The 56134-nt window shown below is 68.6% G+C and carries 48 protein-coding genes; 27 read left to right on the plus strand and 21 right to left on the minus strand.

What is annotated here, in order from left to right; genetic code table 11:
- Window positions 1–135: 135 nt before the first annotated feature.
- The 5 genes from FHP25_RS07770 to FHP25_RS07790 are packed head-to-tail and all read left to right on the plus strand — an operon-like array spanning window position 136 to window position 4074.
- Window positions 136–489, plus strand: coding sequence for a hypothetical protein (locus FHP25_RS07770; RefSeq protein ID WP_178133369.1), 354 nt, complete (start codon window positions 136–138; stop codon window positions 487–489).
- Window positions 490–498: 9 nt separating this feature from the next.
- Complete coding sequence (locus FHP25_RS07775) at window positions 499–726, plus strand: hypothetical protein (protein WP_147846358.1); 228 nt, start codon at window positions 499–501, stop codon at window positions 724–726.
- Between the two features lie 38 nt (window positions 727–764).
- On the plus strand, window positions 765–2309 hold the full coding sequence (locus tag FHP25_RS07780) for an LA2681 family HEPN domain-containing protein (RefSeq protein WP_147846359.1): 1545 nt from the start codon (window positions 765–767) through the stop codon (window positions 2307–2309).
- Between the two features lie 3 nt (window positions 2310–2312).
- Complete coding sequence (gene mauJ, locus FHP25_RS07785) at window positions 2313–3788, plus strand: methylamine utilization protein MauJ (protein WP_147846360.1); 1476 nt, start codon at window positions 2313–2315, stop codon at window positions 3786–3788.
- A complete protein-coding gene (locus tag FHP25_RS07790) occupies window positions 3769–4074 on the plus strand; it encodes a DUF4238 domain-containing protein (RefSeq protein WP_178133370.1) in 306 nt (101 codons plus the stop codon). The genes mauJ and FHP25_RS07790 overlap by 20 nt, the downstream gene beginning before the upstream one ends.
- 492 nt (window positions 4075–4566) lie before the next feature.
- Here FHP25_RS07790 and FHP25_RS07795 read toward each other — a convergent pair whose 3' ends face one another.
- Window positions 4567–5178, minus strand: a complete 612-nt coding sequence (locus FHP25_RS07795; RefSeq protein WP_218578278.1) for a nuclear transport factor 2 family protein — start codon at window positions 5176–5178, stop codon at window positions 4567–4569.
- Between the two features lie 76 nt (window positions 5179–5254).
- On the opposite strand from FHP25_RS07795, the gene FHP25_RS07800 reads away from it, so the two are divergent.
- Entirely contained in the window at window positions 5255–7105 is a 1851-nt protein-coding gene (locus FHP25_RS07800) for an acetyl-CoA hydrolase/transferase C-terminal domain-containing protein (protein WP_147846537.1), read from the plus strand.
- Between the two features lie 134 nt (window positions 7106–7239).
- Here FHP25_RS07800 and FHP25_RS07805 read toward each other — a convergent pair whose 3' ends face one another.
- The 3 genes from FHP25_RS07805 to FHP25_RS07815 form a co-directional block, all read right to left on the minus strand.
- The gene (locus FHP25_RS07805) at window positions 7240–11106 is read right to left on the minus strand and encodes an AAA family ATPase (RefSeq protein WP_147846363.1); all 3867 of its coding nucleotides are present in this window, start codon (window positions 11104–11106) and stop codon (window positions 7240–7242) included.
- Between the two features lie 45 nt (window positions 11107–11151).
- The gene (locus tag FHP25_RS07810; protein WP_147846364.1) at window positions 11152–11790 is read right to left on the minus strand and encodes a DsbA family protein; all 639 of its coding nucleotides are present in this window, start codon (window positions 11788–11790) and stop codon (window positions 11152–11154) included.
- Window positions 11791–11931: 141 nt separating this feature from the next.
- On the minus strand, window positions 11932–12438 hold the full coding sequence (locus tag FHP25_RS07815) for a DUF721 domain-containing protein (protein ID WP_178133371.1): 507 nt from the start codon (window positions 12436–12438) through the stop codon (window positions 11932–11934).
- A gap of 124 nt (window positions 12439–12562) precedes the next feature.
- Here FHP25_RS07815 and FHP25_RS07820 point away from each other — a divergent pair, with 124 nt between their 5' ends.
- From FHP25_RS07820 to FHP25_RS40710, 3 genes are all read left to right on the plus strand, one after another.
- A complete protein-coding gene (locus FHP25_RS07820) occupies window positions 12563–12952 on the plus strand; it encodes a hypothetical protein (protein ID WP_178133372.1) in 390 nt (129 codons plus the stop codon).
- Between the two features lie 89 nt (window positions 12953–13041).
- Window positions 13042–14151, plus strand: a complete 1110-nt coding sequence (gene mutY, locus FHP25_RS07825; protein ID WP_147846367.1) for an A/G-specific adenine glycosylase — start codon at window positions 13042–13044, stop codon at window positions 14149–14151.
- A 53-nt stretch (window positions 14152–14204) separates the two neighbouring features.
- Entirely contained in the window at window positions 14205–14360 is a 156-nt protein-coding gene (locus FHP25_RS40710; RefSeq protein WP_178133373.1) for a hypothetical protein, read from the plus strand.
- 12 nt (window positions 14361–14372) lie between these two features.
- On the opposite strand, the gene FHP25_RS07830 is transcribed toward FHP25_RS40710, so the two are convergent.
- The gene (locus FHP25_RS07830; RefSeq protein ID WP_147846368.1) at window positions 14373–14804 is read right to left on the minus strand and encodes a hypothetical protein; all 432 of its coding nucleotides are present in this window, start codon (window positions 14802–14804) and stop codon (window positions 14373–14375) included.
- A 142-nt stretch (window positions 14805–14946) separates the two neighbouring features.
- Between FHP25_RS07830 and FHP25_RS07835 the strand changes: the two genes are divergently transcribed.
- The gene (locus FHP25_RS07835; protein ID WP_147846369.1) at window positions 14947–15294 is read left to right on the plus strand and encodes a hypothetical protein; all 348 of its coding nucleotides are present in this window, start codon (window positions 14947–14949) and stop codon (window positions 15292–15294) included.
- Here the strand turns inward: FHP25_RS07835 and FHP25_RS07840 are convergent.
- From FHP25_RS07840 to moaB, 5 genes are all read right to left on the minus strand, one after another.
- Complete coding sequence (locus FHP25_RS07840) at window positions 15194–15799, minus strand: GNAT family N-acetyltransferase (protein WP_147846370.1); 606 nt, start codon at window positions 15797–15799, stop codon at window positions 15194–15196. The genes FHP25_RS07835 and FHP25_RS07840 overlap by 101 nt on opposite strands.
- Before the next feature lie 66 nt (window positions 15800–15865).
- Window positions 15866–16963 (minus strand): site-specific DNA-methyltransferase, encoded by a 1098-nt coding sequence (locus tag FHP25_RS07845; protein WP_147846371.1) that lies wholly within the window; start codon window positions 16961–16963, stop codon window positions 15866–15868.
- A 173-nt stretch (window positions 16964–17136) separates the two neighbouring features.
- The gene (locus tag FHP25_RS07850; RefSeq protein WP_147846372.1) at window positions 17137–17742 is read right to left on the minus strand and encodes a ribonuclease HII; all 606 of its coding nucleotides are present in this window, start codon (window positions 17740–17742) and stop codon (window positions 17137–17139) included.
- Between the two features lie 96 nt (window positions 17743–17838).
- Window positions 17839–19041, minus strand: coding sequence for a PA0069 family radical SAM protein (locus FHP25_RS07855; protein ID WP_147846373.1), 1203 nt, complete (start codon window positions 19039–19041; stop codon window positions 17839–17841).
- A 90-nt stretch (window positions 19042–19131) separates the two neighbouring features.
- Entirely contained in the window at window positions 19132–19680 is a 549-nt protein-coding gene (gene moaB, locus FHP25_RS07860; RefSeq protein ID WP_147846538.1) for a molybdenum cofactor biosynthesis protein B, read from the minus strand.
- A gap of 58 nt (window positions 19681–19738) precedes the next feature.
- Between moaB and FHP25_RS07865 the strand changes: the two genes are divergently transcribed.
- The gene (locus FHP25_RS07865; RefSeq protein WP_147846374.1) at window positions 19739–21355 is read left to right on the plus strand and encodes a phytoene desaturase family protein; all 1617 of its coding nucleotides are present in this window, start codon (window positions 19739–19741) and stop codon (window positions 21353–21355) included.
- A gap of 8 nt (window positions 21356–21363) precedes the next feature.
- On the opposite strand, the gene FHP25_RS07870 is transcribed toward FHP25_RS07865, so the two are convergent.
- Both FHP25_RS07870 and FHP25_RS07875 read right to left on the minus strand, forming a co-directional pair.
- Window positions 21364–22512: a CaiB/BaiF CoA transferase family protein gene (locus tag FHP25_RS07870; RefSeq protein WP_147846375.1), complete on the minus strand. Its 1149-nt coding sequence runs from the start codon at window positions 22510–22512 to the stop codon at window positions 21364–21366.
- A gap of 16 nt (window positions 22513–22528) precedes the next feature.
- Window positions 22529–24457, minus strand: a complete 1929-nt coding sequence (locus FHP25_RS07875; RefSeq protein ID WP_147846376.1) for a lytic transglycosylase domain-containing protein — start codon at window positions 24455–24457, stop codon at window positions 22529–22531.
- A 185-nt stretch (window positions 24458–24642) separates the two neighbouring features.
- Here FHP25_RS07875 and FHP25_RS07880 point away from each other — a divergent pair, with 185 nt between their 5' ends.
- The gene (locus FHP25_RS07880; RefSeq protein WP_147846377.1) at window positions 24643–26850 is read left to right on the plus strand and encodes a rhodanese-like domain-containing protein; all 2208 of its coding nucleotides are present in this window, start codon (window positions 24643–24645) and stop codon (window positions 26848–26850) included.
- 143 nt (window positions 26851–26993) lie between these two features.
- Here the strand turns inward: FHP25_RS07880 and FHP25_RS07885 are convergent, their stop codons facing one another.
- Window positions 26994–28064, minus strand: a complete 1071-nt coding sequence (locus FHP25_RS07885) for a homoserine O-acetyltransferase family protein (protein ID WP_147846378.1) — start codon at window positions 28062–28064, stop codon at window positions 26994–26996.
- A gap of 104 nt (window positions 28065–28168) precedes the next feature.
- Here FHP25_RS07885 and FHP25_RS07890 point away from each other — a divergent pair, with 104 nt between their 5' ends.
- The 3 genes from FHP25_RS07890 to FHP25_RS07900 all read left to right on the plus strand — a co-directional run bounded on the left by FHP25_RS07890 (window position 28169) and on the right by FHP25_RS07900 (window position 31352).
- Window positions 28169–29101 (plus strand): aldo/keto reductase, encoded by a 933-nt coding sequence (locus tag FHP25_RS07890; protein ID WP_147846379.1) that lies wholly within the window; start codon window positions 28169–28171, stop codon window positions 29099–29101.
- Window positions 29101–29802: a DUF6064 family protein gene (locus FHP25_RS07895; RefSeq protein WP_147846380.1), complete on the plus strand. Its 702-nt coding sequence runs from the start codon at window positions 29101–29103 to the stop codon at window positions 29800–29802. Before FHP25_RS07890 ends, FHP25_RS07895 begins: the two co-directional genes overlap by 1 nt.
- 80 nt (window positions 29803–29882) lie before the next feature.
- A complete protein-coding gene (locus tag FHP25_RS07900; protein WP_147846381.1) occupies window positions 29883–31352 on the plus strand; it encodes an amidohydrolase family protein in 1470 nt (489 codons plus the stop codon).
- A 14-nt stretch (window positions 31353–31366) separates the two neighbouring features.
- On the opposite strand, the gene FHP25_RS07905 is transcribed toward FHP25_RS07900, so the two are convergent.
- On the minus strand, window positions 31367–32233 hold the full coding sequence (locus FHP25_RS07905; protein ID WP_147846382.1) for a uracil-DNA glycosylase: 867 nt from the start codon (window positions 32231–32233) through the stop codon (window positions 31367–31369).
- Window positions 32234–32409: 176 nt separating this feature from the next.
- Here FHP25_RS07905 and FHP25_RS07910 point away from each other — a divergent pair, with 176 nt between their 5' ends.
- The 3 genes from FHP25_RS07910 (at window position 32410) to FHP25_RS07920 (ending at window position 36953) form a co-directional block, all read left to right on the plus strand.
- Window positions 32410–34065: an electron transfer flavoprotein-ubiquinone oxidoreductase gene (locus FHP25_RS07910; protein ID WP_147846383.1), complete on the plus strand. Its 1656-nt coding sequence runs from the start codon at window positions 32410–32412 to the stop codon at window positions 34063–34065.
- 133 nt (window positions 34066–34198) lie between these two features.
- Window positions 34199–36064 (plus strand): tetratricopeptide repeat protein, encoded by a 1866-nt coding sequence (locus FHP25_RS07915; protein ID WP_147846384.1) that lies wholly within the window; start codon window positions 34199–34201, stop codon window positions 36062–36064.
- Window positions 36065–36080: 16 nt separating this feature from the next.
- Window positions 36081–36953, plus strand: coding sequence for a 4-(cytidine 5'-diphospho)-2-C-methyl-D-erythritol kinase (locus tag FHP25_RS07920; RefSeq protein ID WP_147846385.1), 873 nt, complete (start codon window positions 36081–36083; stop codon window positions 36951–36953).
- A gap of 20 nt (window positions 36954–36973) precedes the next feature.
- Here FHP25_RS07920 and FHP25_RS07925 read toward each other — a convergent pair whose 3' ends face one another.
- Window positions 36974–38251 (minus strand): SEL1-like repeat protein, encoded by a 1278-nt coding sequence (locus FHP25_RS07925; protein WP_147846386.1) that lies wholly within the window; start codon window positions 38249–38251, stop codon window positions 36974–36976.
- A gap of 30 nt (window positions 38252–38281) precedes the next feature.
- Window positions 38282–39379, minus strand: a complete 1098-nt coding sequence (locus FHP25_RS07930) for a COX15/CtaA family protein (protein ID WP_178133374.1) — start codon at window positions 39377–39379, stop codon at window positions 38282–38284.
- 184 nt (window positions 39380–39563) lie between these two features.
- Here FHP25_RS07930 and FHP25_RS07935 point away from each other — a divergent pair, with 184 nt between their 5' ends.
- From FHP25_RS07935 to FHP25_RS07960, 6 genes are read left to right on the plus strand one after another with little or no spacing between them, the layout of a single operon-like run.
- On the plus strand, window positions 39564–40451 hold the full coding sequence (locus tag FHP25_RS07935) for a branched-chain amino acid ABC transporter permease (protein ID WP_147846388.1): 888 nt from the start codon (window positions 39564–39566) through the stop codon (window positions 40449–40451).
- On the plus strand, window positions 40448–42211 hold the full coding sequence (locus FHP25_RS07940; RefSeq protein ID WP_147846389.1) for a branched-chain amino acid ABC transporter ATP-binding protein/permease: 1764 nt from the start codon (window positions 40448–40450) through the stop codon (window positions 42209–42211). The genes FHP25_RS07935 and FHP25_RS07940 overlap by 4 nt, the downstream gene beginning before the upstream one ends.
- Window positions 42208–42912: an ABC transporter ATP-binding protein gene (locus tag FHP25_RS07945; RefSeq protein WP_147846390.1), complete on the plus strand. Its 705-nt coding sequence runs from the start codon at window positions 42208–42210 to the stop codon at window positions 42910–42912. Before FHP25_RS07940 ends, FHP25_RS07945 begins: the two co-directional genes overlap by 4 nt.
- A 54-nt stretch (window positions 42913–42966) precedes the next feature.
- Entirely contained in the window at window positions 42967–43740 is a 774-nt protein-coding gene (locus FHP25_RS07950; RefSeq protein ID WP_147846391.1) for a sulfite exporter TauE/SafE family protein, read from the plus strand.
- A gap of 32 nt (window positions 43741–43772) precedes the next feature.
- A complete protein-coding gene (locus FHP25_RS07955; RefSeq protein WP_147846392.1) occupies window positions 43773–44180 on the plus strand; it encodes an MAPEG family protein in 408 nt (135 codons plus the stop codon).
- Window positions 44180–45343 (plus strand): mandelate racemase/muconate lactonizing enzyme family protein, encoded by a 1164-nt coding sequence (locus tag FHP25_RS07960; protein ID WP_147846393.1) that lies wholly within the window; start codon window positions 44180–44182, stop codon window positions 45341–45343. The genes FHP25_RS07955 and FHP25_RS07960 overlap by 1 nt, the downstream gene beginning before the upstream one ends.
- A 5-nt stretch (window positions 45344–45348) precedes the next feature.
- Here FHP25_RS07960 and FHP25_RS07965 read toward each other — a convergent pair whose 3' ends face one another.
- Window positions 45349–46017, minus strand: a complete 669-nt coding sequence (locus FHP25_RS07965) for a protein-L-isoaspartate(D-aspartate) O-methyltransferase (protein WP_147846394.1) — start codon at window positions 46015–46017, stop codon at window positions 45349–45351.
- Between the two features lie 252 nt (window positions 46018–46269).
- Between FHP25_RS07965 and FHP25_RS07970 the strand changes: the two genes are divergently transcribed.
- Window positions 46270–47427: an MFS transporter gene (locus FHP25_RS07970; RefSeq protein ID WP_147846395.1), complete on the plus strand. Its 1158-nt coding sequence runs from the start codon at window positions 46270–46272 to the stop codon at window positions 47425–47427.
- A 22-nt stretch (window positions 47428–47449) separates the two neighbouring features.
- Here FHP25_RS07970 and FHP25_RS07975 read toward each other — a convergent pair whose 3' ends face one another.
- Together FHP25_RS07975 and FHP25_RS07980 are read right to left on the minus strand one after the other, a co-directional pair.
- Window positions 47450–50968: an FAD-dependent oxidoreductase gene (locus FHP25_RS07975; RefSeq protein WP_147846396.1), complete on the minus strand. Its 3519-nt coding sequence runs from the start codon at window positions 50966–50968 to the stop codon at window positions 47450–47452.
- 161 nt (window positions 50969–51129) lie between these two features.
- Window positions 51130–53040, minus strand: a complete 1911-nt coding sequence (locus tag FHP25_RS07980; protein ID WP_408068519.1) for a potassium transporter Kup — start codon at window positions 53038–53040, stop codon at window positions 51130–51132.
- A 470-nt stretch (window positions 53041–53510) separates the two neighbouring features.
- Here FHP25_RS07980 and FHP25_RS07985 point away from each other — a divergent pair, with 470 nt between their 5' ends.
- Entirely contained in the window at window positions 53511–53819 is a 309-nt protein-coding gene (locus tag FHP25_RS07985) for a cupin domain-containing protein (RefSeq protein ID WP_147846397.1), read from the plus strand.
- 16 nt (window positions 53820–53835) lie between these two features.
- Here FHP25_RS07985 and FHP25_RS07990 read toward each other — a convergent pair whose 3' ends face one another.
- Complete coding sequence (locus FHP25_RS07990; RefSeq protein ID WP_218578257.1) at window positions 53836–54627, minus strand: HpcH/HpaI aldolase family protein; 792 nt, start codon at window positions 54625–54627, stop codon at window positions 53836–53838.
- An 84-nt stretch (window positions 54628–54711) separates the two neighbouring features.
- Between FHP25_RS07990 and FHP25_RS07995 the strand changes: the two genes are divergently transcribed.
- Window positions 54712–55689: an NAD(P)H-dependent flavin oxidoreductase gene (locus FHP25_RS07995; RefSeq protein ID WP_147846399.1), complete on the plus strand. Its 978-nt coding sequence runs from the start codon at window positions 54712–54714 to the stop codon at window positions 55687–55689.
- Between the two features lie 92 nt (window positions 55690–55781).
- Here the strand turns inward: FHP25_RS07995 and FHP25_RS08000 are convergent, their stop codons facing one another.
- The gene (locus tag FHP25_RS08000) at window positions 55782–56048 is read right to left on the minus strand and encodes an usg protein (RefSeq protein WP_147846400.1); all 267 of its coding nucleotides are present in this window, start codon (window positions 56046–56048) and stop codon (window positions 55782–55784) included.
- Window positions 56049–56134: the final 86 nt, after the last annotated feature.

Raw genomic sequence — 56134 nt, forward strand, 5'->3', positions numbered from 1 at the left:
CAAGCGGATGTTCACCCTCGCACACGCCTGACGGGGAAAGTACCACCAAAAATCGCGACCCATGACCTCGGTGCTTTCAAAATCACTCAATCAACTACCCAATAACCTCAGTCCGACAGGCTGCTAGTCGCCGAGTTGACTTGGCTGGATGAGCCGCGGCGCCTTTCCGAGATACTCGACGCTGCGCGCCTGCTGGAACGGCAGGTTTGGTATAATCGCTACTGGAACCGGCGGGTGCGGATCGAGAGGGGCCACACCAAGCTCGTTACCAGAGAGGAATGGGAAGCAGCAGAGCTACGAGAGCGAAACACCACGCTTATCATCGACAGCATATGGCAGGGAGCGCTCGATGCGGCTCGGCGCACCGAAGAAGACGTTGGGATCGAAAATCTCGGGCCGTGGGACGACTTCGAGTGGGGGATGATCAACGGCAAGCTGAGCGCCCTGCGATGGGTCATGGGCGACGACTGGGACATGCTGGACACGTAAGGAGGTTGCATGGAAGGCATCTGGACAATCGTCGTCACCTCCGCTGTTTGCGTGGTCGCTGCGCTCGGGACAACCTGGTTCGGCCACTGGCTCGGCCTGTCTAAGGATCGCGCTCTTCGGCTCGAGCCGAAGACGACGGCCGAAGAGTTCTACAAACTGTGCCTCGATCTTGGCCGGGACCCGTGGGACGCGCGCAGCAACCGGCCGTCGGTGCAACAGGTGAAGCTCCCCCGCTGATGGCACCGCCATTACGCAAACCTTCCTTGGCTTCCCTCATGGTAAAGAAGCTTGATCGGCTTTCCGAGAGCAAAGCCATGCAGTTGATCGGTGCAATCATCGATCAAGGCGGCGATGAGGCATCGGTTGCAGCGCTGGATCACGCCAGCGCCCTGCTCGACCAGTACTTGGCGGTAAATGTGGCGGTGCGTCACGCCTGCCGTGCACATTATTTTCGCGCCAATATCTGGAGCGCGAAGCGCCATTCATCGCCGGATTGGCAGGCGTGGCTGTGGAAAAGTGAAGCCATCGACGGCGAGATATTGGAGCTACGCCGGGCGCTGGCGCATCCCGGCTTTGAGGAATTGGAGCCACGCGAACGCGCGCAGATCTATACCAATCTCGGCAACATCCTGAACCACACCGGCCGGTTCATCGAAGCCGTCGAATATTGGGACCGGGCGCTGATCGCCGTTCCCAAGTTCGCAATGGCATGCGGCAACCGTGGCGTCGGGCTCGGGCACTATGCGCACGCGCTCTACGATCCAGGTCATCACGGCGTGTTGATGATCTTCGCCGCAGAGTCGCTGGCGCAGGCATGCGCCGACGACGCGGTGGTTGAGAGTTATGGCTATGAAGAAGCGTTCGGTAAGTTTGCGGCGCATCTGGATGATATCTGGACGCGGTACGATATTCCCGGGATGGTCGGGCAGATCGACTTGCTGAATCATTCGATGGGTCGCGGCAAAAAAGAGCGCGAGTACCGGCAATGGTGCTTGAGCAACCGTCTCTTCATCAACCCACTCAATGATATTGGACCTAACCCGATCGCCGCGCGCGACGTGATGACGTTGCCCTCGATTACCGCGGGCCTGGATGAGGAATCGGGCGTGCCCGCTGTCATCCACTATTTCAGCATCATCAAACAGGAGTTCTGTGCCGCACGATATGCGCTGTATGAAGGCATCACCGCAACCGGCGTCCATTTCTCGGATCGCGGTGTTCTGCTCTATAACACGCTCGACTATCCAGCTTTTGGCTTTGCCGTCGAGCGGATGAAAATGGCGTTCCGGGGTGCTTATGCGGTGTTCGATAAAACCGCGTTTCTGCTCAACACCTATCTCGATCTCGGGCATAAGGACCGACAGGTCAATTTCCGTAACCTCTGGTTCGTGAAGGGTAAGGGAAAGGAGCTTCATCCAGCGCTGGACGGATTGGCAAACTGGCCGCTGCGTGGCCTGTTCTGGCTATCCAAGGACATCTTTGAAGACGATTTTCAGGAGGTCACCGAGCCGGACGCGCAATCGCTCTACGAACTGCGCAACCATATGGAACACAAGTTCGTAGCGGTGCACGATTCGCTGTTGCGGTTTACGTCCACACAGCGTGCCGAGCCCCGCAAAGCGGGCATCTCCGATCTTCCTGTTACTGACCTGATCGCCAAGACCGTGCGCCAATTGAAGCTGGCGCGGGCGACGATTACGTACTTGTCGTTGGGCATCCATGCGGAGGAACGGCGACGCGGCTACAAAAAGGGGGGCGACGCACTGGGTGTGCCTATGATCCTCAATGCCTGGGACGACAACTGGAAGAGACAGGATTAGGCCATGCTTGCGAAACAGCTTTCCCAGGTGCTGGCTCAGCTCTGCCGCCATAGTGAAGTGGTAACCGATACGACCGGCGATATGGATCGGCGGTTTGAGTCCCTGCGCAACTACGGCAGGCTGCCGCGCGGTCGCGGTAACCGGGGGCACGCGCTTAGTAACGAGCAGATCGTAGCGGCGGTGCCCGGTTTGACAGCGGTGCAGCCTAGTTGGTCGGGCCACGTGGCTACGATCCTCGCCAAGCTGAAGCCGGTCGGCGGAAAGACCGAAGCATTTGGCAATGCAGCCACGCTAGCTGATGCGCTAAGCAGCATCCTTATCGACTGCGCCATTCGTCATAGTGTTGTCTCCGTGCGGCTTTCTGTGGCGGAATCTGGAGCCAACAGTCATGGCCTCGCGGTCATCACCTATGAGCATGACGGTACGCGAGGTCAATTATCGTTCGTGCGAGATGAGGCGGTATCATTACTGCAACCCGGAGCACGCCTCGATGCAGAATCTCGGTATGCCCCAGCCAACCGCGAATTGGTCCTCAGTCAACGATTTTTTGATCGGCTGGCAGGAGAGATCGCCGATGCGCGAGCGTGTCCATCACCCCCTGTCGGCGACGGTTCGGAATATGAGCGAGAGGATGCCGAGGAGGCGCGCCGTCTTCGGTTGGGTGCGAGGCCGTTATCGCGCTTCCTAAATGTCGGCGTCGATAATCAGGTGACTTGGCCGCGCGAAGAAATGTTGATCGAATTCGATCGCTACAAACTCGTGCTGATGCCAAAGACCAACGACCATATGCAATCGGTCCACATTGATCTGCATGCGAACCGTCTGAGCATGGAAGAGGCAATGACGATCATCAACCGCTTTCTCAGCGTGCTAACGTGGTGCGATGACCAATATGCCATCATGCAGGATGGTTGGGCGGGCAACCCGGTGCCCGTTGCCGTACACAAGCGCAATTTGGCCTTTACGACAACCTACCATTGGGTTTTTAACCGGGACATTCCGGCATCTGAGGAGGCGCGACGCGCCCTCGCGCTCTACCGTGAGGGGCGCAATGCCGAACAGAACTTTATGATCGGCTACGCGGTGCTTAGTTACTTCAAAGTACTCGAAGTCCGCTACCCAGAAGGAAAAGACATCCGCTCTTGGATCGCTCAAATATTCCCACTTCTACAAAGTGGCCTCGATGCAGACCGCGCGAAAGCGTTTCTGAACGCATGCGGCAACGAGAACGTTGAGCAATATCTATGGAAAGCGTGTCGGGTCGCTGTAGCGCATGTGCGCGAAAAGCACCCGTCTGATCCTGACGTTGTCGAGGAATTGCATCGGTTGCACAACGCAGCGGCTATAATGCGCCGACTAGCTCGGCATTTTATCAGAACAGAGCTTGGGGTTTCGGACTCGCCGTTTAGCGATGCGGCTGAGATCGCGTCTGAGCAGAGCGCGGCATCGCCGTCACCCCATGGCCAAACAAGTCACTAAGTGCTGCCACTGGGTGGCGCAGTCCTACCTGAAGGCGTTCGCCGCCGATGAGGGCAGGCAACGTATTTGGCGCTTCAGCAGGAACGACGGTGAATCTGAGGTGAAGCACATCGACAAGGTAGCGGTGAAGTTTCACCTCTACGCGCCGCTCCAGGCGGACGGCCGGCGCGACGACGCGGTGGAGAAGAAGCTTGCGGAACTGGAGAATTTTTCGGCGATCCGGCGTGGAAGGCAGTTTGCAATGACTTCCCCGATTTTTCCTGGGAACCATTGCGCAAGATGGTGACCCTGATGGCAGCCGTGACTTGAAGCTGAGGGGGCGTTGTCGTCTTTTAATCTTGTTCTTCGACCGAGAATAGTGCATACTACCTACCAAGTCGCATTCCCGCCGCCGGGGCCAACGGGCGTTTCGTGGGCCCCGCCGCAAGGGGCAAGGCCGCCGCCGGGTCGAGGCACGGGCGCTTCGTCCGCTCCACGCGCGGAGCACGCTGCCGCCGCTCTTGCCGGATCAGCGACGCCGCCGGTTGCCGTCGCAGGCACCCATCATGTCCACCCGTCCGCGAGCCGACACATGGCTGCCACCGCTATCGCCGCTGCTGCGCTCCAGGTGTGCCGGGAGAGGGCCCACCGCCCGTCGTCGTCGAATTTGAGTCATTTTCGACGTTTCCGTCACGCGCTTTTCGGGGTGAAAAATGACAAGTCGTTGATTTTGCTGACAAAAACTCAGCCCGAGTCCGCCAGCGGTGACACGGTCGCCGGCCCAATGGCTGGGGCCGGCCTAGCCCGGGCCGCCGGCCGGGAATGCCGTGGGCGCGCCCTCGCGCCAGGCGAGACCCTCGGCGTAGAGCCGCATCACGGCCTCGCCCTTCAGCTGCGGCAGGTCCTTCTTGATGGTGAAGCCCAGCCTGGTCTGCAGGTAGGCGAGGTGCCGGTAGCCCTCGGGGAAGCTGTCGAGCAGCGCCGCGTCCAGGGTCAGGCGCGCGTCGGGGCTCACCGGGTCCATGCGGTCCTTCTCGTAGATCGGCTGGCGGCGGACGATCGCCCAGCGGCCGTTGCGCTTGGCCAGGAAGTCGAAGAACCGCCCGGTGCAGACGACATCGACCAGCACCCCGTCGACCAGGCCGCGTTGGCTGATCGTCATCTTGGTCTGTGCCGTGGCGCGGTGATCGTTGAGGTCGATGCTGATGCCGCCCAGGAAGTGCAGGATGCTGACGCCGCGGTCGAAGCCGGCCTGGCTGACGGCGATGAACTTCTCGGCCGGCCCCTGGAACCATGTCGCGGTCATCCAGCCGTCGTCGTGCCAGACGGTGCGCAAGCGCTCCCAGTCGCCGGCGTCGCGCCAGACGGCCCAGTTCTGGATCACCTCGGCGATCGCGAGCTTTTCCAGCATTTGGTTCTGCACGCTAGGTCTCCACGGGTTGCGCACGGCATTATGCATCGTGCAACGAGGACGTGAAGTGAGGCAGATGCAACCGGTCCAGCACGGCGATCCCGAGGCGCTCGCCGATTCCATCATCGCCGCGGTCGGCAAGAGCATCGTGCTGGCGCTGCCGCTGGGCCTGGGCAAGGCGAACCACGTGGTGAACGCGCTCTATGACCGCGCCGCCGCCGATCCGTCGATCTCGCTGCGCATCGTCACGGCGCTGACCCTGGAGACGCCGCGCGGCGGCAGCGCGCTGGAGCGGCGTTTCATGGGGCCGGTGATCGAGCGGCTGTTCGGCGGCTATCCCGACCTCGCTTATGTGCCCGGGCTGCGCACCGGCACCCTGCCGCCCAACATCGAGGTCAACGAGTTCTTCATGCTGGCCGGCCGCTGGCTGTCGGTGCCGACGGCGCAGCAGGCCTACATCTCGGCCAACTACACCCACGCGGCGCGCTACGTGCTGGACCGCGGCGTCAACGTCGTGGCGCAGCTCGTGGCCAGGCGCGAGGCGGACGGCGCGGCGCGCTACAGCCTGAGCTGCAACCCCGACCTCACGCTCGACCTGCTGGCCGCGCGCCAGGCCGGCCGCGCGAAGTTCCTGCTGGTCGGCCAGGCCAACGACGAACTGCCGTACATGCAAGGCGTGTGCGAGCTGCCGTCCGAGGCCTTCAGCCACGTCCTGGACGGCCCGGCGACCCAGTTCCCGTTGTTCGCCCCGCCCAAGCAGCCGGTGACGGCGGCGGAATACGCGATCGGCTTCCATGCCGCGCGGCTGGTGCGCGACGGTGGCACCCTGCAGATCGGCATCGGTTCGGTGGGCGACGCGGTGTGCCAGGCGCTGATCCTGCGCCAGCACGAGAACGCCGCCTACCGCGACACGGTCGAGCGGCTTTCGGCCGTGCCGCCGCAGCCGTTCGAGGCGGCGCCGTTCACGGCAGGCCTTTACGGCGCGACCGAGATGCTGGTCGACGGCTTCCTGGAGCTGATCAGGCACGGCATCCTCACCCGCGAGGTCGACGGCGCCGTCGTGCACGCCGCTTTCTTCCTCGGGCCCAAGGCGTTCTATCGCGCGCTGCGCGAGATGCCGGACGCGCAGCGGGCGCGCATCGCCATGATGCCGGTGGGCTACGCCAACGAGCTCTACGGTGACGAGGCCGGCAAGCGCCGGGCCCGGGTCGAGGCGCGCTTCATCAACAACGCCATGATGGCGACCCTGCTGGGCGCCGTCGTCTCCGACGGCCTGGAGGTCGGGCGCGTCGTGAGCGGCGTCGGCGGGCAGTACAACTTCGTCGCCCAGGCCTTCGCGCTCGAAGGCGCGCGCTCGATCATCACGCTCAACGCGACGCGCCAGGACGGCGGCCGCGTGCGCTCCAACATCCGCTGGTCCTACGGCCACACGACCATCCCGCGGCACCTGCGCGATACAGTCGTCACCGAGTACGGCGTGGCCGATCTGCGCGGCAGGACCGATGCCGAGTGCGTGGCGGCGATGCTGTCGATCACCGATTCGCGCTTCCAGGCCGGGCTGCTGCGCCAGGCCAAGGCGGCCGGCAAGATCGCGGCGGGCTACGAGATCCCGGCAGTGTTCCGCGACAACACCCCGGCGCGCATCGAGCGGGCGTTGGCGCCGGCACGGGCCCGTGGCGTGGTGCCGCCGTTCCCGTTCGGCACCGACTTCACCGCCGAGGAGCAGCGCCTGATGCCGGCCCTGATGCGCCTCAAGAGCGCGGCGCACAGCCTGCCGGCGCTCGGCGCGCTGCTGTGGCAGGGCCTGACCGCCGGCCCGCCATCGCCGCAGGACGCCGCCTGCCTGGAACGCATGGGCCTGCACAAGCCCACCGACTGGCGCCAGCGCCTGCAGCGCACCCTGCTGCGCGCCGCGCTGGGGGAATGATTTTCCCTCCCCACGCAGTGGGGAGGTGCCCCGAAGGGGCGGAGGGGAGCCGCCGTGGTCTCAGTTGCGGAAACCTCGTGGGTCCCCCTCCGGCCTTCGGCCACCTCCCCCAGCTTCGCTGGGGGAGGAAAAAGCTACGCCGCCACGGTGCTTTCGAGCACGCGGTCGGCTTGCTCGAGGTCGACCGAGACCAGGATCGAGACGCCGCGCTCGGCCATGGTCACGCCGTACAGCCGGTGCATCTTGGCCATGGTCACGCGGTGGTGGGTGATGATCAGGAACCGCGTGTTGGAGCGCTGGGCGATGTCGGACACCAGGTCGCAGAAGCGCTCGACGTTGGCGTCGTCCAGCGGCGCGTCGACCTCGTCCAGCACGCAGATCGGCGCCGGGTTGGTCATGAACACCGCGAACAGCAGCGACAGTGCCGTCAGCGCCTGCTCGCCGCCCGACAGCAGCGACATCACCTGCAGCTTCTTGCCCGGCGGCGAGGCCACGATCTCCAGCCCGGCCTCGAGCGGGTCCTCCGACTCGGTCAGCCGCAGCTCGGCGCGGCCGCCGCCGAACAGCTTGGTGAACAGCTCCTGGAAATGGCGGTTGACGTTCTCGAACGCCGCCACGAAGCGCTCGCGGCCCTCGCGGTTGAGGCTGGCGATGCCCTGGCGCAGGCGGCCGATGGCGGCGGTGAGGTCGTCGCGCTCGCCGGTCATGGCGATGATCTGCTGGTCGAGCTCGGCGGCTTCCTCCTCGGCCCGCAGGTTCACCGCGCCCATGCCCTCGCGCTCGTTGACCAGGCGCTCCAGCCGGCGCTCGGCCTGGGCCACGTCGGGCAGCTCCTCCAGGCTCTGCACCTCGGCGGCTTCGAGGAGCTGCTCGGGCAGCAGGCGCAGGCGCTCGCCGATGCGGTCCACGATGGCGCCGCGGTCGCGCTCGGTCTGCTCGGCAAGGCCCTCGCGGCGCACGCGCTGCTCGCGGGCGGCGGCGAGATCGTGCTCGACCTGCTTCAGCGCCTTGTCGGCCGCCTCCAGGGTGTTCTCGGCCTCGGCGAGGCGGTCGGCCGCGGTGCGGCGCGCCTCGTCGGCGGCGGCGATGTCGTCTTCCAGCGTCGCGCGCTGCTCGGCGAGCTCCTCGGGCCGCGCATCGAGGTCGGCCAGCTGCTCGGCCAGCGTCTCGCGGCGCTCGTTCAGGGCCGCGAGCTGCTGGGCGGCACCGGCCAGGCGGCCCTGCCAGCCCTGGCTGTCGGTCTCGATCTGCCGCAGGCGCTGGCCGCGCAGCTCGGCCTCGCGCGCCAGCGTGTCGCAGGCCGTCTGGCGCTCGACCAGGGCGGTGCGCAGCTCCGCCAGCAGCGCCCGCAGCGAGGCGGCTTCCTGGCGGTCGGCCGACGGGTCGGGGATCCAGGAGCGGCGCGCCTCGCGGAAGGTGCGGCGCATCTCGAGGTCGGCGATCTCGCCGCCGACCTGCGCCGCGACGTCGTCCAGCGACGACTGGCGGGTTGTCAGCGCCGCCGTCTTGCGGGCGACGTCGGCGGCGCGGTCGCGGGTCTCGCTGGCGACCAGCTCGGCGCGGCTGATCTGCGCCTGCGACTCGGCGCGGGCCTGGGCCAGCGCCTGCTGTGCGGCACGCTCCTGGGCCTGCGTGCGCGCCAGGATCTCGCGCTCGTATTCCTGGGCCTCGGCCACGGCGGCCTGCTCGGCCTCCTGCGCCTCGGCGACCAGCTGCTTCTCCACCTGGCGCGCGCGCTCGACGAGGGCGGCGCCAAACTGGCGCGAGCGCTCGACCACCAGCCGCTCGGCCTGGCGGGCGGCCTCGACCGCGGCGCGGGCAGCGAGGTGACGGGTCTCCACCGCCGCCAGATCGGCCTGCACGCCTTCCAGCTGGCTGCGGATCTCGGCCAGCTTGTTGCGCTGGCTCAGCCGGTTGGCGGCGGCCGTGGGGGCGCCGGCCTTGACCGTGAAGCCGTCCCAGCGCCACACCGCGCCGTCACGCGTCACCAGCTGCTGGCCGGCCCGCAGCGTGTCCTGCAGCCGCCGCCCGGTCTCCTCATCGGCCACGATGCCGATGAACTGCAGGCGGCGCTCCAGCTCGGGCGGCGCCGTGACGTGCAGCGCCAGCGGCTCGACGCCCTCGGGCAGCCCGGGCACGCCTTCCATCGCGCCCAGCGCCTGCCAGTAGAGCGGCGCGCCCTGGTCGTAGGAGGCCTCGAGCTCCTCGCCGAACGCGGCGCCCAGCGCCGCCTCGTAGCCCGGCGCCACGGTCAGCGCGTCGATCAGCGGCGGCCACAGGCTGCCGGCAGCCGAGCGCAGGGCGGCGGCGATGCCCGACTCCTCGGCCTTCAGGCGCGTCACCCGGGCCGAGGCCTTCTGCACCTGGTCGGCGATCTTGGCGGCTTCGTTCTCCGCCGCCATCCGCTCGGCGGCGCGGGCGCGCTCGCTTTCCAGCCGGTCGGCCTCGGCGCGGGCCATGGCCTCGCGCACCTGCGCCGCGGCCTGGCCCTGGGCGGTGCGCACCGCCTCGGCGGCCTGGGCCTGGGCGGCGCGCATGGCCTGCGCCGCGTTGGCATGGGCGCTGCGGGCCTGCTCCACGGCCTGGCGCTCGGCGCTCTGCGCCATCTCGACCATGGCCGTGCCCCGGTCGCGGGCCTCGGCCAGCGCCTCGCGCGCCTCCTCGGCGGCGGCCTCGATATCGGCCAGCGCCGGCAGGGCCGCAAGCTCGCTGCCCACCTGGCGGCGCTGCGCCTCGGTGTCGTCGCGGCGCGCCTTGAGGCGGATCAACCGCTCGTTGAGCTCGGCGACGTCGCGCTGCACGCTGGCCATCAGCGTCTCATCGGCCGCGATCTGGCGGGTCAGCCGGTCGAGCTCGGCCTCGGCCTCGGTCATGGCCACGCGGGCATCGTCGCGCGCCGTGATGGCCTCGGCCTGGCGATCATCCTCGCCGACGCGCTCGGTGTTGAGCCGCTCGGCCTCGCTGCCCAGCTCGCCGAGCGCGGTCTCGGCATCGCGGTGGCGCTCGCCCTCGCGCGCCGCGTCGCTCTCGATCTGCGTCAGCCGAACGCGGCCTTCCTCGCGCGCCGCCTGGACGCGGCGCATCTCGTCGGCCAGGGTCTCGTGCGCCACGCGCAGGCGCTGCAGCTTGGCCGCCGCCGCGGCTTCCTCGTGCCGCAGCGCCGGCATGTTGGCGGCCGACTCGGCCTGGGCCGTGGCGGCCATGCCCGCCAGCCGCGTCAGGTCGGCGACGGCGGCGGTGGCGTTCTTCAGCTCCTCGGCGGCGGTGGCCATGTCCTGGTCGGCCTGCGCCAGCCTGAGCGCCAGCACGGCGGCCTCGGCGCGCCGGATATGGTCGGACAGGTTGCGGTAGCGGCTGGCCTGGCGGGCCTGGCGCTTGAGCTGCCGGTGCTGCTCTTCCAGCGCCGCCAGCACGTCCTGCACGCGCAGCAGGTTGGCTTCCGCCGCCTTCAGGCGCAATTCGGCCTCGTGGCGGCGCGAGTACAGGCCGGTGATGCCGGCGGCCTCGTCGATGATGTTGCGCCGGTCCTGCGGCTTGGCGTTGATGATGGCGCCGATGCGGCCTTGGCTCACCATGGCCGTGGAGCGCGCGCCCGAGGCGGCGTCGGCGAACATCACCTGCACGTCGCGGGCGCGCGTCTCGCGCCCGTTGACCTTGTAGAGCGAGCCGTGGCCGCGCTCGATGCGGCGGACCACCTCCAGCTCGTCGCTGTCGTTGAACACCGCCGGCGCGGTGCGGTTCTTGTTGTCCAGCCGCAGCAGCACCTCGGCGATGTTGCGCGCCGGCCGCTGGCCGGTGCCGCCGAAGATCACGTCCTCCATCTCGGAGCCGCGCATCTGCTTGGCCGAGGTCTCGCCCATCACCCACTTGAGCGCCTCGACCAGGTTCGACTTGCCGCAGCCGTTGGGCCCGACAATGCCGGTCATGCCCGGTTCGATGGTGAGCTCGGTCGGGTCGACGAACGACTTGAAGCCGGACAGGCGGAGCTTGTTGAACTGCACGTCGGGTACTCGCAGGGTGAGGGACGTGAAACGCGGGGCGCCGGGCTACTTGATGAGCTTGCCCAGCGCCTCATCGAGAGCTTCGACGGTACGGGCGCCGTTCCAGCGCTGGCCGTTGATGAACAGCGTCGGCGTGGCGTTGACACCGGCCTTCTCGCCGACCTGGCGCTCGGTCACGATGGTGGTGGCCAGCTTCTGGTCGGCGATGCAGGTCTTGATGTCGGCCTCGGTGATGCCGGCGATGCGCAGCGTCTTGCCCAGCTCGGCGATCGGGTCCTTGTTGGCCGCCCACTGCGCCTGGGTCCGGAAGATCACGTCGACGACCGCGAAATAGCGGTCCTTGCCCGAGCATTCCGAGATCTGGGCCGCCTGCAGCGCGATCTGGTCGAGCGGGAAGTCGCGGTAGACGAACCGGACCTTGCCGGTATCGACATACTTCTTCTTCAGCTCCGGCAGGACCTGGGTGTGGAAGTCGGCGCAGTGCGGGCAGGTCATCGAGGCGTACTCGACGATGGTCACCGCGGCGTCGGGGTTGCCCATCACATGATCGTCAGCCGAGGGCTGCAGCTCGGCCGGAACCGTCTGCGCCAGCTGGACGGGGGCAGCCTGCAGCGGCGCAGCCGGCGGCAAGCTGATGGTGGCAGCGCCCAGAACCGCACCCGCCAGGATCAATATCTTATGCATCGAACCCCCTATAGCCCCCACATTTTGGGAGCTAGGCCTGTGAAGAGTCAACGAAACCGGCTGTCCGGTTGTCCACAAAATGTCGTGGGAATGTGGCGCGCGCGTAGCAAATACCCGGGCTGCGGTCAAAACCCGTTGAGCCTACCGGCGGCCCAGGATGGCGCGGCCCAGCCGTTCCAGGGCGCCGCGCAGGGCCTCGTCGCCGATCGGGGCGACGCGCTCGCGCAGGGCGCGCTGGCGGGCCGGGTCGAGCGGCCGCGGCGCCGGCGGCGGGGCCGGCGGCGTGTGCGGCAGCGGCCCCTGCATGATCTGCAGGCGGGCCACCGCCGGGTAGCCGAAGAAGCCGTTGATGCGCTCGATGAGCTGCGGCGCGAGGTGCTGCAGCTCCAGCGCCAGGGGGCCGGCGACCCGCAGCTTCAGGGTGGCGCCGCCCTTGCCGCTCGCCTTGCCGCCGGCGCCGACCAGCCGCTCGGGCAGGCTCTGCCGCGCGATCTCGGGGCCGACGATGGTCGACCACTCGGCCTGCAGGCGCGCGCTTGCCGTGCCGCGGTGGCGCGCCAGCGGCGCGGTCAGCCGGCCGACATGCGCGCCGACGGCCTTCATCCCGCCGCGCCGGTCCAGCTCGATCTCACGCTCCTCCTCGGCCATGGCCCAGTCTACGCCGCCGGCCCCGGCACGGCCACTGCCGCGCCGTCGGTTTCGTGCCCGAGGGATGGAACAGCCTGCCGCTTCCAACCGTTTATCAGGCGCAGGCACCGATGGGAGGTGAGGGATGTCCGAGACGCTTTCGAAGCTGCACCAGTTCAGCCTGGGCTTCAGTACCGACGGACGCCACTGCCGCATGGTGTTCGTCGACGACCGGGCGCACTCGGTCGAATGCCTCGCCGATTTCGAGGAGTTCACGCAGTTCGTCTCGCGCCTGTGCGATGCGGCGACCGAGATGGCCAAGCGCCAGGCCCCCGACGAGACGGACGGCTCGGAGCCCTATGGCGGCATACCGGTGGCGTCGGCGTCGTTCCGGCCCGACCCGGACACCGGCCATATCCAGGGCAACCTCGTGACCGATACCGGCGACACGCTGACGGTCCAGCTGGGGCCGCTGCTGGCCGCCCACATGGCGCGCGACCTGGTGATGGCGCTGCCGGCGCCGCCGGCGAGCTGAAAACAGTCCACCGCAGCGGTGAAACTTCGCGTCGCGGTTTTCGAATCCAGCGACCTATGATGGGCGCCTGTACCAGTGCAGGCGTCGTCATGTCCGATATTGCTCCCGATATTGCTGAAGTCATTGCCGAGCCGGATCCGCGGGCGCATGCGAGCAGGCTTCTGGCATGGTACGACCGCCACCGCCGCGACCTGCCATGGCGCGCCGCGCCCGGCGAGCGCGCCGATCCCTATCGCGTCTGGCTCAGCGAGATCATGCTGCAGCAGACGACGGTGGTGACGGTCGGCGGCTACTTCGATGCCTTCCTGCGCCGCTGGCCCACGGTGCGCGATCTCGCCGCGGCGCCGCTCGATTCAGTGCTGCATGCCTGGCAGGGGCTGGGCTACTACGCCCGCGCCCGCAACCTGCACGCCTGCGCCCAGGCCGTGGTCGAGCGCCATGGCGGCGTCTTTCCCGACGATCTCGAGGCGTTGAACGCCCTGCCGGGCGTCGGCGGCTACACCGCGGCCGCCATCGCCGCCATCGCCTTCGACCGGCAGGCGAGCGCCGTCGACGGCAATGTCGAGCGCGTCATCGCCCGCCTGCATGCGCTGGAGACGCCGCTGCCGGACGTCAAGCCGGCGATCCGCATCCTGGCCGAACGGCTGGTGCCGGCGACGCGGCCCGGCGACTACGCCCAGGCGATGATGGACCTGGGCGCCACGGTGTGCACGCCGCGTGCGCCGCGCTGCGTGCTGTGCCCGCTGATCGACATGTGCGCCGGCCGCCGCCTGGGCGTGGCCGAGGTGCTGCCGCGCCGGCGCGCCAAGCCGGCCCGGCCGGTGCGGCAGGGCATCGCCTTCCTGCTGCGGGCCCGCGACGGGTCGGTGCTGCTGCGCCGGCGGCCGCCCAGCGGCCTGCTGGGCGGCATGATCGAGGTCCCGTCCAGCCCCTGGCGCGAGGGTGAGCTCGACCGCGCCGACTGCCTGGCCGCCGCGCCGCTGCCGGCGGACTGGCAGCCGCTGCCCGGCATCGTGCGCCATGTCTTCACGCATTTCGAGCTGCGGCTGGAGGTCGTGGTGGCGCGTGCGCCGACGACGACCGGCATGGCCGAGGACGCGGCCGACTGGCAGTGGTGCGCCGTCGACCGCCTCGACGAGATGGCGCTGCCGACGGTGATGAAGAAGGTGCTGACGCACGGGCTGAAGGCATTGACCTAGGCCGGCGACGCTATAACTCCTCTCCAGGAACAGACTTCCGCAACGAGGTTCCGATGACGGTCGCCGAGCTGATCGCGCTGCTCGAGAACGAGGATGCCGACGCGACGATCCTGGTCAACATCGAGGGAACACCGCGCGAGATTTCCCATCTCGAGGCGCTGCCGCAGGAGGACGGCGAGATCGAGGTCCACATCATGATCCCCGACTGAGGCCGGCCGGCCTCAGCCGGCGGCGGGAGCCAGGTGCCAGACGATGACGAGCGCGGTCATGCCGATCGCGATGGCTGCCGGGGCCAGCAGGATGTCGACGGCCACATGGGAGCCGCGCTGATGGCCGCTGCCGACCTCGATCTCGCGCGACCTCCAGTCGTGGAACGAGCCGCGGCTCGCCTTGTCGTCGTCGCGCGCCGGGTCGGGGCTATGGCGCGCGAAGCTCCCCAGCGCGAAGACCAGGCCGATCGTGACGATGCACAAGTAGCTCACGAAGACCAGCGCGAGGTCGGTGTAGGACTCGCTGACATCGGGACTCCAGGTCGCGGCGAAGCCCCAGGCCGCGAGCAGCGCCCAGGCGGCAAGGGCGACGACGCCGCGGAAGATCCAGGGGTGCAGGCGCACGGTGGTGGGCCGTTCGGTGGACGGGCTGGTCATGGCCATGGTGGCCTCCGTTTGGCTGTTGCCAGACCAACGATGTGCCGGCGCGACCTGTTGCGCCGGCCTTGCCCTGGCGACCGCATGCCGCAGGCGTCCCGAAAGGTGTCAGGATGCGGTCCGCGACGACTGGCAGGGTGACGGCAACATGAAACGTCGGCGCACACCCGAGATGATCCACGCCGAATGGCGGCGCCGGATGGCGAACTCGCTGGTCTTCGCATCCGTGGCGCTGGCCGTGATGCTGGGGGCCGGCATCGCCGGCTACCACTACCTGGCCGACCTGCCGTGGATCGATGCGCTGCTCAACGCCTCGATGATCCTGGGCGGCATGGGGCCGATCGACCCGGTCAGGAGCGACGTCGGCAAGGTCTTCGCCTCGGTGTATGCGCTGCTCAGCGGGCTCGTGTTCGTGGGCGTGTGCGGGGTGCTGATCGCGCCTTTTGCCCATCGCTTCCTGCACCGCTTCCATGCCGAGCTGGAGGAGGGGGAATGACGGCCGTGGTGTCGCCGTCGATCAGCTGGTCGAACGCCTCGCCGAACAGCGCATGAGCCACGACCGTATCGGCCATCGCGCCCAGCTTGCGGTAGAACGCCAGCGCCTCGGTGTTCCACTGCTTGGCCGTCCACCAGAAGAAGATGCAGCCTGCCTGGCGCGCCTCGCGCGCCACCGCCGTCATCAGCGCCCGGCCGACGCCTTGCCGCCGCTCGCCGTCGTTGACGAAGAGATCCTGCAGGTAGAGGCCGCGCGCGGCATGCGGGGCGTCATAGGCGGCATGGAACATGGCGTAGCCGACCGGCCGCCCGTCGCGCTCGGCGATCAGGGCGGTCCAGCACGGCGCCTCGCCGAAGCCGTCGCGCCGCGCCGCGGCCGGACTGAAGCTGCTGACGGGGTCGCCCTGATGCGCGTTGAGGCCCTGCGCCATCTCGGCCAGCGCCTCGGCGTCCTCGATGGTGGCGCGGCGGACACTCAGCCCACGCCCACGCGGTGCGTCGCTCATGGCCCGCACGATGAAGCGACGGCAACGGAAGGCAAGCGATTTCCTTCGTGCGACGCCGCGCCGGCGCTACTGCATGCGGGCGCGCATCTGCTGGCGCAGGTGGTCGATCGGCAGGCGCTTGCCGTCGAAGTCGATGTGCCAGAAGGTCCAGCCGTTGCACGACGGCGCGCCCTGCACGGCGGCGCCGACCTGGTGGATCGAGCCGCGCAGGTCGCCTTCCGGGCCGGTGGTCGAAAGTGTCCCGTCGGCCTTGACCCGGGCCTGGATGCGGCCGGAGGGGTCGGCGAGCGTCGCGCCGGGCGTCAGCAGGCCTGTTTCGATCAGGATGCCGAACGGGATGCGCGGCTCGCTGCGCCGCGCCGGCTTGGGTGCGACGTCCTCGGCCGGCAGCGGCCGCACGGCGGCGATGCGCTTGCGGGCCAGCTCGGCGTAGTCGGCATCGCGCTCGATGCCGATGAAGCGGCGGCCCAGCCGCTTGGCCACGGCGCCGGTCGTGCCGCTGCCGAAGAACGGATCGAGGATCACGTCGCCGGGGTTGCTGGCGGCCATGATGCAGCGGAACAGCAGCGCCTCGGGCTTTTGGGTCGGGTGCGCCTTCTTGCCGCTGCCGTTCTTCAGGCGCTCGGCGCCGGTGCACAGCGGCAGCGTCCAGTCGCTGCGCATCTGCAGGCCTTCGTTCAGCTCCTTCAGGGCCTCGTAGTTGAACGTGTAGCTGCGCCGGCGGCGGTCGCGCGCCGCCCAGATCAGCGTCTCGTGCGCGTTGGTGAAGCGCTTGCCGCGGAAGTTCGGCATCGGGTTGGTCTTGCGCCACACGATGTCGTTGAGCAGCCAGAAATGCAGGTCCTGCAGCGCCGTGCCCATGCGGAAGACGTTATGGTAGCTGCCGATCACCCAGATCGTGCCGTCCGGCTTGAGCACGCGGCGCGCCGCCTTCAGCCAGGCGCGGGTGAAGGTGTCGTAGGTGGCGAAGTCCTCGAACTTGTCCCAGTCGTCGTCGACCGCGTCGACCTTGCTGTTGTCGGGCCGATGCAGCGCCCCGGCGAGCTGCAGATTGTAGGGCGGGTCGGCGAACACCATGTCCACGGAGCCGCTGGGCAGCTCCGCCATGATGTCGATGCAGTCACCAACAAGGACGCGGTCGGACAGCCCAATGTCCTTCGGCATGCGCAACGTTTCCTTCGCACCATGGATCGGCCACGGAGGAGGAACCGGCCGAGGCGGCAAAGAATGTGGCGTGCTGTGGATAAAGTCAATTAGTTTGTGCTGAATCAGCCATCTAAACCGGTTTGCTCAAGTGGTTGCCGGCTTCGATTCGCGCAACTCGGAATGTTGTGGCCTCAGAGCAGACGCCCCAGGGGCGCGAAGCTGAGGCGGTGATGCGGCGTCGGCCCGAGCTTCTGCAGTCCGGCCAGGTGCGCGGGCACCGAGTACCCGACATTGGTAGCCCAGCCATAGCCCGGATGGCGGATATCGAGCCGGTGCATGATGCGGTCGCGGGTGACCTTGGCGATGATGGAGGCGGCGGCGATCGAGTAGCTGAGCGCATCACCGCTGACGACGACCTCCACGGGACAGGCGAGCGGTGGCGGCCGGTTGCCGTCGACCAGCGCCATGGCCGGGGCGGTCGGCAGCGCGGCCACCGCCCGGCGCATCGCCAGGAAGCTGGCTTGCAGAATGTTGAAGCGGTCGATCTCGCGCGCGCTGGCGGCGCCGACGCCGATCAGCACCGCGTCACTCTTGCGCAGCGACCTGTAGGCCTTCTCCCGCTCCTCGATGGTGAGCTTCTTGGAGTCGTCGAGCAGCCGCAGCAGGCTGCGCTTGGCACGCGTTCTGTCGAGGATGACGGCGGCGGCCAGCACCGGCCCGGCCAACGGCCCGCGGCCGGCTTCATCGATGCCGGCGACAAGGCCTTCATGGCGCGATTCGATTCTAAAACTGGGCATTGCTGGTCGATGGTCAACATCGCCGCCCGCGCCACCGAACGGAAGCAAGATCTTTCAACAGCTTGTGGAGATCCTCCGGCGGCGCCGCCGGCAGGGTCAGAACAGCGACAGCTGGCCGCCCTGCGAAGCGCTGCCCGCGGCATCGGCCGGAACGCGGAACTGGGTGATGTCGAGCGTGTAGCGGAAGCGGTTCATCTCGAACCTGCGCGCCGCCAGCGCAAAGCGCGTGCGCAGCAGCTCGGCGTAGGTGCCCGTGCCGGTCATGCGCTGGGCCCAGTCCGAATCGTAGAGCTTGCCGCCGCGGGTCTGGCGCACCAGCGACAGGACATGCTCGGCCCGGCCGGGGAAGTGCTCGCGCAGCCATTCCTCGAACAGCGGCCCGATCTCCAGCGGCAGGCGTAGCACGGTATAGCCGGCCCGCGTCGCCCCGGCCGCTGCCGCCGCCTCGAGGATCGCCTCCATCTCGTGGTCGTTGATCGCCGGGATCATCGGCGCGCTCATCACGCCGGTGGGGATGCCGGCCTCGCTCAGCGCCTTGATGGCCGCGATGCGGCGCGATGGCGTCGAGGCGCGCGGCTCCATGACGTTGGCCAGATGCCGGTCGAGCGTGGTCACCGAGACGAACACCTCGGCCAGCTGGCGCTTGGCCATCGACGCCAGGATGTCGATGTCGCGCGTGATCAGGTGGTTCTTGGTGACGATGCCCACCGGGTGGTTGAACTCGGCCAGCACCTGCAGGATCGCGCGCGTGATCTTCAGCTCGCGCTCGACCGGCTGGTAGGGGTCGGTGTTGGTGCCCATCGCCATGACGTTGCAGCGATAGGATTTCTTCGACAACTCCTGGCGCAGCAGCTGCGCGGCGTCGGGCTTGAACAGCAGCTTGGTCTCGAAATCCAGGCCCGGCGACAGGCCGAGATAGGCGTGGCTGGGCCGCGCGAAGCAATAGATGCAGCCGTGCTCGCAGCCCCGGTAGGGGTTGATCGAGCGATCGAACGGCACGTCCGGCGAGGTGTTGCGGGCGATGATCGTGCGCGTGGCATCGCGGGTCAGCGTCGTGGCCAGGCGCGGCGGGTCCTCGTCCTCGGGGTGGGGGTTGACTTTGCCGGCGTCGCGGTCGTCCGCCGATCCCCAGCCGTCGTCGACCGCCACCGTCGTCTGGCTGTCGTAGCGGTTGGCCGGGTTGCCGATCGCGCCGCGGCCCTTGCGGGCGCGCGCCGCGACGGCCGCGTCGTGCGCCATGGGCGCGGTATCGAAGCCCTCGATGTCCGGCCCCGGCAGGGGTGTCGAACGGGGTCTCATGGCGGTGCCTTGATGAGAACGAAAGAAGAACAAATTGACTCGGCAAAGGGCGCGAGTCAAGCCTGTCCAGTCGTCCTCGGACGAGCGGCCTCAGCCGCTGCGGGGTGGCTTGCCCTCGTTCAGGCGCGGCAGCAGCTCGGCGAAGTTGCAGGGCCGATAGCGGATATCGAGCTGGTACTTCAGGATGTCGTCCCAGCCGTCGCGGCAGGCGCCGGGCGAGCCGGGCAGGCCGAAGATGTAGGTGCCGCCCGCGACACCGGCGACGGCGCGGCTCTGCATGGTCGAGGTGCCGATCTTCTGGAAGCTGATCCAGCGGAAGGTCTCGCCGAAGCCTTCGATCTCCTTCTCGAACAGGCCCTTGAGCGCCTCGGGGGTGACGTCGCGCCCTGTGACCCCGGTGCCGCCCGTCGTGATCACGACCTCGATCGCGGGATCCTGGATCCAGGCGGTGACCCGGCGCCGGATGTGCTCGATATCGTCGGTCACGATGGCGCGGTCGACGAGGTGATGGCCCGCACCCTTGATGCGCTCGACCAGGGTGTCGCCCGATTTGTCGTCGGCCAGGGTGCGGGTGTCCGAGACCGTGAGCACGGCGATGTTGACCGGCTTGAACGGCCGGCTCTCGTCGATGCGGTCCATGCGCGTCATGACATCCTCACGGTCTTGCATTGCGGTGGCCCGGACTATAGGCGTTTCCATGATGTCCACCCACGCGCATGATGTCGTCATCATCGGCGCCGGCCACAACGGCCTGGTGTGCGCGGCCTACCTCGCCGCCGCCGGGCTGAAGGTGAAGGTGCTCGAGCAGCGCGGCGTGGTGGGCGGCGCGGCGGTGACGGAGGAATTCCACCCCGGCTTCCGCAACTCCGTCGCGTCCTACACGGTGAGCCTGCTGCAGCCGCGGATCATCCGCGACCTCGAGCTGCGTCGCCACGGGCTGGAGATCGTGCATCGCCGTCTGGCCAATTTCCTGCCGCTGCCCGATGGCGGCTACCTCAAGGCCGGCGATGGGGTCACCCGCGGCGAGATCGCGCGCTTCAGCCCGCGCGATGCCGAACGGTACGACGCCTACGGTGCCGAGATCGAGGCCATAGCCGACGTGCTGCGCGCGCTTGCGTTGCAGCAGCCGCCCAATCTCGTCGGGTCGTGGCGGCTCGGTCTTGCCGAAGCCTGGCGCGCGCTCGCCACCGGCAACCGCCTGCGCCGGCTGACGCCGCCGCAGCGCCGCACGCTGCTCGACCTCTTCACCAAGTCGGCCGGCGATTATCTCGATGGCTGGTTCGAGGCCGATGCCGTGAAGGCCCTGTTCGGCTTCGACTCGATCGTGGGCACCTATGCCAGCCCCTACACGCCCAACACGGCCTATGTGCTGCTGCACCACGTGTTCGGCGAAGTGAACGGCCGCAAGGGTGCATGGGGCCATGCGATCGGCGGCATGGGGGCGATCACCCAGGCGATGGCGCGCTCGGCGCGCGAGCGCGGGGTCGAGATCGAGACCGACACGGCGGTGCGCGAGGTGATCATCGAGCGTGACCGCGCGGTCGGCGTCGTGCTGCAGGACGGGCGCACCGTGCGGGCGCGCGCCGTCGCCGGCAACGTCAACCCGAGGCTGCTGTTCGAGCGCCTGGTGCCGCCGGAGGCGGTGCCCGCCGATTTCCTGGAACGCATGCGGCGCTGGCGCTGCGGGTCGGGCACGTTCCGCATGAATGTCGCGCTGTCGGCCCTGCCCAGCTTCACGTGCCTGCCGAGCACCGGCGTTGCCGACCATCATACGGCCGGCATCATCATCGCGCCGTCGCTGGCCTACATGGACCGTGCCTATGACGATGCCAAACGCGACGGCTGGAGCCGCGAGCCGATTGTCGAGATGCTGATCCCCTCGACCCTGGACGACAGCCTGGCGCCCAAGGGCGCGCATGTCGCCAGCCTGTTCTGCCAGCATGTGCAGCCACAGCTCTCCGGTGGCCGGTCATGGGACGATCATCGCGACGAGGTCGCGGACCTGATGGTCGCGACCGTCGAGCGTCATGCCCCCGGCTTCGCCGCCAGCATCGTTGGCCGCCAGATCCTGAGCCCGCTCGATCTGGAGCGGACCTTCGGGCTCGTCGGTGGCGACATCTTCCACGGCGCCTTGTCGCTCGACCAGATCTTCAGCGCGCGCCCGATGCTGGGCTATGCCGACTATCGCTCGGCCGTGCGCGGCCTGTATCTCTGCGGCTCGGGCACCCATCCCGGCGGCGGGGTGACCGGTGCGCCGGGCCATAACGCGGCGCGCGTCATCATCGCCGACAGCCGCCGCGGCTTTCGCGCCTGAGGGCCGATCTATTCAGCTGCTTTGCTTGCAAGCGCGCCCAGCACCGCCTGCGTATCGCCGCCCAGCGCCGGCGGCTCGTGGCGCACCGGCAGTGTCTCGCCGTCGAAGCGGACCGGGAACCCGAATGTCTGCGTCTTCACGCCGGAGGGCAGGGTGATGGGCTGCACCCAGCCCATATGCGCGACCTGCGGGTCGGCTAGCACCTGGGCGTAGCTGTTGATGCGGCCATGCGGCACCCCGGCGGCCTCGAACGCCGCGATCCAATGATCGACGGGCTGCGTCGCGAACACGTGCTCCAGGATGTCCTTCAATGCCACCTGGTTCTGGGCCCGCAGCAATGTGGTGGTGAAGCGCGCGTCGGCGAGCAGGTCGGGGCGCGCCACCACCTCGGTCACGGCCTGCCACAGCCGGTCATTGCCGGCCGCGATCACGAAATAGCCGTCCTGCGCCTTGAAGGCCTGATAGGGGGCATTGCGCGGATGCGCCGAGCCCAGCTTGCGCGGGTCGCGGCCGGTGCCGAAGAACTCGCTGGTCTGCAGGGCGGCGATGCCGAGGCTGGCGCCCAGCATCGATACGTCGATATGCCCACCCGGGCCGCCGTTCTGCACCACGCGCAGCTTGGCGGCGATCGCGAACGCGCCGTACAGGCCGGCGGTGAAATCGGAGACCGGCACGCCGCACTTCACCGGCGCGCCATCGGGCTCGCCGGTGACGCTCATGATGCCGGAGACCGCCTGCACCGTGACGTCGAAGCCGCCTTCGCCGCTGCGCGGGCCGGTCTGGCCGAAGGCCGAGATGGAGCAATATATCAGGCCCGGCTTCTCGTCCTTGAGCGCCGCGTAGCCCAGCCCAAGCCGGCCCATGACGCCGGGCCGGTTGTTCTCGACCACGACGTCAGCCGACAGGATCAGCGCGCGCGCCTGCTTCTTGTGCTCCGGGTTCTTCAGGTCGAGCACGATCGAGCGCTTGTTGCGGTTCAGCGAGGCGAAGTTCTCGCTGTAGCCGTTGGAGATCGGCGGCCACTGGCGCAGCATGTCGCCGCCGGGCGGCTCGATCTTGATGACGTCGGCGCCGAGGTCGGCCAGCAGCATGCCGCAGAACGGCCCGGCCGCGACCTGGCAGAACTCGATCACCCTCACACCGGCCAGCGGCAGCATCTCGGGACCTCTGGAGCTAGCGTCGCGCGTCGCGCGCGGTGTGCGTCGGCCACTGGGCCTGGGCAACCTGGTCCAGCGACTCGGCCCGCTGGCCCAGCCGCATGCGGTAGATCCAGTAATTCGCCATGACCGACTCGAGGTAGCCGCGCGTCTCGTTGATGGGAATCGATGCGGCGAACAGCAACGGGTCGTTGGCCAGGTCGGCCGCGGCGAGCCAGCGGTTCACGTTGCCCGGCCCGGCGTTGTAGGCGGGCACCACCTGCATCAGGTTGTTGGCGTAGTCGTCAAGCAGGGTCTGCAGGTAGCTCTGGCCCAGCGACACGTTGTGGCTCGGGTCGTAGCGGTCGGTGCCGATCCGGTCGGGCATCGACTGGCGCTCCATCTGGGCGGCGGTGCCGGGCATGAGCTGCATCAGCCCCATGGCGCCGGCCCAGGAGCGGGCGCGCGGATTGAAGGCCGATTCCTGGCGCATCACGGCGAAGACCAGGGCGCGGTCGACACTGAAGCCCTCGCGCGGCGTGTAGGGCGGAATTGGATAGAGCGCGTTGTCCAGGCCTTCGATCTTCTCCGGCCGCTCGCGCGCCTGGGTGGCGACCTTCAGCGCCAGGCTGGGCAGCTTCGCCTCCTCGGCCAGAGCCAGCACGGCCTCGACCATGCGCGGGTCGGCGTCCAGCGCGGCGGCGTTCAGCTCGACCTCGGCATTGCTCACGGCCTTCAGCTGCAGCAGCGCCAGCCCGCGGCGTGCGGTGCGATCGTCGCGCAGCAGGCTGCGGCGGGTGCTGTTGAGCTCCGCGGCCTTCCATTGCGGCCGCACCTCGACGCCCAGGGTGCGCAGCGCGATCAGCCCGTAGAACGTGCGGTCGTAGATCGCGGCCCGCTTCATCCACAAGGCAAAGCGTTCGGGGCTGCCGGCCGCCAGGTTGGCACGCGCCGCCCAGAAGGCGCCGGCAGCGATGGTGGCGGAATAGGCGCGATCGCCCGGCGTCTCGGCGACACGCTCGAACTGGCGGGCAGCCTCGCTGAAGGCACCCTGGCGCCAGGCCGCGATGCCGGCCTGGAAGGCGGCCGAGGGCCGATCGTCATAGTCCTGCACGATCGGCTGGTCCTCGCCGCCGCTCTCGACCTGGCGGCTGCCGATCTCCGCGCGCCAGCGCTGCACCTCGTCCGGCGGCAGGGCACGCTGCGTGTCGGGCAGGTCCAGCACCAGACGCGCGGCCGAGAAGCCGCGATCCTCGATCATGCGCGCCAGCCGGCTGCGGATCGAGGCAGCCTGCACGGACTCACCGCCCATCATGCGCGCATCGGGCGCGATGGAACGCGAGGCCGTGGCGAACGTGGCCGCCTGCGGCTCGGGAGCGCCCGCCGGCCGGCGCGCCAGCGCGGCCTTGTAGATATTGGGGGCGTCGGGGTGGTCACCATAGTCCCGCAGCCAGTCGGCGAGCTGGTCGTAGGACGCAGCGTAGCCCGAAGACAGGTAGCGCTGCGCCAGCACGTAGCCGACGAGCACCTTGTCGCGCAGGGCGCCGATATCGGTGTCGGCAGCGGTCCAATCGCTGCTGGCCTGGGCGGCGATGATGCGCTGGTAGCGGGCCACGTCGGCGGAATCCAGCACCGTGGGCGGATTGCCGGCGACCTGCGCGCCCGGGTCGATGTCGATGACCGGCGGCGGCGGCACGTAGGCACGCCGCGGCGCCGCCTGCGGGCGGAACGTGGTGCGCTTGGCCGGCGCCGGCCGCGCCGCCGTGGGGCGCTTTGCCCCGGGGCGCGCCGCCACCGGTCGTGCCGGCGTTGTGCGCACCGCGGCTGCGCGTTGAGCGGCCGCAGGCTTCGCTGTCGGCACATGCGGTCGTGTCTGCGGCCGGGTGGCCTGCGCCCATCCCTCGGCAGCCGGCACGGCCGCCCACAGGACCAGCGCGGCAACCGCCGGCAGCACGATCGTCTTCATGATGGAGGTCTCCCCACGCCAGTGGCCCAGGCCAAGGCGTTGGTTAGTCGATTGCAGGCGCGCGGGCAAGCGGAGGAACCTCCATCTCCGGCTGCTGTCCGGAAGAAGGGATTGCTGCCATGCGTTGACCGGGCTGCGCGCCGCCCTATAGTCCGCCGACGCTTGAGGATCCCAAGGAGACAGCCATGTCGCTGTGGAACGAGCGCGCGGCCGCCGCGCGCGACATGCTTGCGAAGGTACGCCAGATCGAGGGTAGCGACGGCGTCACCCGCGAGGCGTTGGCCAAGATCGGCCAGGAGCTGGTCGGCCTGGCGACGCGCACGGAATTCTTTCCCCTCGAGCAGTTCCCGGTGCGGGCTGACGGCGGCATCTACCGCATCTCGGAAGATCCCGACCATCGCTTTGCGCTCTACGCCTCGGCCGGCGCGGAGGGCAAGCTGGTGCCGCCGCACAACCATACCACCTGGGCCTGCATCGCCGGCGTGCATGGCCAGGAGCACAATGTGCGCTACAGCCGCGTCGATGATGGCCGCAACGATCCCGAATACATTACCTTGGAGCGCGGCGGCGAGAGCACGATCGTCAGCGGCAACGTTATCGAGTATCTGCCGGATGACTTCCACACCATCCAGGTGCCGGCTGGCGGCGCGCCGGCGCTGCATCTGCATCTCTACGGCCTCAGCCTCGAGCATCTGCCGGACCGGGTGACGGTCGAGCAGGAGACCGGCCGTGCCAAGCGCTTCATGGCCAAGCCCAGGATCCTGACGCCGCTCATCTCGGCTCAGGAGGTCAAGGCGGTCCTGGGCACCGACGCGGAGCTGGCGTTCTTCGACGCGCGCGAGGAGGGCGAGTTCAACGAGGGCCACCCGCTGTTCGCCACGCCCTTGCCGCTGTCGAAGCTCGAGCAGCGCGTGCGCGCGCTGCTGCCCAGCCCGGATGCCCGCATCGTGCTGATGGATAGCGGCGAGGAGGGTCAGATGGGCCGCGCCAACCGCGCCGCCGCCCGCCTGTCGCGCTGCGGCTACGGCAATGTCGCGGTCATGGATGGCGGGCTGAAGGCCTGGCGCGATGCCGGCTACGAAGTGTTCGGCGGCGTCAACGTGCCCAGCAAGGCCTTCGGCGAGGTGGTCGAGCATGACTGCGACACGCCGCGCATCGAGGCGGCCGATCTGAAACAGCTGATCGACGAGGGCAAGGACCTGATCATCCTCGACAGCCGCCCGATGGACGAGTTCCGCAACATGTCGATCCCCGGCGGCATCGACTGCCCCGGCGCCGAGCTGGTGTACCGCGTCAAGGATTTCGCGCCCAACCCGGAGACGCTGGTGGTGGTCAACTGCGCCGGCCGCACGCGCTCCATCATCGGCGCGCAGTCGCTGATCAACGCCGGTCTGCCCAACAAGGTGATTGCCTTGAAGAACGGCACCATGGGCTGGCACCTGGCCGGCCTGCAGGTGGCACGCGGGCGTCACGACACCTATCGCGGCCAGAGTCAGGCGGCGCTCGGCTGGGCCCGCGAGGCGGCTGCTCGTGTGGCCCAGAAGGCAGGCATACGTCCGATCCCGATGAGTGAGCTGCGGCGCATCGAGGCGGCCGCGGCCAGCGCCGGCGGCAGCGTCTACAAGCTCGACGTGCGCGATCCGGCCGAGTACGCCAAGGGGCACCTGATCGGGTTCCGGCATGCGCCGGGTGGTCAGCTGGTGCAGGCCACCGACCACTATGTCGGTGTGCGCAACGCCACGATCGTGCTGCACGACAGTGACGGCGTGCGCGCCACCATGACGGCGCACTGGCTGGTGCAGATGGGCTGGCAGAAGGTCCATGTGCTTAAGCACCGGCCGCTGACGGACGAGATCGAGACCGGTCCCGAGCGCCGTCCGGTGCCTGGCCTCAATCGGGTCGCGGTCGCCACGATCGAGGCGCCGGAGCTGAAGGCGATGGTCGATGCCGGCGAGGTGCTGGTGGTCGACCTCGACACCTCTATCCGCCACCGGGATGGCCATGTCCCCGGTGCCTGGTTCGCGGTGCGCGCCGGCCTGGGCAAGACGTTGCCGGAGATGCTGGCGCAGACACCCGGTGCCAAGCAGGTTGTGCTGGTGTCACCCGACGGCGTGTCGGCACGGCTTGCCGCGGCTGATGTGGTCGAGGACGGTGCCACGACGCTGCCGGTCATGGTGCTGCAGGGCGGCATGCGCGCCTGGCGCGATTCGCGCCTGCCGATCGAGAAAGGCCAGAACCGCATGGCCGATCCGCCGACCGACGTCTGGTACCGGCCCTATGACCGCGCCGAAGGCGTCGAGGCGGCAATGAACCAGTACCTGACCTGGGAGGTCGACCTGGTCGGCCAGGTGCAGCGCGACGGCGATGCGCGCTTCAATGTGCTGAAGATGTAGCTCTCTTCCCTTCCCCACACTTGCGTGGGGAAGGTGGCCGAAGGCCGGATGGGGAGCTCACGTGGTCCATGGAACTGAGACCACGTCGGCTCCCCTCCGCCCCTTCGGGGCACCTCCCCAACTTCGTTGGGGAGGATGATGCCTCACCCCGCCAGCCTTTCCAGGAACGCCCGCAGCATGGGGGCCCATTGCTCGGCGTCGGCATGGCTGGCGAGATGGCCCTTGTCGGTGACCAGCTCGACATAGGTGATGTCGACACCTGCCTTGCGCAGATCGGCGGCGTAGCCGGGACCGATCGTGCCGGGGAACAGCTTGTCGTTGGGGGCGATGACGTAGAGCACCTTGGCTTTGATCTTCGCGTATTCGTCCGTGATGTCGAAGCGGCTGATCGCCTTGCGCAGCGCCACCAGCGAATGGCCATCGTAGTTGGCGGCCCACGCCCGTGCGGTAGCCCGGATCGCGGCCTCGCGTGCGGCGGCATCGGGAATTGTGGCGGCGAGAAGCTCGCGCTGACCGTACTGCACCAGCGTATCGTAGCGGATCGCTTCCAGCACCGTCCTGATGCCGCCGTTCTCATAGTACCAGCCGCCGTTCCAGTTGGGATCCGTGGCCAGGCGCTTGGTCAGCGCCTCGATCGCCTCAAGCCCGCTGCGCATCCGGGGCGCCGTCACCGTCGGCACGATGCCGCGCATGAAGTCCGGAAATGTCACCGCCCATTGAAAGGCCTGGAAGCCGCCCATCGAGGGGCCGACAACGGCATGCAATCGTTTGACGCCCAGGCTGTCCAGCAGCAGCTTCTGCGCCCGCACCGAATCGCGCAGCGTCACGTCGGGGAAGGTTGGTCCATAGGGCTTGCCGGTGACCGGATCGATCGTGTTGGGCCCTGACGAGCCATGCGCCGAGCCCAGCGCATTGGCGCTCACGACGAAGTAGCGGTTTGTGTCGATTGCCTTGCCCGGGCCGATCAGCGCGTCCCACCAACCCGGCTGGTCTTTCGGCACACCCTTGGCGGCCTTGCCCGGCGCGTAGCGGCCGGCGACATGCGCGCTGGACGTGTAGCCGTGGGTGACCATGATGGCGTTGTCCGCCGCCGCGTTGAGAGCGCCATAGGTCTCGTAGGCCACGCGGCAGTCGGGCAATGTGCCGCCGAGGTCGAGGTTGAAATCGCGTGTTGTGAATGTCCTGCCTTCGACGTGATCAAGCGTGGCATCCATGGCGGCCTCACAGGATTTTGTAGAATGGCCGTGTTCTCGTCGGCCCCGGCATTGGCCGCAGAGAGTAGCATCACGACGACGCCTGGATCACACGGAGAGTTTCGATGCCGCCATCGCCACGCGTCGGCCGCCGAAGCCTGATCCGCGGCCTCGTGGCCGCAGGCGCAGCGACGCTGCTGGGACCGACGCCGGCCGCGGCCCAGCAGCGCCCGATCCTGACCCGCCCGATTCCGTCGAGCGGCGAAGCCTTGCCGGTCGTCGGACTGGGGAGCTGGATCACGTTCAATGTCGGCAACGACAAGGCTGCCCGCGATTCCTGCGCCGAGGTGATGCGCCACTTCTTCAACGGCGGCGGCCGGTTGATCGATTCCTCGCCGATGTACGCTTCTTCACAGGAGGTCATCGGCTACGGCCTCGACAAGCTCGGCAAGCCGGCGGCGCTGTTTTCCGCCGACAAGGTCTGGCTCCCGTACGGATCGCGCGGCCGCTACCAGATCGAGCAGTCCCGCCGGCACTGGAACGTGCCCCGCTTCGATCTGATGCAGGTGCACAACCTGCTGGCCTGGGAAGACCATCTGCCGACCTTGTTCGCCATGAAATCGGCAGGTCAGCTTCGCTATGTCGGGATCACGACCTCGGAGGGGCGCCGCCATCACGAGATCGAGCAGATCATGCGCAGCCAGCCGATCGACTTCGTCCAGGTCACGTACAACGTGCTCGACCGGCAGGTCGAGGAACGCATCCTGCCGCTGGCCCGCGACAGGGGCATCGGCGTCATCGTCAACCGGCCGTTCCGCGAGGGCGCGCTGATCAAGAAGGCGCTGCGCCATCCGCTGCCGAACTGGGCGGCCGACATCGACTGCGCCAACTGGGCCCAGATCATCCTCAAGTTCATCGTGTCGCATCCCGCCGTGACCTGCGCCATTCCGGCGACGACCAGCGTGGCGCATGTGCGCGAGAACATGGGCGCTGCCTACGGCCGGCTGCCGGACGAGGCGATGCGTCGGCGCATGATCGTGCATGTCGAGGCGTTGTGATGTCGGAGTGGTGGACCTACAGCCTCTCGGATTTCCTGCTCTTCTCGCCCCGGACCTACTATCGGCTGTTCGAGCTCTACAACGCCGATATCTGGCCTATCCAGATCCTGACCGTGATGCTTGGCGGCGCCATTCTTGCGCTGATCCGCTGGAATGGCGTGTGGCAGGGGCGTGCGGTCGCTGCCATCCTGGCTATGTGCTGGATATGGATCGCATGGGCATTTCATGCCGAGCGCTATGCGACCATAAACTGGGCTGCGACCTATATCGCGATGCTCTTTGTGGCGGAAGGACTGGCGCTGCTGGTGGTCGGCGCAATTCGCAGTCCGCTCCGCCTGCGGCCGGGTGGAAGCGTGGTGAACCGGGGTGGCCTCTGTCTGTTCGTGTTCGCGTTGCTGCTGCAGCCCGCCATCGGTCCGCTCGTCGGCAGGACATGGATGCAGGCCGAGATCTTCGGCGTCGCCCCGGATCCGACGGCAGTCGCCACCCTGGGTGTCGCGCTGATGGCTGACAGGGTTGTCCGGAACATCATGGTGGTGCCGCTCGTATGGTGCGTTGTGAGCGGCGCCACGCTGTGGACGATGGAGGCGCCGGACGCCTTTGTCATGCCGGTGGCCGCGTTGCTGGGGATTGGGCTGCTGATCTGGAAGGCGTGGACGCTCCGGCGCTCCCGTCGTGCGGCCGGCATCGCACCGGTATAGAATTCGGGCGGCGCAGGACTACTTGCCGAACACAGCGGCAGCGTAAGGAGAAGCAACGCAACATCAGGCGGGAGGACGCCATGGCGTACGAACCGGTTCTGCCGATCAAGCTCGACTCCACGTCCAACGGCGAGTTCGCCCCGGTGCCGGTCAGCCCCGGCATCGCGCGCGCCAACAGGCTGGCGGCCCAGCGCATCACGGACAACGCGCGGCATACGGGGCAAAAGAGGCGCACGTTCCTGACCGGCCTGTGCGGCGCGGCAACGACGCTGCTGACTCTCAACGAAGCCTTCGCCTCGCAGGGCGCCCGCGGCGGCGCCTTCGAGCTGCCGCCCGAGGCGGGGCTCGATCCGCAAATGGCGCAGGCGATCACCGGCCGCGAGTTCATCTTCGATATCCAGACGCACATGATCGAGGCCCAGGGCACGGCCTGGCGCAACGGCCCGTCCGCCGGCGGCCTCGACCAGCTGCGCTCCCTCCTGAGCCTGCCGCCGAAGCAGTGCGCCGAAGGACCAGGCCTGTGGTGCTACGATGCGCGGAACTTCGTCAAGGACGTCTTCCTCGACAGCGACACCGACCTTGCGGTGCTGTCCTTCGTGCCGGCGCTGCCCGATGAGAATCCCGTGTCGATGAAGGAAGCGACGCGCGTGCGCGATCTCGTGGCCGGGCTGGGCGACGGGCGGCGCCTGCTGCTGCATGCCATGGTCGTGCCCAACGCGCAGCCTTATCGAAGGCAGCTCGAGCGGATGGTTGAGATGCACCGCGCCTACGGCATCGCGGCCTGGAAGGTCTATCCGCAATGGGGTCCCAGAGGTGTCGGCTGGTGGCTCGATGATCCGGAGGTGGGCATTCCCTTCATCGAGCAGGCGCGGCGCATCGGCGTGAACAACATCTGCATGCACAAGGGACTGGCGTTTGGCGGCCAGGAGCCGCGCTACGCGTCCTGCGTCGATGTCGGCCGGGTCGCCAAGCGGTATCCGGACGTGAACTTCATCATCTACCATTCAGGCTTCGAGATCAGCCGGCGGGAAGGGCCGTATGACCCGGCCCGCGCCGATCGCGGCATCGACAGCCTGGTGAAGTCGCTACAGGACAACGGCATTGCGCCCAACAGCAATGTCTACGCCGAGCTGGGCAGCACATGGCGGATGGTGATGCGCGACCCCGACCAGGCGGCGCACACCTTGGGCAAGCTCTTGAAGCATGTCGGCGACAAGCGCGTGCTCTGGGGTTCCGATTCGATATGGTACGGCTCGCCGCAGGACCAGATACAGGCGTTTCGTGCCTTCCAGATCAGCCGCGAGTTCCAGGACCGCTACGGCTATCCCGCCCTGACTCCGGCGATCAAGGCCGATGTGTTCGGCCTGAACGCGGCGCCGGTCTACAGGATCGACCCGGCCACGGCACGCCGCCGCGCCGACGTCGACACGGTCGGCCGGCTCAAGGCGGCCTATCTCGAGGCCCCGGATCCGAGCTTCGCCACCTACGGTCCGCGGGATGCGACGGAATGGCGCCGCTTCCGCGCGAGGCATGGCGACGGGCCGGGCTGATGTGCCCCGGAGGTCTATGACGCCAGGATCTGGTCAAGCCGCTCGCGGATATTGAGCAGGTCGATCCATGTCTGCCGCTTGCCGCCGGGTGTGCGCAGCAGATAGGCCGGGTGGAACATCGGCATGGTCGGAATGCGTGTGCCGTCGGGCAGGGTGTATTCGAACCAGCGACCGCGCAGGCGGGTGATGCCGGTCTCGGTCTCGAGCAGGCTCTTGGCCGGGACGCCGCCGGCCAAGACCAGCAGCCGCGGCCGCTTGAGCTCGATATGGCGGCGCGCGAAGGCGACGCAGATCGCGACATCGCTGAGGTTGGGCGTGCGGTTGCCTGGCGGTCGCCAATTCAGGATATTGGTGATGTAGACGTCGCGCTCGCGGGTGAGTCCGATGGCCGCGAACATGCGGTCCATGAGCCGGCCGCTGACGCCGACGAACGGCTTGCCTTGGCGATCCTCGTCCTCGCCCGGCGCCTCGCCCACCACCATCACCGGCGCATCGGCGGCGCCGTCGGCGAAGACCGTGTTCTTGGCCAGCCGCTTCAGCGAGCAGCCTTCGAAGGCGCGGATGGCCGCTTCCAGCTCGACCAGCGATTCGGCCCGGGCGGCGGTGGTGCGCGCATCCTCGACCAGTTGCGGCGACTCCAGCGGCACCGTCGGCATGGCGCGCGCGGGAGCGCTGGTCCGGGGCGCGGCTGCAGCGGGCGGGGGCGCGGCCGTCGCGACCCGTGCCGGCACCGATGCCGGCGGTGTTGCCGGCCGTGCCGCGAGCGCGACGGTGGCCTCATAGCGATCAAGCGCGGCCTCGCCGATGGCCTCGTCGACCCCGGCTTCCGCGTACCAGCGCAGCAGGGCGGCAATGTCGGTGGCGGAAGGCAACGCGTCCATCGGATAGGTGTTTCGCAATGCGGCGAGGGGCAATCTGGCAGCGTGGGTAGCGCGGCGCAAACGGGTACGCTATTGCTACTGCCAACATGGGCGATGTGGCGCACTCCGTCCATCGTCTATTTGCCAACAGGGGGAGCATCCGGCCGCGGACCCGGTGGCGCTTGCGGAGAGGGACGATGTCGCGCGAGTCAATGGAATACGATGTCGTGATCGTGGGCGGCGGGCCGGCAGGCCTGGCTGCGGCGATCCGGCTGAAGCAGCTCGCGGCCGAGCAGGGGCACGAGGTCTCGGTCTGCCTGCTGGAGAAGGGCTCCGAGGTCGGCGCCCATATCCTGTCGGGCGCCGTCATCGACCCGATCGCGCTCAATGAGCTGCTGCCGGACTGGAAGGAACGCGACGCGCCGATCAAGACCCAGGTCACGGACGATCGCTTCCTGTGGCTGACGCAACCCTCATCGATCCGTTTCCCGAACTTCTCGATGCCGCCGCTGATGAACAATCACGGCAACTACATCGTCAGCCTGGGCAATGTCTGCCGCTGGCTCGGCCAGCAGGCCGAGGCGCTGGGAGTCGAGATCTATCCCGGCTTTGCCGCCGCCGAGGTGCTCTACAACGACGACGGCAGCGTCAAGGGCGTGGCCACCGGCGACATGGGCATCGCCAAGGACGGCCACCACAAGGACAGCTACACGCCGGGCATGGAGCTGCACGCCAAGTACACCTTCATCGCCGAAGGTGTGCGCGGCTCGCTGGCCAAGATGCTGTTCGAGAAGTTCAAGCTGCGCGAGGGCGTCGACCCGCAGAAGTTCGGCATCGGGCTGAAGGAGCTGTGGGAAATTCCCAAGGACAAGCACAAGCCCGGGCTCGTGGTGCACACGCAGGGCTGGCCGCTCACCGAGTCGGGCTCGCAGGGCGGCTCGTTCATGTACCACTACGACGAGAACCTGGTGTCGATCGGGTTCGTGGTGCACCTCAACTACGAGAACCCGTACGTCTCGCCGTTCGACGAGTTCCAGCGCTTCAAGACCCACCCCGATATCCGGGGCTATCTGGAAGGCGGCAAGCGGATCGGTTATGGCGCGCGAGCCATCAACGAGGGCGGCATCCAGTCGATCCCGAAGCTCACCTTTCCGGGTGGCGCGCTGATCGGCTGCTCGGCGGGCTTCGTCAACGTGCCGCGCATCAAGGGCAGCCACAACGCCATGAAGAGCGGCATGCTGGCGGCCGAGGCCGCCTTCGCCGCGCTGAAGGGCGGCAGCGAAGGGCATGACGAGCTCACCGCCTATCCTGAGGCGCTGCGCCGCTCGTGGCTGTGGAAGGATCTCGACAAGGTGCGCAACGTCAAGCCGTCGCTGCGCTGGGGCTCGCTGATCGGGACGGTGTATGGCGGTTTTGACATGTGGATGCATGATATGGGCATCCGCCTGCCCTGGACGCTGCACCACCACAAGGCCGACTACCAGACCCTCAAGCCGGCCAGCGAGTGCAAGCCCATCGCCTATCCCAGGCCGGACGGCGTGGTGAGCTTCGACAAGCTGTCGTCAGTTTTCCTGTCGGCGACCAATCACGAGGAGGACCAGCCGGTCCATCTCAAGCTCAAGGATCCCTCGGTCCCCATCGGCGTGAACCTGCCGAAATGGGCCGAGCCGGCCCAGCGCTACTGCCCGGCCGGGGTCTATGAGGTGGTTGACGGCGAGAACGGCCAGAAACGCTTCCAGATCAACGCCCAGAACTGCGTCCACTGCAAGACCTGCGACATCAAGGACCCGTCGCAGAACATCAACTGGGTCGTGCCCGAAGGGGGCGGCGGACCGAACTATCCCGGCATGTAGGGGGCAAGCCGGCGCTTCACATGGACGTCATGCGCCGCCCCTGCTATGCGGGGTGTCGAAAGCACAGTCCCGCCCTATTTCTCGATCAGAAAGTCGGCGGGAATCCGACTAGAGACGGCGCGGAGCAGTGCGCATGAGTGCCAAGGCGGGACGTGTGTTGATCATCGCGTCGTTCGTTGCGCTTGCCCTCGGGGCAGCGGCGGTGATCGGTGTCGATCTGGTGCGGCGCGACCAGCCGGCCAGTGCCCAGTCGGGACAAGGCCGCGGCGGCGACCCGCAGGGGCGTGTGCGCCAGCCACGCAGCCTTGATGGCCTCTACCTCTCGGCACGCGTCGCCGAGCAGGCCCGGGACTACGAGGGCGGCCTGGCGCAGGCCGAGCTGGCGCTGCGCCGGTCACCCGACGATCCCTATGTCCAGCTTCTGACGTTCCGCCTGCGGCTGCTGGCTGGCAAGATTTCGGCGGCGGCCGAACTGGCGCCCAAGATCATCGCCATGAGCTCGGTCGACGGCATGCCGGGCGCGAATGAGGGGCTGCCGAATCTGACCCTGGCGGTGATGGCGATCCGCAAGGGCGATTTCAAGGCGGCCGAGCCCTATGTCGCCAAGCTGGGCGACGACGCCTCGACCGGCCTCATGCGCCCGATTATCGAGGCCTGGCTCAAAGTCGGCCAGAAGGACTTCGCGGCGGCACGCGGCCGGCTGGAGGCGGCGCGGCCTGACGATGAAGTGCTGATGGGCCTGTTCCGCATCTATGAAGGCCTGTTCGAGGAGGCCGCCGGAGATCGCGATGCCGCCGAGCGCAAGCTGCGCGAGGTCGTCAAGCAGGACGAGGTCGCGCCGTTGCGCACGGTGCTGGCGCTGGCCGGCGTGCTGCGCCGAGCCGGCAAGACCAACGAAGCGCGCGACTTGCTGCGCAAGTACGGCGAGGCCAATGCCGACGCCGTGGTGATGGACAACCTGGTGCGCAACGACTCGCTGCCGCGTCAGCCGACACCAGCCGACGTGATCGCCGATGTGCTGCTCGATATCGGCAGCGCGATCGCCGGCGCGCAGCGCGAGAACGCCGGTGACCTCGCCCTGGTCTTCGTCTGGCTGGCGCTCGAGCTGTCGCCGACATCCGACAACGCGCATCTGGTGGCTGCCGACCTGCTCGAATCCGGGGACCGGCCGGACAAGGCCATCGCGCAGCTCAACGCCGTCGACGCCGCGTCGCCCCTGCAATGGCGGGCCCGGATGAAGGCGGCCGCCCTGCTGGCCGATACCGGCAAGACCGAAGAGTCCATCAAGGCGCTGCAGGCGATGGTCAGCGAGCGGCCGGAGCGGATCGACGCCGCAGCGGCCCTGGGCGATCTGCTGCGCAGCAAGGAGCGTTATGCCGAGGCGGTGAAGGCCTACGACACGGCGGTCACGCGCCTGCGCAACGTCGAGGACCGGCACTGGGCGCTTTTCTATGCCCGCGGCATCGCGCTGGAGCGCATCAAGGATTGGCCGCGGGCCGAAGCCGATTTTCGCCGGGCGCTTTCCATGGTGCCGCCGGACGATGAAGGCAAGCGGCGCAGCCGCGGCTTCGTGCTGAACTATCTCGGCTATTCCTGGATCGACCAGGGCGTCAACCTCGATGAAGGGTTGAAGCTGCTGACCGAAGCGGTCGAGCTGGTGCCCAATGACGGCGCCATCACCGACTCGCTGGGCTGGGCATATTACCGTCTCGGGCAGTACGAGCGGGCCGTCACCTTGCTGGAGAAGGCGATCCAGCTCAAGGCCGACGATGCCACGATCGTCGAGCATCTCGGTGATGCCTACTGGCATGTCGGGCGCCAGCGCGAGGCCCGCTTCCAGTGGGAGCGCGCCTTGCGCCAGAAGCCGGAACCCGACCGTGTCGATCCGCTGAACCGAAAGCTCGCCGAGGGGCTCACCCGCGAGCTCGACCAGCCGACCGTCACCAAGCCGCCGGCGGCGGACACGGCACCGGCCGAGAAGCCGGCGGAGAAGAAGTAAGGCGCGGCACGTCAGGATGATTGCGCGCAACGCACCGGCGAAGGTGAATCTCTACCTGCGGGTCGTGGGCCGGCGTGCCGACGGCTACCATCTGCTCGACTCGCTGGTGGCATTCGCGACCTTGGCGGACCGTGTCGAAGCCGAGACGGCGGACGCGTTGTCGCTTCGGCTCGACGGGCCGTTCGCCTACCCGCTGGTCGTCGAGTCGACCGGAGACAATCTGGTGCTGCGCGCGGCGCAGGCCTTGGCTGCCCGGCTTGGGATCGTGCCGCGCGCCCAGCTCAAGCTCACAAAGAACATTCCGGTCGCTGCCGGCCTGGGGGGAGGGTCCGCCGATGCCGCCGCGGCGTTGCAGGTGCTGAGCACCCTGTGGGGCGCCGACCTTGCCGAAGCCGAGCTTGCCGAGATCGCCGCCGGCCTGGGGGCCGACGTGCCGATGTGCCTGGCCGGACGCACGGCGACGGTATCGGGCATCGGCGAGCAGATCGGCCCCGGGCTGGGCCTGCCGGCCTGCGGCCTGGTGCTGGTCCATCCGCTGGTGCCGTTGCCGACGGCCGACGTCTTCCGCGCTGTGGCCCGTCGGCCGTCGGCGCCGATGGCGGACGCGCTGCCCATGCGCCACGGCCCGCCGACGGTCGCCGCCCTGGCGCAGGCGCTGACCATCCGCGGCAACGACCTGACCGATGCTGCGGTCTCGCTGGTCCCCGAGATCGGCGCCATCCTGGCGGCGCTGCATGCCACGCCGGGCTGCCGCTACGCCGCCATGAGCGGCAGTGGCGCCACGTGCTTCGGCCTGTACGAGGACGTGCTCGCGGCCGAGGCGGCCCGGCTCGACATCGCGCAGACGCATCCGCGCTGGTGGACCTACGGCGGCGCGTTCCTCGGCTAGGGACCGTACGCCCCGTCGGCCTACTTCTTCTTCGCGGCCTGCTCGACCCGCTGGCGCAATGCCTCGACCAGGGCCTGCGAGGTCTCGCCGGTCTCGGGCAGGTTGGCCGAACGCTGGAAGGCCTTGATGGCGTTGCGCGTGCCCGGGCCCATCAAGCCGTCCGGCTTGCCGTTGTAGAGGCGCAGGGTCGACAGCAGCTTCTGGACTTCGATGAGCTGCTCCTTGGCGTCTGCCGGATTTGCCGCAGCGGGCGTCGCAGTGCCCGGTGCTGCCGTATCCCCCCCGGACTGCGGTGGCGGCGCCAGCGCCGCCGAGGGCACCTTGGGCCCGGTACGAATGGTGTCCACGATCAGGCGGAACTCGGTCTCTCCCATTGCCTGGGCCCGCTTCAGGTCGGCGGCCGGCATGATGAGCTGCAAGCTGCTCATCTTCTGCTGCGCGCGCGCCGCGAGCTCGCTGTTCTGCGTCGCCGGGTTGGCGCGCTGGAACTGCAGCGCCATCGCATACCAGACCACCGCCTGGGCGAGGTCCTGCTGCACGCCGTAGCTGCCTTCGTCGTATATGACGCCGAGCGCATACATGGATGCGCTCATGCCGCTGCGCGCGGCTGCCTGCAGCAGCTCGACCGCACGCTTGGGGTCGGCCGGAACGCCGCTGCCGTCGCGATACATCAGCGCCAGGTTGTGCATGGCCATCGGCACGCCGGCGATGGCGGCCTTGGTGTACCATTCCAGCGCCTTGGCCGTGCTGCGCGTGAAGATGATGCCACGCTCATACATGACGGCGATATTGTACATCGCGCCCGGCGCGCCCCGATCGGCGGCGCGTTGCAGCCAGCCGGCGCCCTCGGTGGCGTTGACCTTCACGCCGGCCCCTTCGAGGTAGCGCCGCGCCAGCTCCTCCATGGCTTCGGTCTCGCCGGCATTGGCCCGGCGCTTGACCAGATCGAGCGTTTCTTCGGTGATCGGCGCAGTGCTGGGCGGCAATGGCGGCCCGGCGGCACGCGGGCCCGCCGACGGCGGCGCGCCGGCTTCGGGCTTGCCCTCCGGCGCGCCGGCATTGGGGGCTGGCGCCGGGCTTGTTGGCGCAGTGCCAGGTGCCGGCGTCGGCGGCTTGTCCGCTTGCTGCGCGCGCAGATGCCCTGAAGGTAGCACCAGCATGGCGATCCCGATGGTCGCGCCCAGCCCGACCAAGCCAGCGAGGGCCGCGCGCGCCCGCGGCTTGGCCGGCGCTGCCGAGAGGAGGGTATCGGCCGTCGACTTGGCGGGTCGAGCAGTCGGCAGCTTGCTGTCGGTCATGCGTACAAGTCCTGAACGAGGCGATCGACGTTAGCCCGTCCGCGCCGGACCGGCGAGGGCGTCCTGTAGCGGCCATGCGCGCCGCAAGGTGAGGATCAGGGTGGAGAGCAGCAGCACGGCACCGGCTTGATGCACCGTCGCGATGGCGAGCTCGGCGCCGGTCAGGATCGTGCCGATGCCCAATCCGAGCTGGATCAGCGCCATCAACGCCACCATGGTCGTTGCGCGTCGCACGGGGGCCGTCGCATCGACGCGGCGCGCCCGCACCCACAGGGCCAGGCACAGCACGACCAGGATCTTGGCCAGCCAGCGATGCGCGAACTGCGTGCCGGTCTGCGTGGCGACGAAGTTCAGCCAAGCGGGCTCGAGCTCGAGCAGGCCAGGCGGGATCCAGTAGCCCGACATGGTCGGGAACGTCGTGTGGACCTGGCCGGCACGCAGGCCGGCCACGAAAGCACCGAAGGTCAGGACCACGAACAGAAACCCGACCGCGGCAGCCGCGGCTCTGCCGACGCGCCGGTCGCCGGCCAGGGGTGAGGGTGCTTCGGGGCGCAGCAGGCCGAAGGCCAGCCACAGGATATAGGCATAGAGGCTGATGGCCAGGACAAGGTGCAGCGCGAGCCTGTAGTGGCTTACCGACGGCGCGTCCTGCAGCCCGCTCGCCACCATGATCCAGCCGACGGCGCCCTGCAGGCCGCCGAGCAGCAGCAGCACGACCAGACGCGGCTTGAGCCAGCGCGGCACCCGGCCCCTGATGAAGAACCACAGCATGGGCAGCGCGAAGGCGAGGCCGATCAGGCGGCCCCATAGCCGGTGCAGATACTCCAGCCAGAAGATTTCCTTGAACTGCGCGACCGTCATGCCCTGGTTGACCAGCCGGCCCTGCGGCGACTGGGCATACTTGGCGAGCTCGGCCTGCCAGGCCGCGTCGCTCAACGGCGGCAGCCAGCCGGTCACCGGCTTCCATTCGACCATCGACAGGCCGGATTCCGTGAGCCTGGTCAGCGCCCCCAGCACGATCATGGCAAAGATCATCGCCGCGACGACAGCCAGCCAGCGTCCGATGGCTCGCGCGTCCGAACGACCGGTGACAGCGGCCGGCGGTCGATCGGCCGTAGGGAAAGCCACGCTCATGCTTCGGGTTGTGCGCAGCGCGGCCGGCAGTGTCAACCCGGCGTACGGTCGCGTTTGAGGACGGGTACACCTGTCATCCCGAGCGCAGCGAGGGATCTCCCACGAATGGCGCGCTGTTGCGTCTTCCGCAGGAGATCCTCGCTGCGCTCGGGATGACTGTCGATGCTATAATAGCCGCATGCCGACGGTGCAGCTTCTCGTCAACGCCCTGGCGCTGGGTGCCGCGTACGCGCTCGTCGCGCTGGGCTTCGTCCTGGTGCTCAACGCCGCCGGCGCGGTGAACTTCGCGCATGGCGACATGGTGATGCTGGGGGGTGTCGCGGCGGTCGCCGCGAGCACGCTGCTCGCGGCCGGCGGCCTGCGGTTGCCGGGCATCGTGCTGGTGCCGCTGGTCGTGATCGTATCGGGACTGGTTGGCCTGGTGGTCGCCGCCGTGGGCTTCTGGCCGCTGCGCGATCGGCCGCCGGCGGCGATGTTCGTGGCCACCATCGCGCTGGCGGCGGTGTTCGAGCAGTCGGCGACCGCCTTCTTCGGCCCCGAGCCGCGCGCCGCGCCGGCGATCTGGGACGGCCCCCCCGTCATCATCGGCGGCATCGCGCTTGGCCGGCAGCCGCTTGCGCTCATCCTCGTGGCCGGCCTCGCCCTGGCCGGCGTCTATGCGCTGCTCGAACGCACGCAGATCGGCCGCAGCTTCCGCGCCGTGGCGCAAGATCGCGAGATGGCGCGCGCGCTGGGGCTGCGCGCCACCCGCCTGATCGTTGGCGCCTTTGCGCTCGCCGGCGGCCTGGCCGGCCTGGCCGGCGCGCTGCTCGGCCACCAGTTCTTCGTCAACGCCGGCCAGGGGCCGGCCTACATGCTGAAGGCCTATATCGCGACCGCCATCGGCGGCTGGGGCAGCGTGCCGGGCGCGCTCGTGGGCGCGCTGCTGATCGCGCTGTTCGAGATGCTGGTGTCTGCTGCCCTGTCGGCAGTGTGGGCGCAGGCGCTGCTCTACCTGTCGCTGCTGGCGATCCTGCTGCTGCGGCCGCAGGGCCTGTTCGGCGAAGCGGTCGGGCGCCGCGCGTGACCACGCTGCGTCCGCCGGCCGCGGCCGTCATGCGTGGCCCGGCGCCGATGCTGCTCGTGGCGGCTGCGGCGCTGGCTTGGCTTGCGCTTATCGGTGATGCCTATGCCGTGCGGCTGGCGACCCTGGCGGGCGCGCAGGCGCTGCTCGTGCTCGGCTACCAGCTCGTCTTTGGCCATGTCGGCGCGCTTTCGCTGGCGCAAGGCGCGCTGTTCGGGCTGGGAGCCTATGTCGCGGCGATGCTGTCGCTGCATGCGCCGTGGAGCCTGTCGCTGACATTGCCGGCCGCCAGCCTGGCGGCGATGCTGGTCGCCGCCCTGGTCGGGGCGGTGGTGCTGCGGCTGCAGACGCACTACTTCGCGCTGGCAACCTTGGCCGTGGCCCAGCTCATCCATCTGGCCGCGGTGAACCTGGAAGGCCTGACCGGTGGCGCCAATGGCTTGCCGGGCGTGCCGACAGTGTCACTGGCCGGCGTCGCCATCGGGCGTGGCTGGCCGATGCTGCTGCTGGCCTGGGGGCTGTTCGCAATCGCCGGTTGGGCCGTCGCGCGTGCTCTGGCAGGCCTGCGCGGACTGGCGTTGGACCTGGCGCGCGAGCATCCGTTGGCAGCGCAGAGCATCGGCATCGATGTCTCGGCGCTGCGCTTCACGGCGTTCGTTGCCGGTGCCGGGTTGGCGGGCCTTGCCGGTGGCCTGCATGCGCATGTCGTGGGGGTGGTGTCGCCCGACGTGACGGACATGCCGGTCATGGTCGGCTGCCTGATCGCTACCGTGATCGGCGGGCACCGTGCGGTCTTCGGGGCGGCGCTGGGCGCCATCCTGCTGACGCACGCGCCGGAATGGTTCCGCTTCCTGGAGAACCGCCATCTCATCGCCTTCGGCGTGCTGGCGCTGGCGATGGTGATCGTAGCGCCGGACGGTCTGGCGGCTCTTCTCGCGGCGATGCGCAACCGGCTGTGGCCCAGCCCTGACCAGACGCCGCCGGCGGCCATGCCGGCTCCACCGATCGCGACCACGCGACCACCACTCCTGCTGCGCGTTGCGCATGTCGGCAAGGCCTTCGGCGGCGTGCGCGCGCTTGATGACGTAAGCCTGACGCTGGCACCGGGAGAAGCCGTGGGCGTGATCGGTCCCAACGGTTCCGGCAAGACGACGCTGATCAATGTCATCACCGGGGTCGTGCCGGCGGATGACGGCGTGGTGCATCTGGGCAGCGAGCTGTTGCGGCATCGGCCGGCCTTTGCCATCGCGCGCCTGGGCCTCGCGCGCACATTCCAGCATGCCGAGCTGTCGGCGACGACCGTGGCGCTCGATGCCGTCGCGACGTCGGCGTTCGCGCGCACGCCGCGGCCGCAGCGGCACGCGGCCCGGACCGAGGCGATGGGCTGGCTGACCCGCCTGGGCGCGGGCGCGCAGGCAGGCATGCGCTGCGGCGCTCTGCCGGCCGGCCGACGGCGGCTCATCGAAGTGGCACGCGCGCTGATGGTGCGGCCGTGCGTCCTCATCCTGGACGAGCCGGGGGCCGGCCTCTCGCGGCCCGAGCGCATCGAGCTTGCACGCCGGCTGCGGGAGGCGCAGGAAGGCGGTGTCGCGCTGCTGGTCGTCGACCACGATATTGATTTCCTGGCGGCCTGCGCCGATCGGCTGATCTGCCTCGGGCGTGGCCGGGTCGTCGCCGATGGCCCGATCGACACCGTGCGGCGCGATCCGCTCGTGCGGCGGGCCTATTTCGGCCGCGACGACGATGCGGTGATCCAGGCATGACCACGACGCTGGAGATCGAGGGGCTGACGGTCGCCTATGGCGGCGCGCCGGTTGTCGACGGGGTGTCGCTGGCCGTCCCGGCCGGAAGCGTCGTTGCGCTGCTGGGTGCCAATGGCGCGGGCAAGAGCTCGTTGATGCGGGCCGTCATGGGGCTGGTGCCGTCCACGGCGCGACGGCTCGCCGTGGACGGGCGTGATCTTGCCGGCCATCCGCCGGAACGGCGCGCCGATGCCGGACTGGGCTATGTGCCGGAGGGGCGCCGCGTTTTCGCCGGCCTGACGGTGCGGGAAAACATCGAGGTGGCGGTCGACGGCGCGGCCGGTGCCCGCGCGGCGCGTGTGGCCGAGATGCTCGAGCTGTTCCCGGACCTGGCGGCAAAAGCCGGTGAGCGCGCCTGGCGCCTGTCCGGCGGGCAGCAGCAGATGCTGGCGATCGCGCGGGCGCTTGCCCGTCGCCCGAGCGTGCTGCTGCTCGACGAGCCGTCGCTGGGGCTGGCGCCGCTCATTGCCGCGGCGGTGTTCGCGCGCCTGCGTGCCGTCGCCGAATCAGGCGTTGCCGTGCTGCTGGCGGAGCAGAACGCGGCGCGTGCCCTGGCCATTGCCGATACCGCGATCGTGCTGGCGCATGGCCGCGTCGCGCTGGTGCGGCCAGCGGCGGGGCTGTCGGCCGACGACGAGGCGCTGGCCGCGCTGCTGGCGTAGTGATACCAGTGGCGTGGCCCGTGTTCTCGTGCGGGCGTTGCGTGCTGCCCGCCCGTGATCGACTCAGTCATCGCCTACATCGCCGCGTTGTTCGCGGCCACAGGCTTCTGGATTCCAGCCGTGGTCGTGCTGGTGGCCGGGCTGATGCGCGGCTTCGCGGGCTTCGGCTCGGCCATGCTGATGGCGCCGGTGTTCGCGGTCCTGTTCGGGCCGACCGACATGATCGCGACAGTGGTGGCGATCGAGCTCGCCGTCAGCTTGCAGCTCTTTCCCTCGGCGCGGGGCGACTGCGACTGGCGCATCGTCGGCCCGATGAGTGTCGTGGTCTGTCTTGCCATGCCGCTGGGCGCCTGGCTGCTGGCCAGCGTCGACAAGGGGCTCATCGTCAAGACGGTGTCGGGCATCATCGTCGTCTTCGTGCTGATCATGGCGAGCGGCATCCGCTACCGCGGCGAGCGCTCGGTCGGCGCCGGCATGGTGGTGGGCGCGCTCTCGGGCGTGATGATGGCTACGACCAGCGTCGGCGGGCCGCCGGTGCTGATGTACCTGCTGGCCGGCAACGACCCGCCGGCGCGGCACCGAGCCAACATCATCACCTACTACATGGCGACCCAGGTTCCGCTGATCGGCATCATGTTCTGGTATGGATTGGCGGGTGTCGGATCGATCGTGCGCGGCCTGGTGCTGCTGCCATTGATGCTGGTGGGAGCCTGGATCGGCCGGCTGCTGTTCAATCCGCGCGACGAGCGCCTCTACCGCAGCGTGGCGCTGGCCATCCTGTTCGGTGCTGGCGCTTTCGGCCTGCTGCGCGACTTGATCATCCGCTAGGATGGGCCGACAGGACGACAGCGAGGCTATGGATGACCACGACCCTACCGCTGATCACGGCATTCTGGGCAGGGCTGATCGGACTGCTTGGGCTGGCGCTGGCGCTGAACGTCGTGCGCCTGCGCCAGAAGTTCCGCGTCGGCCTTGGTGACGGTGGTCATCCGGAGCTGACGCGCGCCACGCGGGTGTTCGGCAATTTCGCCGAGTACACCGCGCTCTGCCTGGTGATGATCGCGCTGCTCGACATGCTGGCGGGGCCGCGATGGCTGATCCACGCCTGCGGGGCGGCGCTACTGGTCGGCCGCGCCGCGCATGCCTGGGGGCTTGCCGGCAGCGGCGAGACGTCGGCCGGCCGCGCAATCGGCATGGTCCTGACCTGGCTGGTGATCCTGGCCGTCGGCGTGTCGCTGGTCTGGGCGGCGCGCGGCGCGGTGCTGTGATGCGCATCGTTGCCATCCGTGACATCGTCGCGCCGATCCGCTCGCAGATCGCGAACGCCTATATCGACTTCAGCCAGATGACGGCAAGCGTGGTCGCCGTCATCACCGACCGCGTCGTCGATGGCCGGCCGGTGGTCGGCTTCGGCTTCAATTCGAACGGCCGCTATGCCCAGCACGGCCTGCTCGGCGAGCGCTTCATGCCGCGCCTGCAGCTGGCCGATCCGGAAGCGCTGCTCGACGACCGCGGCCTGCTCGATCCGGCCCGGTGCTGGGCCGCGATGATGAAGAACGAGAAGCCCGGCGGCCATGGCGAGCGCTCGGTGGCCGTCGGCGTGCTCGACATGGCGATCTGGGATGCTCTCGCCAAGGCCGAGCGCCGGCCGCTGTGGCGCCTGCTGGCGGATCGCTACAACGGCGGGGTGGCCGATGACGCGGCCTGGGTGTATGCCGCCGGCGGCTATTACTACCCCGGCAAGGACGTCGAGCAGCTCACGGCGGAGATGCGCCGCTACCTCGACCTCGGCTACCGGCATGTGAAGATGAAGATCGGCGGCGTGGCGCTGGCCGACGACCTGCGCCGCATCGAGGCGGTCCTGGCGCTGGTCGGCGAGGGCGAGCGGCTGGCGGTGGACGTCAACGGCCGCTTCGACCTGCCCGCCGCCCTGGAGTGGGGCCGCGCGCTCGGGCCGTACGGGCTCAAATGGTACGAGGAGCCGCTTGATCCGCTCGACTACCTCGCCCATGCCGCGCTGGCCACGCAGTACGACGGCGTGATCGCCACCGGCGAGAACCTGTTCTCGATGCAGGATGCGCGCAACCTGGTCCGCCACGGCGGGCTGCGGCCCGATCGCGATGTGCTGCAGTTCGACCCGGCGCTGAGCTACGGGCTGGTCGAATACCTGCGCACGCTCGATATGCTGAAGGCCCACGGCTGGTCGCCGCGCCGCTGCGTGCCGCATGGCGGACATCAGTTCGCGCTCAACATCGCCGTGGGCCTGCAGCTCGGCGGCAATGAATCCTATCCGCAGGTGTTCGCGCCGTTCGGCGGCTTCGCCGACGATTGTCCCGTGGTCGACGGCCGTGTGCGCATGCCCGATCTGCCAGGCATCGGCTTCGAGGCCAAGAACGATCTGTGGGCGGTGATGAAGACGCTCCTGGATTGAGAGCGTCAGATCCGCGGGGTGCCGTCCTTCCAGCCTTCGGCACCGATCAGAGGCACGAAGCTCACCAGCCCAAGCTGCTCCTCGCGGTCCGGGGTGCCGTCGCCGCGCGTCACCCGGATCAGCGACTGGCCATGGGTATGATGCCCGACGGGCATCACCAGCCGGCCGCCCGGCTTGAGCTGGGCGCGCAAGGTGGGTGGCACGGAGGGGCCGCCCGCCGCCACCACGATGGCGTCGTAGGGCGCTGCCGCCGGCCACCCCAAGGTGCCGTCGCCCTCGACGACATGCACGTTGGCGTATCCCAGCGTCGCCAGCACGGCGCGGGCCCGTGCTGCCAGCGTCGGCAGCCGCTCGACGGTGAGCACCTCGGCGGCGATCTCGGCCAGCACCGCCGCGGCGTAGCCCGAGCCGGTGCCGATTTCCAGGACCCGCTCGCCATCACGCAGCGCCAGCGCCTCGGCCATATGGGCGACAACATAGGGCTGGGAGATCGTCTGGCCGTCGCCGATCGGCAGCGGCCCGTCATCGTAGGCTGCATCCTGCAGCCATTCCGGCACGAAGACATGGCGCGGCACCTTGCGCATCGCCGCCAGCACCCTGGCATCGCGGATGCCCATCCCGGCGATCTGGTGCTCCACCATGTCGTGGCGTTGCGCGGTGAACGGGTCGCTCATCGTCAAGCTCTCGCCGCACCAAGCCGGCGCGCGATGAAATGGCGTCAAGACACTCTATGCCAAGCACGGCCCCTGTGAAACCCGACCTGCGGTACGCAAGCCGCTGTCGCTTGGGGCAGCCCTGCAAAGCTGCAGAACCCGGGGCGGCGGATTCGTGATAGCGAATCGGCGGGCCGCTGGTCGTCGGCCGGCCGCGAAGGTCCCACCCACAGGAGCTGTGCCATTTCGCACCTTCAGACAGCGCTTGCCGCGATGCTGGCCCAGCAGACCTGCGCGACGATGGGACGTTCTGTGGTGCCGCTGGTGGCGCCTGCCATCGTCACCGGACTTGAGATCAGCCCGGCGCTGGTAGGTGTCTATCTCAGCCTGTCGTCGGCCGCCGCCTTCCTGGCGACCCTGGGATGCGGCGGCTTCATCCTGCGATACGGGGCGCTTCGGATCACACAGATCGGCATGCTTTTCCTGGGTGGCGGGCTGGCGATCTGCGCCAGCGGCACGGTGGCCGCCTTCGTGCCGGGAGCGCTCGCCAGCGGCCTCGGCCAGGCCGTGTCGACTCCATCCAGCTCCCATCTGCTGGGGCGCTTTGCGCCGCCGCGCCTGGCGCCGCTGATCTTCTCCCTGAAGCAGACCGGCGTGCCGGCCGGCCTCATGCTGGCCGGGATCCTGGCGCCCGCCCTGGTCGAGACGGTAGGCTGGCAGCTGACGCTGCTGTGCATCGCAGCGATCTGCGCCGGCGCGGCGCTGGCGCTGCAGCCGCTGCGCGACCGGTTCGACACCGACCGCAATCCGGCGCAGAAGCTGTCGCCTGCCGACATGCGCAGCAATGCGCTGCTGGTGCTGCGCCAGCCGGCGCTGCGCCTGCTGTGTTTCACCATGTTCAGCTTCGTGGGACTGCAGTCGCTGTTCACGGGCTTCTTCGTGCTCTACCTCGTGGAGGATCTTCGGCACGACCTTGCGAATGCCGGCTTCGTCTTCGCGATCGCCGTGGCGGTGGCTGTGCCGGCACGCATCGGCTGGGGCTGGGTGGCGTCACGCCTGGTGCCGCCGGGCACGCTGCTGGCGGCGCTGGCCATCGCCATGGCGGCCGCGGCCGCGGGCACGGCGGCGCTGGATGGGCGATGGCCGTTCTGGGCCATCGCCGCGGTCACGATGGTGTTCAGCGCCACGGCGGTGAGCTGGCACGGCGTGCTGCTCGCCGAGGTCGCGCGCCTGTCGCCCAGCGGGCGCATCGGCAGCACGACCGGTGTCGTGCTGGCCTTCGGCGATGCCGGTGCGCTGATCCTGCCCCTGATCTTCAGCGCCGCGCTGGCCTTGATCGACAGCTATCGCGCCGGGTTCCTGATCGGCGCCCTGCCGGCGTTGATCGTCGGCCTGTACAGCTTCCGCTCGCGCACGCGGCAACAACCGTAGCCGCGTGCAACGTGGGGCCGGGCTATTCCGCCGCGATCGCCCGCAGGCCGGCACGGCGCAGGGAGCGGTCGATCCACTGCAGCGCCACCTTCTCCTGGACGCTGTTCTGGATCAGGCGCTGGCGCAGGCACTGGAAGTCGACGCGGTCCAGCGGCTGATCCTGGTTGAAGCAGGAGAACACGATCGTCTCCTCGCCGGTCTGCGGATCGACCTGCCGCTGCAGGCACTGGGCGCAGATCTCCTTCATCATGCACTGCATCGGGCTGTTGATGCTGGCGATCGCCTTGTGATGCGGGTCGAGATAGGACTTCAGCACGCCATGGCGGGCCTGGCGCACCGCGTTCATCATGCCGTCCGAGCCGATGGCGATCAGGCGGTTGGTGGCGCTGAACGGGATCGGCTGCTCGCCCAGCTCGCCCGCGGCGTAGCGGCGCATCGCCTCGACGATGTTGGTGACGACCGACTTGTCCTGCGGCCGGCCGGGCGTGAAGCCGGGCGCCTCGTCGCACGACCAGACGATGACGTCGGCGGCAGCCTCGATCTCCTCCACCTTGTAGCGGTCCTGCAGGCGCTTGTAGCCGGCGAAGTACAGCACCTTGCTGCCGGCCTTGCGGAAGGCGGCCCCGATCGAGAACAGCACGGCATTGCCCAGGCCGCCGCCGACCAGCACCACGGTCTCGTCCGGCTCGATCTCGGTGGGTGTGCCGGTGGGCCCCATCAGGATCACCGTCTCGCCCGGCTCCAGCAGGTCGCACAGATCGGACGAGCCGCCCATCTCCAGCGTGATCAGCGACAGCAGGCCCTTTTCCTTGTCGACCCAGGCGCCGGTCAGGGCCAGGCCCTCCATCGACAGCAGCGTGCCCTCGACCCGCCGCGAGTGGAACTCGTAGTTCTGCAGGCGGTAGAACTGGCCCGGCGAGAAGGCGCGTGCCGCCGCCGGCGCCTTGACGATGATCTCCACGATGGTGGGCGTCAGGCGGTTCACCACATGCACCGAGGCGCGCCAGTCGGCGTTGGCCTCCGCGAGGATCGCCTCGGGCGCGCGCGTCGCCGGCGGCAGCGCGCTCATCACGCGGCTCACCACCGGATAGCCCAGCTTGGCGCCGCCCATCGCCTTCACGACGTTGCCGGCGAAGGAGGGGTGCAGGTCGCCGAAGAACGAAACCGCACGGCCGTCGTGATGGCGATAGGTCAGCACCCGCACGGCCGTCGGCTTGGCGACGCGCTCGGGCGCGACCGGCTCGCCATGCTCGTCGAGCGCGCGGAAATACCTGCCGTCGAGCATCATGTGCTCGGCATCCTCGCGCGCCAGCACCGTGTTGGGCTGGGTGCCGGCGGCCACCAGCACCGAGCGCGCCGGGAGGCTGGCCTCGATGCGCTCGCCGCCCTGCTCGCCGCTCACCCGCAGGGCGCTGGCGTGGCCATGCTCGTCGATCTCGATGCCGATCGGCGACAAGCCCTCGGCGAAGCGGATGCCTTCCTCCATCGCCTTGTGAACTTCCTCGTGGTTCAGCGTGTAGGACGGCGACTCGGTCAGCTTGCGGCGGTAGGCGATCGTGACACCGCCCCAGCCGTTGATCAGCCCGACGAGATCGGGATCGCGGCCTTCGCGTCGTGCCACGTCGCGCTCGGTGCGAAAGGCGCGGGCGTGGGCGATGAACTCGTCGGCGATGCTGCGCTCCTCGGCGCTCCAGCCGGCTCGGACCGCGTCCTCGCCGCGCTCGGCCACCAGCGCCTCGTGCCGGGCCAGGAACTTCTCGACCTGCAGCGGGTAGTAGGCCAGCGACTCCGTGGCGGTGTCGATCGCGGTCAGGCCGCCGCCGATCACCACCACCGGCAGGCGGATCTGCAGATTGGCGATCGAGTCCTTCTTGGCGGCGCCGGTGAGCTGCAGCGCCATCAGGAAGTCGGATGCCTGGCGCACGCCGCGTGCCAGCTTGTTGGGCATGTCGATCACGGTCGGCTTGCCGGCGCCGGCGCACAACGCGATGTGGTCGAAGCCCATGGCGAAGGCGCTCTCGATGGTGACCGTGCCGCCGAAGCGCACGCCGCCGAACATCGAGAACTGCGCCCGCCGCTCCAGCAGCAGGCGCACCACCTTCAGGAAGTTCTTGTCCCAGCGCACCGTGATGCCGTACTCGGCGACACCGCCGAAGCCGGCCATGGCACGGTCGCCCAGGTCCTCGCGCAGCTCGTCCATGCTGCGGATGGGACGGAACGGCACACGCGCGCCATCGGGCTTGACACCCGATATGTCGCCGGCCAGCGGCTCGATCTTCAGGCCGTCGATCGCCACCACGGCATGGCCGTCGTTCATCAGGTGGTGCGACAGGTTGAAGCCGGCCGGCCCGAGGCCGACCACCAGCACGGTGCGGCCGCTGGCCGCCCTGGGCAGCGGCCGGCGCAGGTCCAGCGGGTTCCAGCGCGTCAAGAGCCCGTAGATCTCGAAGCCCCAGGGCAGCGACAGCACATCCTTCAAGGTGCGCGTCTCGATCTGCGGGATGTCGACCGGCTCCTGCTTCTGGTAGATGCAGGCCTTCATGCAGTCGTTGCAGATGCGATGGCCGGTGGCGGCGCAGAGCGGGTTGTCGATGGCGACAATCGCAAGCGCGCCCACCGAGAAGCCCTGGCCCTTCACCAGGTTCATCTCGGAGATCTTCTCCTCCAGCGGGCATCCGGCCAGGGTCACGCCGAACGGCGACTTCTGGAACGCACCGGTCTTCTTGTCCTTCAAGCCGCGCGAGCAGCTGTCCTTGCCCTGGTTGTGGCACCAGATGCAGTACTGGGTCTGGTCGAGCGCGTGGTTGAGGTCGAAGCCGGCGTCCGTGAGGCTGAAGCCTTCGCGATGGCGCTGCAGGGCCTGCGGCAGCTTCAGCCGGGTGACGCCGTCGGCCACCTCGGTCTCGAGCGGCACCAGATGCTCGAAGTCGAGCTTGTGCGGCTGCTTGAAGAGCACGCCGGGGCGGTGGCGCTTCTTGCCGTCGGCGGCGTTGAGCGCCCAGGCGGCATAGCGCGTGAGCGCGTCGATCTGCGGTGTCGGCGCGGCGACCTTGTACTCGCCGCCCACCAGGCGCCGAACGGCTTCGGCGAAGGCCAGCTCCCGCGCCTCGAGATCGAGGCTGGGATCGGCCAGGTCGACGTCGGCGACGGCGTTGGCCGCGGCGGTCACGGCGGCGCCGTCCAGCGCAGCCGCCTCCGGTGCCTTCACGGCCCGCGCGGCATGGCGCTGCACGAACAATCGCTTGCAGTCGTAGATCGGCATCAGCCGGTCATGCCGGGCGCGCATTGCCGCGGCCTCGTCCGAGACACCGAACAAGCCGGCGACGAAATCCTCCAGATGCGGCGCCAGGTCGATCAGCAGCGACGATTCGTCCTTGGCCGCCAGCGCGTCCGGATTGGCGCGGGCGGTCACGAACCGGTTGTGCAGGTCGACATTGGCGGTCGCCAGACCGGCGACGAAGGCAGCGTCCAGGCGTGCCAGCCCGTCGCGGCGATAGAGGTCTTCGAAGGCGAGACCGTGCTGCAAGTTCAGGGCGGTCATGCAGGCTCCCGCAGCCCGGTCGGCCGCGATTGTTTGTATACGAACGATATTAAATTGTAACCGACGCCGATAATCCGTTCAAACGACGGACCGCCGCGGCCGGAATGACCAAATCTCATGCGATCCATGTGGCCGGTCCAGCCCAGGCGGACAAGGTCCACTTAGACCTCGACCTGACCACCCAATTCCACCGCCCGGTTGGGCGGGATGCGGAAGAACACCTTCGATGCCAGGGCCGTGGTCGACAGGAAGATGAACAACGCCTGGCGAGCCCGGCCAAGGGTCGATCGCGCCGCCGGCAGCAGGCTCTCGCGGCCGAGGAAGAACGAGGTCTGCATCTCGTCGTAGGCCAGGCCATGCGCCCGGCACTTCGACAACGCCCCCGGCACGTCGGGCTGCTCCATGAAGCCATAGCGCACCACCACGGCATGGAAGCCCTTGCCCAGCCGGCGCACCTCGACCCGCTTGACCTCGGCCACGCGCGGGATGTCGACCGTCAGCACCTGCAGCAGCACGATGCGCTCGTGCAGCACCTTGTTGTGCTTGAGGTTGTGCAGCAGGGCCAGCGGCACGGTGTTGATGTCGCCGGTCATGAAGACCGCGGTGCCGGCGACGCGCAGCGGCGCCTCGCGCATGGTCGACAGGAACAGATCGACCGGCATGGCGTTGCCATGCAGCTTCTCGTACAGCACGGCACGGCCGCGCCGCCACGTGGTGATCACGAACCAGGCGCCCACGGCCATGGCCAGCGGGAACCAGCCGCCCTCCGGGATCTTGAGCGCGTTGGCGGCGAAGAAGGCGACGTCGATCAGGCCCAGCGCCGCGAACACGGCCACGGCTGTCCACTTGTTCCACTTCCAGATCAGCGCTGCGACGATGGCGGCGAGACCGACATCGATGGTCATGGCGCCGGTCACCGCGATGCCGTAGGCCGCCGCGATGTTGCTCGAGGAGCCGAACCCGATCACCAGCGTGATGACACCGGCCATCATGATCCAGTTCACCCGTGGGACGTAGATCTGTCCGATCTCGGTCTCCGACGTATGATTGATGGTCATGCGCGGCAGCAGGCCGAGCTGGATCGCCTGCTGGGTCAGGGAGAAGACACCCGAGATCACGGCCTGCGAGGCGATGATGGCCGCTGCCGTGGCGAGCGCGATCATCGGGATCAGGGCCCAGTCCGGCGCCAGCTCGAAGAACAGGTGGTCGAGCACGTCGGGATGGCGCAGCAGCAGCGCGCCCTGGCCGAAATAGTTGAGCAGCAGCGCCGGCAGAACCATCCCGAACCAGGCGATGCGGATCGGCCGGCGGCCGAAATGCCCCATGTCGGCATACAGCGCCTCGCCGCCGGTGATGGCGAGCACGATGGCGCCCAGGGCTATGAACGTCTTCCACCCCAGGGACTCGATGAGGACGAAGCCGTAGTAGGGGTTGATCGCCTTGAGCACCGACGGGTTGTGCCCGATATGCCACAGGCCGAGCCCGGCCAGCGTGATGAACCAGAGGCACATGATCGGCCCGAACAGCCGGCCCACCCGGCTGGTGCCATGCGCCTGGATCAGGAAAAGCAGCGTCAGGATGCCGACCGCGATCGGCACCACGAAATGCTTCATCCCCGGCTGCACGGCCTGGATGCCCTCAACCGCCGACAGCACCGTCATGGCCGGCGTGATCAGCCCGTCGCCGAAGAACAGGGTCAGGCCCACGATCGAGGCCAGCAGGATCAGGGAGCGTTGACGGATGGCGCCAACCGGCAAGGCATTGGATGCCAGCCGCGCCAGCGCCAGCACGCCGCCCTCGCCACGGTTGTCGGCCCGCAGGATGAGGACCACGTACTTCACCGTGACGGTGAGGATCAGCGCCCAGAACACGAGCGAGAGGACCCCCAGCACGGCCGTCGAGTCCTGGACCGACAGGCCGCCCGTGGGGTGGAACGCCTCACGAACCGTATAGAGCGGGCTGGTGCCGATATCGCCGTAGACGACCCCCAGAGCGCCGAGCGTCAGGGTCTGCAGCGCGCCTTTGTGGCGGCTCTCGGTAGCGGCGCTGTCCGGGTTGTGCTCCGGCATCATCGCATCGACCACGGTCGGGCTGCCCAACACCGGATCGGCCGCCGCGGCGCTGGGCGCCGCCACGATCGTCGGCTCTGGCTCGGTGGGCGCGGTCGGCGGTTGCGCCGCAGCAGGTTTATCCTGGGCGCCACCCGGCTGCCCGGACGCACCGGTGAACGCGCCTGGGGCAGCGCTGTCCGAAGAATTCATTAGTGTGAAGGTCCCGGCCGGGTGGCAACCATCGATCGTCGTCCGGCCCGATCCGCAGGAACCTCGGGCGACGTGGGGCCGCGTGATGCGCTCGCGCCTGCCACAAGTCAAGTGATGCCGTGATGGAAGGTCCGCAAGCTCCCTGGATTGGGAAGTATTGTCGTGTAATTTCAATAGATTAGGATTATGCTCAAAGCGGGTGAACATAACCGGTCCGCAAGCGCCCGGCAGGTTGTGATAGGGTGCAGGCATCGGGTTTCGAAGAGCGGGGGCGTCGCGCGATGGCAGAGCGGCCTGAAGATGCGAAGCGTGTCCTGGCCAAGGGCACGAAACAGCTGGAGACCGATCGCGCCATTGTCACTGAATGGCGCTTCCCGCCCGGCGGCCATACCGGCTGGCACCGCCACGGCCACGATTATGTCGTCGTGCCGATTACGTCAGGCGAGCTCGCCATCTGGACCGGCACCCAGGAGGTCCGCTCGGCGCTTGCCACGGGCGTCTCCTACACCCGTGCCGCCGGCGTTGAGCACGACGTGATCAACCCCAACGACTTCGAGTTCGTGTTCATCGAGGTCGAGCTGAAACCGTAGGGCGCAGGGCGCCGGCCTACCGGGGACGCACCTTGGCGATGCCGTCAGCCAGCGCGCTTTGCAGCAGCATCACGTCGCCGGCGACCGACACCCAGTCGTAGCCACGTGTGACGAAGAGCGCCGCCTCTGCCGGATCGCGGGCCAGGCGGCCGGCCGACTTGCCGTGGCGCCGGCAGGCGGCAATGGTCTGCGCCTCGGCGGCGACGAATGCCGGATCGTCGAACGCACCTGGGTTTCTTAGAGAAACCGAAAGGTCGTTGTGGCCGACCCACAGCACGTCGACGCCATCCAGCGCCGCGATCTGGTCAGCCGCTGCGGCGCCGGCACCATCCTCGATCTGCAGGATCACCAAGGTGCGCGCGTTTTGCGCAGCGAAGCGCTCGGCGAGCGAGCCGCCTGTCATGCGGTAGCGCTCGTGCGCCAGCCCCATCGCCACGCCACGGTGTCCGTCGGGGAAGTACTTCACGGCGCGCACCGCCTGAAGCGCCTGCTCGACCGACGAGACCATCGGCACCATGATGCCGTCCGCGCCGATGTCCATGGCCCGCGCGATGTGATCGTAGGCTTTGGACGGCACCCGCACGATCCCCGGCAGGTCGCCGGCCTGCATGAACTTCACGGCGGCGCGGGCGGTGTCGAAGCCGAAGCCGGTGTGCTCCATGTCGAGCACCGCGAAGTCGGCGCCGGCGGCTTTCAGGATCTGGCCGATCCCAGGCACCACGAACTCGAACACGAAGGTGCCGATCTTCGGCGCCGGCGTGCCGACATGCGCGCGCAGACCCGTCCTGGCGGCCGAGGCATTCATCATCTTCTCCCGTAGCTCTTGCGCGACGTTAACGCGCAGTCTACGCGAGGCTCAACTCAAGACGTCAAGATGCCGAGGGGAGAGGCAATGACCCTGCCGCAGCAGCTCACCGATCGCCTGGCGCTGCCGTTGATCGCAGCGCCCATGTTCCTGGTGTCGGGGCCTGACCTCATGGTCGCGACGTGCCGAGCCGGCGTGATCGGCGCTTTCCCGACAGTGAACTGCCGCACGACGGAAGAGCTCGATGCATGGCTCGTCGAGATGAAGCGGCGCATCGCCGATGCCGAGCAGGAAGACGGCCGCCCCGGCGCGCCGCTTTGCCCTAACATCCTGGTCCATCCTTCCAACACACGCCGCGATGCCGATATGCGCGTGCTTGTGGCGCACAAAGTCGAGCTGGTGATCGCCAGCGTCGGCAACCCCGCGCCGGTCATCCCGGCGCTGCATGATGTCGGCTGTCGCGTCCTGGCCGATGTCGCGACCTTGCGCCATGCCGAGAAGGCGATCGAGTCGGGCGCCGACGGGCTGGTGCTGCTGACCGCCGGCGCCGGTGGCCAGACCGGCTGGGCCAATCCGTTCGCGTTCGTGCGCGCAGTGCGGGCGATGTGGGACGGGCCGATCGTTCTGGCCGGCGGCGTTTGCGATGGCCAGTCGCTGTTCGCTGCTCGCGCGCTGGGCTGCGACCTCGCCTACATGGGCACACGCTTCATCGCCACGCGCGAGAGCATGGCTGCGCCACGGTACAAGGACATGCTGGTGTCATCGCGCCTGGACGACGTGATGCTGACCAAGGCGATGACGGGGCTGGAGACCAACATCCTGCGGCCCTCCCTGATCGCGGCCGGGCTCGACCCCGACCGGTTGCCGGCGCGTGGCATGATCGACATCGCCAAGGACATCAACCGCGCAGAACGCGAGCAGGAAGAGGCTGGTGGCGCAAAGCGGTGGAAGGATATCTGGAGCGCCGGGCATTCCGTCTCCGGCGTTGCCGATATCCCGTCGGCGGCAGAGCTGGTGGCGCGCACGATCAAGGAGTACGCGGCCGCGCGCCAAGCGATGGGCTAGAAAAGACGGCGGTCGGGCCGCGCCGCTCCAGCGGCGCTCTTCGGCGGCGGACATCCTGAGCGCCGCTGGAGCGACGCGGCCCGACCATCGTTTCAGTGCACCTGGTACATCGCGTCGGCGAACCGGAATTCGGCCGGCTGGATCAGCCCGGCGCTGGCGATGCGCACGCGGTGCAGCTTGCCGTCGAGGTTGCGGTTCCAGAACCCCAGGAAGCGGGTCAGCACCGGATACCGTGGGGCAATGTCCAGATCCTGCCAGATGAAGGTCTGCAGGACGTGCTCGTGGTCCGGCATCCAGTAGAGGATTTCCGCCGTCGTCAGCCGGTAGTCCTTGAGCTGTTTTTCGAACGCTTTGGCCATGGGAGGATGCTCCTTGACAACGCGAACGCAGGTGAATAGTCACATATTCCCGTTGCGGCCGCAAGATTTTTGCATAAAAATCAATA

Source organism: Vineibacter terrae (assembly GCF_008039615.1).
Classification (GTDB): Bacteria; Pseudomonadota; Alphaproteobacteria; order Reyranellales; family Reyranellaceae; genus Vineibacter; species Vineibacter terrae.

Excerpts from the sequence above, each read along its gene's own strand:
- FHP25_RS07775 (WP_147846358.1), top strand. The coding sequence starts at position 499 with ATGGAAGGCATCTGGACAATCGTCGTCACCTCCGCTGTTTGCGTGGTC.
- FHP25_RS07780 (WP_147846359.1), top strand. The coding sequence starts at position 765 with ATGGTAAAGAAGCTTGATCGGCTTTCCGAGAGCAAAGCCATGCAGTTG.
- mauJ (WP_147846360.1), top strand. The coding sequence starts at position 2,313 with ATGCTTGCGAAACAGCTTTCCCAGGTGCTGGCTCAGCTCTGCCGCCAT.
- FHP25_RS07790 (WP_178133370.1), top strand. The coding sequence starts at position 3,769 with ATGGCCAAACAAGTCACTAAGTGCTGCCACTGGGTGGCGCAGTCCTAC.
- FHP25_RS07795 (WP_218578278.1), bottom strand. The coding sequence starts at position 5,178 with ATGCTGGAAAAGCTCGCGATCGCCGAGGTGATCCAGAACTGGGCCGTC.
- FHP25_RS07800 (WP_147846537.1), top strand. The coding sequence starts at position 5,255 with ATGCAACCGGTCCAGCACGGCGATCCCGAGGCGCTCGCCGATTCCATC.
- FHP25_RS07810 (WP_147846364.1), bottom strand. The coding sequence starts at position 11,790 with ATGCATAAGATATTGATCCTGGCGGGTGCGGTTCTGGGCGCTGCCACC.
- FHP25_RS07815 (WP_178133371.1), bottom strand. The coding sequence starts at position 12,438 with ATGGCCGAGGAGGAGCGTGAGATCGAGCTGGACCGGCGCGGCGGGATG.
- FHP25_RS07820 (WP_178133372.1), top strand. The coding sequence starts at position 12,563 with ATGTCCGAGACGCTTTCGAAGCTGCACCAGTTCAGCCTGGGCTTCAGT.
- mutY (WP_147846367.1), top strand. The coding sequence starts at position 13,042 with ATGTCCGATATTGCTCCCGATATTGCTGAAGTCATTGCCGAGCCGGAT.
- FHP25_RS40710 (WP_178133373.1), top strand. The coding sequence starts at position 14,205 with ATGACGGTCGCCGAGCTGATCGCGCTGCTCGAGAACGAGGATGCCGAC.
- FHP25_RS07830 (WP_147846368.1), bottom strand. The coding sequence starts at position 14,804 with ATGGCCATGACCAGCCCGTCCACCGAACGGCCCACCACCGTGCGCCTG.
- FHP25_RS07835 (WP_147846369.1), top strand. The coding sequence starts at position 14,947 with ATGAAACGTCGGCGCACACCCGAGATGATCCACGCCGAATGGCGGCGC.
- FHP25_RS07840 (WP_147846370.1), bottom strand. The coding sequence starts at position 15,799 with ATGAGCGACGCACCGCGTGGGCGTGGGCTGAGTGTCCGCCGCGCCACC.
- FHP25_RS07845 (WP_147846371.1), bottom strand. The coding sequence starts at position 16,963 with ATGCCGAAGGACATTGGGCTGTCCGACCGCGTCCTTGTTGGTGACTGC.
- FHP25_RS07850 (WP_147846372.1), bottom strand. The coding sequence starts at position 17,742 with ATGCCCAGTTTTAGAATCGAATCGCGCCATGAAGGCCTTGTCGCCGGC.
- FHP25_RS07855 (WP_147846373.1), bottom strand. The coding sequence starts at position 19,041 with ATGAGACCCCGTTCGACACCCCTGCCGGGGCCGGACATCGAGGGCTTC.
- moaB (WP_147846538.1), bottom strand. The coding sequence starts at position 19,680 with ATGGACCGCATCGACGAGAGCCGGCCGTTCAAGCCGGTCAACATCGCC.
- FHP25_RS07865 (WP_147846374.1), top strand. The coding sequence starts at position 19,739 with ATGATGTCCACCCACGCGCATGATGTCGTCATCATCGGCGCCGGCCAC.
- FHP25_RS07870 (WP_147846375.1), bottom strand. The coding sequence starts at position 22,512 with ATGCTGCCGCTGGCCGGTGTGAGGGTGATCGAGTTCTGCCAGGTCGCG.
- FHP25_RS07875 (WP_147846376.1), bottom strand. The coding sequence starts at position 24,457 with ATGAAGACGATCGTGCTGCCGGCGGTTGCCGCGCTGGTCCTGTGGGCG.
- FHP25_RS07880 (WP_147846377.1), top strand. The coding sequence starts at position 24,643 with ATGTCGCTGTGGAACGAGCGCGCGGCCGCCGCGCGCGACATGCTTGCG.
- FHP25_RS07885 (WP_147846378.1), bottom strand. The coding sequence starts at position 28,064 with ATGGATGCCACGCTTGATCACGTCGAAGGCAGGACATTCACAACACGC.
- FHP25_RS07890 (WP_147846379.1), top strand. The coding sequence starts at position 28,169 with ATGCCGCCATCGCCACGCGTCGGCCGCCGAAGCCTGATCCGCGGCCTC.
- FHP25_RS07895 (WP_147846380.1), top strand. The coding sequence starts at position 29,101 with ATGTCGGAGTGGTGGACCTACAGCCTCTCGGATTTCCTGCTCTTCTCG.
- FHP25_RS07900 (WP_147846381.1), top strand. The coding sequence starts at position 29,883 with ATGGCGTACGAACCGGTTCTGCCGATCAAGCTCGACTCCACGTCCAAC.
- FHP25_RS07905 (WP_147846382.1), bottom strand. The coding sequence starts at position 32,233 with ATGGACGCGTTGCCTTCCGCCACCGACATTGCCGCCCTGCTGCGCTGG.
- FHP25_RS07910 (WP_147846383.1), top strand. The coding sequence starts at position 32,410 with ATGTCGCGCGAGTCAATGGAATACGATGTCGTGATCGTGGGCGGCGGG.
- FHP25_RS07915 (WP_147846384.1), top strand. The coding sequence starts at position 34,199 with ATGAGTGCCAAGGCGGGACGTGTGTTGATCATCGCGTCGTTCGTTGCG.
- FHP25_RS07920 (WP_147846385.1), top strand. The coding sequence starts at position 36,081 with ATGATTGCGCGCAACGCACCGGCGAAGGTGAATCTCTACCTGCGGGTC.
- FHP25_RS07925 (WP_147846386.1), bottom strand. The coding sequence starts at position 38,251 with ATGACCGACAGCAAGCTGCCGACTGCTCGACCCGCCAAGTCGACGGCC.
- FHP25_RS07935 (WP_147846388.1), top strand. The coding sequence starts at position 39,564 with ATGCCGACGGTGCAGCTTCTCGTCAACGCCCTGGCGCTGGGTGCCGCG.
- FHP25_RS07945 (WP_147846390.1), top strand. The coding sequence starts at position 42,208 with ATGACCACGACGCTGGAGATCGAGGGGCTGACGGTCGCCTATGGCGGC.
- FHP25_RS07955 (WP_147846392.1), top strand. The coding sequence starts at position 43,773 with ATGACCACGACCCTACCGCTGATCACGGCATTCTGGGCAGGGCTGATC.
- FHP25_RS07960 (WP_147846393.1), top strand. The coding sequence starts at position 44,180 with ATGCGCATCGTTGCCATCCGTGACATCGTCGCGCCGATCCGCTCGCAG.
- FHP25_RS07965 (WP_147846394.1), bottom strand. The coding sequence starts at position 46,017 with ATGAGCGACCCGTTCACCGCGCAACGCCACGACATGGTGGAGCACCAG.
- FHP25_RS07970 (WP_147846395.1), top strand. The coding sequence starts at position 46,270 with ATGCTGGCCCAGCAGACCTGCGCGACGATGGGACGTTCTGTGGTGCCG.
- FHP25_RS07975 (WP_147846396.1), bottom strand. The coding sequence starts at position 50,968 with ATGACCGCCCTGAACTTGCAGCACGGTCTCGCCTTCGAAGACCTCTAT.
- FHP25_RS07980 (WP_408068519.1), bottom strand. The coding sequence starts at position 53,040 with ATGATGCCGGAGCACAACCCGGACAGCGCCGCTACCGAGAGCCGCCAC.
- FHP25_RS07985 (WP_147846397.1), top strand. The coding sequence starts at position 53,511 with ATGGCAGAGCGGCCTGAAGATGCGAAGCGTGTCCTGGCCAAGGGCACG.
- FHP25_RS07990 (WP_218578257.1), bottom strand. The coding sequence starts at position 54,627 with ATGATGAATGCCTCGGCCGCCAGGACGGGTCTGCGCGCGCATGTCGGC.
- FHP25_RS07995 (WP_147846399.1), top strand. The coding sequence starts at position 54,712 with ATGACCCTGCCGCAGCAGCTCACCGATCGCCTGGCGCTGCCGTTGATC.
- FHP25_RS08000 (WP_147846400.1), bottom strand. The coding sequence starts at position 56,048 with ATGGCCAAAGCGTTCGAAAAACAGCTCAAGGACTACCGGCTGACGACG.